We start from the raw sequence: 47,099 nt of genomic DNA on the forward strand, positions 1-47,099 counted from the left end.
GCAATGGGATCGACAATTCCTTTGGTGGCAAGTAGACGAACAAGTTTGGTTCTCGCGTTCGCAGCACGGTCGACTGCCGTCCCCAAAACTTCTAAGGCAATTTCAGGAGCATGCATGTGAACGCCGTGTGAGGCGATGGCGTAATCCCAACGCCACTGAGCATGCCTGATATCTTGCAAAATGTCTTTCATCTCATCGTCAGTCGCTCCAGCTTCCCAAGCGGCACCAGCTTCAAAGTGTGCGGCGACTATCTGTTTCTCCGCGGTTAGCTTCATGTTTAAGACTTGCGCTTTTCGGCTTGAGACGATGTTCCTTAGTTGCTCTTTACTTTGGGTATGGCACTGAGCACAAGTATCTTCAAATCGGTCAAATGGATTGCCAACCTTGTGGTCGGTGTAAACCGTTCCGTCTTCTTTTGTGATTTTCGGCATATGGCAGTCGACACAGACCACTTTGTTTTTGCCGTGAATACCATCGCGCCACGTTTCCCAGCCGGGGTGCTGGGCTTTTAGCATTGGGGCTTTGGAGATTTTATGAGTCCAGTCTTTGAAGTTTAACGCGTCGTAGTAGCGTTCCATATCGTCGACGGTCGTACCCATATCCCAAGGAAACTTTACAGCTTTTGTCGGTCCAGTAAAGTAGTACTCGACATGGCATTGAGCGCAAACAGACGCTTGTTGCTCAAGCCTAGATTGATTTTCAAAATCTTTGCCTATTACTGAGAAAGCGCGTTCTACATAAGGTCTTGTGAGCGCTAGTTCAGGTTCGCCATTTTTGAACTTCTCACTTCTCGTATCGTGCAGTCGGCACACCCGATAGGGTTAGAAATATGATCCCCTAGCCGAGACCATTTTCCCTCGAAGTAACCATCTTCTCCTCGCTCGTCAATGACTCTTGCAACATCTGGGCTTTTACAGCTCCAACACGCCATCGGCATCGGGCCTGATTCACCATCTTTTGGGGCTCCAGTTCTCAAGGTTTGACGTACATCATCTAGAGCATAAAAGTGGCCTCTAGCTTTGTTGTAGTCTTTTGCAAACCCATACCCGGCCCAGAGAATAACCATGTTGGGATCTTCAGCAAGAGCATCTTCGATTTCTACGCTATCTTCTGTTTGCTTCCAAGACTGATATTGATCTGGGTGGTCATTTTGATAAGCATCGTTTCTTGTATCTATGATTGTATTTTCTTCAGATGCAGCAAAGCTGGCGAAACCGACTAAGGCGCTCACCAAACATATGAATGCGGCATTGGAAGTGTGTATCCAGTGCATTTTTTTCACAGTGCTATCTCCATATTCTGTTTGTTATTGGCAGCGTTGTGAACTGACTAATTCCAAATAGAGAATTGGAGAAACTAGTATTTATAATAAAGACTTAAAACACGATGAAAATTCGTAACTTATTTTGGTTTGTTTAAGATCAATTTACGGAAGTGATCTCTGTCATAATAGGATGTTAATACCTCTTTAGTGGTATGTGTAGAGTGTGTTTTTGTTAATGAAAACTATTACCATTTTTAAGTTGTAATAGTTCATTTTTATTTTGGTGATTTAGATCTGGAAGTTTATCGAATTTTGTACGACTTAGTTATTTAAATACGTAATATTTAAATTGATAGCGTTGTGGCTTTCCAATTGAGAATTGAAATTGTTTAGCATTTTTATGCTGAACCAATTCAAATGATAACGGGTTTAATATCAACCTGTTTTAAGGAAAGGATAATATGGGCAAGATAAAATTGGCCATAGTCATAATGCTAAAAATTATTCTAGCATTTTGCCTCTATGGTTATTCTCTCCATGTCGTTTCTGATTCGAATATCTCTAAGCAAAGAGAACAAGAGGATCGGCATGTCGTTACCCCAATCCGCGACAAGGACTATAAATGTACGCAATGCCATAAGGATGCGAAAGAAACCTTATTGCAATCTCACGGTGAAGGATCCCAAAAGATTTTGCAGCGTGAGCTCACTTGCACTGAATGCCACAACAACATTGGCCCCGATCACCGAGAAGGTGCTCCTCAGGTTATCAAATATTCGTCAGCTCAGTCTGAGCATGGCAGTAACAAAACCTTCTTAACACCTGAAGAAGTTCTCAAAGCCAATCAATTATGTACAGATTGTCATCAGCCTCAATACCTTCAGGAAGACAGTTGGACCCATGATGTTCATGCCGACAACCTGACGTGCTCAAACTGCCACGATGTTCACGGAAATAAGGGCAAGGTACTCAGTTTAGACCATAAGGAAAAAATACAGTTATGTGTCGACTGCCACTCAGACTTTAATCAGCTTAAGGGAGGGGACTAGTATGAGTTGTTCTAGACGAAACTTTTTACTTGGCTCTGGGGCTTTGATTATGACTACTGGAGTTGCTGGTACCGCGGTGCTGAGTAGTAAAAGGGCTCTCGCGTCGCAGCAAGTCAGCGCGATAAGTTACGGCATGGTGCATGATGAAACCTCTTGCATCGGATGTAGTGCCTGCACTGAAGCATGCCGAGAAGTAAATAAGGTTCCTGAAGGGGTTAGTCGGTTAGAGATCACTCAAAGCGAACCTGTTGGTGAATATCCAGAGATCAGTTATCGCTTCCAGCGCATATCGTGTCAGCACTGTGATAATCCGCCGTGTGTCTATGTTTGTCCTACCGGTGCCGCGTACAAAGATGAAACAACTGGTATCGTTGATATCCACAAAAACAAATGTGTCGGTTGTGGGTACTGCATTGCTGCCTGCCCATATCAGGTGCGTTTCTTTAATCCCGTTGATAAGTCAGCTGACAAGTGCAACTTCTGTCGAGATACAAACTTGGCACGAGGAAAACTTCCCGCATGTGTGGATTCTTGTCCTACTCAAGCGCTGATTTTTGGGGATCTTAACGACCCAAGTAGCGAAATCAATAAGGTGTTAGCAACAAATAGCTTCTACCGAGACAAAAAACATCTCGGCACTAAACCTAAGCTATTTAAAATTCCACATAGTTCAGGGGAGGCTTAAATATGAATGGCATAGAATCCGCTTTTCATTTTGACTCATTGGTTTGGGACTGGATTATTGCGGTGTACTTATTTTTAGCGGGAATGTCGGCCGGTGCCGTAATGATTGCTATATATTTAAATCGCCGAGTAATAGAGGGAGATCCAGCAGATAACGGTGTCATTAAAGCAACGGCGTGGCTTGCTCCTTTTGGAATAATATCGGGTTTATTGATATTGGTCTTTCATTTAACTAAGCCATTAGAGTTTTGGAAAATTATGATTTATTACAACCCGACATCCGTTATGTCCATGGGGGTTATTTTATTCCAGATTTATATGTTGGTTTTGTTTATATGGATTGGAGTGATTTTTAGGAGTGCAATTAATAATTGGCTAGGAGGTAAGTTTTCTTTTATAAATCAATTGCTAATAAAGTTTGGAAGGTTCAATAATACAATAGAAGTAGTATTGGCCTTAATGGCAATTATATTGGCGGCTTATACGGGTTTCTTACTGTCCGCATTAAAAACCTACCCCATGCTTAACAATCCTGTTTTGCCAATCTTATTCTTGTTTTCTAGTTTGTCCTCTGGTGCTGCAGCTTGTCTTCTTTTTGCTGTATTGGTATTCAAAGAGTCAGCCAGTAGCCCAAGCATAAGCTGGATTCATGGAGTTGAACGTCCTGTCGTGTTGTTTGAACTATTTGTACTAGTGACTTTTTTCACTGGGCTCATTTTCAGTGGCGGACAAAATGAAGTTGCCGCTTGGAATGCACTGACTGGTGGTTTTTGGGCGGATTGGTTCTGGTACGGAGTGATTCTACTGGGAATGCTACTACCACTGACACTAAACACCATTGCTCCCGAGCGTTTAAAGCATTCTAGTGGTTATATATTTGTGGTGACTGGATTGAGTATGGGGGGAGTATTGATGTTACGCACCTTTATTCTTTACGCTGGTCAAATGACGGTCGTTTAAGCGATGTGGTTTGGGGGAGCCGGTACCATAATACTGCTAACTGTCGCTCTGTTGTCGACGGTTAGCAGTGTGCTTTGTTTTTTTCGACTTACCTTTTGCAAAGGCGCTGTTGTTTTCCCAGTGGCTCGGTTGAACTTTGCTCTTTCATCTTGTGCTCTATTGATACTCGCAACTGCGTTTTTAGGGGACAGATTTGAAATCGAATATGTTGCTCTCAACTCGAACACTTTTTTACCAGACTTTTATAAGCTCGCAGCAGTATGGGGTGGACATCAAGGCTCTATGCTCTTTTGGCTATTTACTTTGAGTAGTTGGGCTGCATTGGTTGATTACAAGCTCAAATCGCCAGTGCGCTTTCGAAGCGATGTGGTTTGGGTTATGAACTTAATGATCGCCTGTTTTGCGTGGTTTACGATTTTTGCCTCTAACCCTTTTGAGTTTTCGTCGCAGTATGTCTCGCAGGGGCGAGATCTCAATCCAATGCTTCAGGATCTAGGCTTAATCTTACATCCACCACTGCTTTACCTTGGCTATATCGGATATTCCACGGTTTTAGCTTTTGCAATTGCGGCTTTGATGCAAGATAAAGTCGATGAGAGTTGGGTTTACTGGTCGAGATTTTGGTCAGTCAGTTCTTGGCTGTTTTTAACTGCGGGAATACTGATTGGTGCATGGTGGGCATACAAAGAGTTGGGTTGGGGAGGGTGGTGGTTTTGGGACCCCGTAGAAAATGCTTCCTTGTTACCTTGGCTATCCGGTACTTTACTTCTTCATGCCCAGTTCGTTATGCGAGTGGGTAAGGCGCTCAAGCTCACTACATTTGTTTTTGCCGTGACCACGTTCTGTTTAAGCATCTTAGGGACTTTTATTGTTCGTTCAGGACTGATTACATCAGTACATGCCTTTGCTTCAGACCCGAGTATAGGAGTGTTTTTATTGCTTATTTTGGCGATATTCTTAATTGGTGGTTTGCTGCTATTAGGGCGCCGATTAGATCAAATTACAAGCGCTAGTTTACTGCTCCAAAGCAAGTACGTTTTGCTAGGTGTTATTGCTTGTTGCATTTTGGTAACGGCCCTTATTACCGTTGCACTTGGGACCTTCTATCCACTTTTTTATAGCTACGTTTCTCCATTTAGTGTTTCTGTCGGAGCGCCTTACTTTAACGCGATTTTTACCCCACTCACATTGCTAGGATTACTTGTTCTAGGTTTTGCGCCATTGCTTAAACCGAATACCCATAGGCCGAGCACGCCTCTATCAACAGCTGTTATGTTAGTCGTCTCAGTGATCACTGGGGGATTATTGTATTGGATTCAAGTTGATGAGATTCGCTTGTGGCCTATTTTGTATTGGATAGCAGGTAGTTGGGTGTCAGTGACCCACTTTTGGTATTGGTGGAAGATTGGTGGGGTCAATCACACTGCTTTACTTGCCCACTTTGGCATCGTTGTGGTCGCGATATCGGCAGTCATGAATGCTCAGCATTCTTTTCAGGTCAATAGAAAGATTGAGTTAGGGCAGAGCATAGACTTTTCTCATTGGGAGATTGTTTACCTGGAATCAGATTGGTTGATTGGGGGCAACTACACAGCTGAGAAAGTCACCTTGAGTTGGTCACAAAGTGGCAAGCAAAGGTTTTGGCTTTATCCGGAAAAGCGGCACTATAACGTTAGAGTAATGACGATGAGTGAACCGGCAATTAAGCGATACTGGCACGGTGACTATTATGTCAACTTAGGTGAAAAGCTCGCAGCAGGGCAGTACTCGATAACCATACAGTACAATGCTTATATAATTTGGCTTTGGATTGGTGGGTTGCTAATTGTAACTTCTGGTTTGGTACCTTTTGTTCGCAGCATTAGACATGAGAGAAAAGGGGGAGAATTTGTTAAAAACATCTAGTTTCAAGCTGTTTGTTGTCGTGGTAATCACCATTTTGACGTTGATCCTTTTCGGATTGATGAACCAGAAAAAACTGCCTAACAACTCGGTGGTAAAACAGTTTCCTACTCGAAGTTTCCTCATGCTTGATCAGCGAGATCCCCAGCAAGCCGATTGGAGCGCGCATCCGTACCATATCGTCAACGTTTGGGCCTCTTGGTGTGGGATCTGTATAGAGGAGCATCCTTTTATCAATCAGTTATCAAGCGAAGGGATCCCAGTGGTAGGGCTTAACTATCGGGACAGTAAGCAACAAGCGCGGCGTTATTTATCTCAGCGTGGCGACCCTTACATTTGGACTATTTTTGATCCTAAGGGAGATTTTTCAATTGATTTGGGTGTTCTTGGAACCCCTGAGTCTTACTTGGTTGATAGTAAAGGAAAAATTGTTCTAAAACACACGGGTAGATTGACCAGAAAAGTGTGGTTATCTCATTTTAAACCCTACTTTAATAGTGATAAATCATGAAGTTCATGCGACTCATCTTACTGTGTGTGATTGCGATGAATTTTTCCGTAACGGCTTCTAATGAAGTGATCTTTGTTGAATCGAACAGCGAAGTTGAAAAGCAGCTGGCAAGCTTTGACTTTATCGATTCCAAAACGGAGCAAAGAGCGATCAACCTTGCCAAACAGTTGCGATGTCCTCAATGTCAGAATCAAAATTTATTAGAATCGAACTCTCCCGTCGCAATGGATTTAAGGTTATTGGTCTATCAACAAGTAAATCAGGGAAGAAGTGATCAACAAGTCAGCGAGTTTCTCGTTGCTCGTTATGGCGAGTTTGTTCTCTATCAACCTAAAATGTCAGCGAATAATCTTCTATTGTGGGGTATCCCCTTTTTACTCATGGCGGGTATCGCTTTACTCTCTCTATTACTTCTTAAAAGAAAGTCGTCCTCGTCTTCTTGATTAAGGTTGCCATTAACCCCATGTAATGAATATTCAGCGTGTGTAGTGGAAGCGTTTCTTTGCGGTATTCAATCGATCAGTATGATAAAAATGGCTTTTTAAAAGCGCCTATTTGGCTGTGGCTGGGATGGATGTTACTCGCCAAAGATTGGGTGATCTTTATTATCGCAGGGGTCAGTCGCGAGCACGGTAGTAAACTGCTGACCATGTTATACCCAACTTATGACTTGCTTTATTTTGGGATCGCTATGGGAGTGCCAAGTGTGGCACTTATGTGGAGTATCAGTTTGCGACAGCCAGACAGAAAATGGCTCAACTATGTCGTGTCATGGGGCAAACCTGTTACCTTACTGGTCGCTATACTTCAGCTTACTCACGGGATATACAATGTGGTGCTCAGTCATGGTCAATTTCATTGGCTGAATAGCGTTACACTTCTATTATTAGGCTGGTTTATTCTTTATGTGTGTAAGAGTAAAACAGTACGAACTTGCTTCCAAATTCCACAGTGGGAGAAATGATCCCAGTCAAAGCGATTTCATAATTTAGGTCTACACTGTGTCCATGGCCCGTATCCTATCGGGTAATAAAAACAACAATGTGAGAAATAATTATGTCGCAAACTCAAAGTGCAATTTTGCCTGAAGCGGGGCCTTTTGCTCTCTACTCATTACTTAAAGTTAACCGCCAAGCTCAATCGGTTTTGGATGCTCTAAAGAAACTACCCGAACTCGTATCAGAGCTAAATCAGTCCCAAAAAGAAGCGGATTTAACAATTAGTATTGCGTTCAGCCACTCATTTTGGCAACAGTTGGACCAGACTATGCCAAATGAATTAGAACCATTTTCTCCTTTGGGAGAGGGGAGCACCCATGCGCCAGCGAGCGAAGTTGATGTGTTGCTTCACTGTCATTCAAATCGCCACGATCTTCACTTCTATGTACTGCGCAAGTTGTTAGAAGAGATTTCAGAATACGTAGACGTTGTGGACGAAACCTACGGATATCGCTATCTAGATTCTCGGGACATGACCGATTTTGTCGATGGTACGGAAAACCCAAAAAACGAAAAACGCGCAGACGTCGCGGTGATTTCAGAGGGTGAGCACGCTGGTGGTAGTTATGTCATGGTACAGAGGTTTATTCACAATTTACCGGCATGGAACCGTCTTAATGTTTCGGCGCAGGAAAAAGTTGTAGGACGGACAAAGCCTGACTCCATCGAGTTGGATGATGTACCGGCCGCCTCTCATGTTGGACGAGTCGATATCAAACAAGAAGGGGTTGGACTAAAAATTGTAAGGCATAGCTTGCCCTATGGCAGTGCGTCTGGCGAACACGGTCTGTTGTTTATTGCCTACTGTAACACCTTGAACAATTTCAAAGTGATGCTGGAGAGTATGTATGGTGTGACGGATGGAAAAACAGACCAACTGCTGCGATTTACTCAAGCCGTTACTGGGGCATATTTCTTTGCACCATCGACGACAATGCTCAGCGAGCTATCTGTTAGATAACCGGTAGTTAAGCAAATAGAAAAACGAGCCAATTAGGCTCGTTTTTTTTGTTAAAGAAGCGCCTTAATTGGTCGATATACTGAGAGTAAGCAAATAGGAGCCCATTGATTCATGACCATTACCGTCAATACCAATGTTTCAGCGATGACGGCGCAGCGTTACCTAAACAACGCTACCCATCAACTGAATCAATCTCTGGAGCGTTTGTCTTCAGGGAATCGTATTAACAGTGCAAAAGATGATGCGGCAGGTTTACAGATTTCTAATCGATTAGAATCTCAAATGCGGGGTCTAGATGTTGCGGTAAGAAATGCCAACGATGGTATTTCCATTATGCAAACAGCAGAAGGCGCCATGCAAGAAACCACCAGCCTATTGCAACGAATGAGAGATTTGTCTATTCAGTCAGCCAACGGTTCCAATAGCAAAGCAGAGAGACAAGCTTTGCAGGAAGAAATGGCGGCTTTAAACGATGAATTGAACAGAATTGCTGAAACTACCTCTTTTGGTGGTCGAAAACTACTCAATGGTAGTTTTGGAGAGTCGTCGTTCCAGATCGGCGCCAGTTCAGGTGAAGCCGTTCAGGTTTCCCTAAAGAACATGCGTTCCGACAGCCTAGATATGGGTGGATTTAGTTATATTGCTTCGGCAATGGCTGATGATAGTTGGAAGGTTGGCCAAGGTAATCAAACTTTGGTGATGCAATACACTGACGCCAGTGGGCAACAAGATACCATTCAAATCAAAGCCAAGATTGGTGATGATATTGAAGAGCTTGCTACTTACATCAATGGTCAAACGGATAAAGTCAGTGCTTCTGTTAATGAAAACGGACAGTTGCAGATCTTTATGGCGGGTAAAAATACGTCTGGAACCATTTCGTTCTCAGGTAACTTAGCCAGCACATTGCAGATGAACCTTTCTGGTTACGAGGCGGTAGACAATCTCGATATATCTAGTGTTGGCGGAGCGCAGCGTTCAATTTCAGTCATTGATACAGCATTAAAGTACGTGGATAGCCATCGTTCAGAACTCGGGGCGATGCAAAACCGATTTACGCACGCCATTTCTAATCTAGATAATGTGCATGAGAATCTCGCTGACTCAAATAGCCGTATCAAAGATACCGACTACGCCAAAGAAACGACTCAACTTATTAAGCAACAAATTTTGCAACAAGTGAGTACGTCTATTTTGGCTCAGGCGAAAAAACAACCGAACCTCGCACTGACTTTACTAAGTTAAGAGCCCAGTTGCACAGGGCTTTGCCTTCTATTTTTTAAAACGCCACTTTCGACAGTAAAAGCCAAATCTTTAATAAAAAATTTTATTATTTGTATTTTTTGGCCAACTCATCACGTCTATAGGCCCAAAGTTATTTTTTTCTAAAAAAACTAAACTTTTTTCTAAAGGTTTTGGATTAGGTGCCGTTAAAAGAAGTAACTTTTGAGAGAACTACTTGGTTTTCCGAGACGTCGGAAACCGGAAACATCGGAAAATCAATTGGAGACACCATCATGGCAGTGAATGTAAACACTAACGTATCAGCGATGACAGCACAGCGTTACCTAAACAGCGCTAACAACGCACAGCAAACATCTATGGAGCGTCTGTCATCAGGGTTTAAGATCAACAGCGCAAAAGACGACGCAGCTGGTCTACAAATTTCTAACCGTTTAAACGTACAAAGCCGAGGCTTGGACGTAGCAGTACGCAATGCAAATGACGGTATCTCTATCGCTCAAACCGCTGAAGGTGCGATGAATGAGACCACGAACATACTACAACGTATGCGTGACCTATCTTTGCAAAGTGCTAACGGTTCTAACTCAAGTTCAGAGCGTACGGCGATTCAAGAAGAGATCACCGCGCTTAACGATGAGCTTAACCGTATCGCAGAAACCACATCATTTGGTGGTAACAAGCTTCTAAACGGTACTTTCACTACTAAATCAATGCAGATTGGTGCGGATAATGGTGAAGCAGTAATGCTAACTCTAAACAACATGCGTTCTGATAACGCAGGTATGGGGGGAGACAGCTATGTTGCAGCCAACGGTAAAGACAAAAACTGGTCTGTTCAAGCTGGTTCTAACGAACTAGCAATTACACTGACACCAAAAGACGGCGTAGAAGAAACCATTAACATCAGCGCGAAAGTCGGTGATGATATCGAAGAACTGGCAACTTACATCAATGGTCAAACCGACTTGGTGAAAGCTTCAGTAAACGAAGATGGTCAGCTACAAGTATTTGCAGGCTCAAACAAAGTCGACAGCGCAGTAGCTTTCGGTGGCAGTCTAGCTGGTGAGCTAAGCATGGGCGAAGCTAAAGCGATGACAGTAGACACTATCGACGTAAGAACAGTAGGTGGTGCTCAAGAGTCGGTTGCTATTATCGATACTGCACTTAACTATGTAGATAGCCACCGTGCTGAGCTGGGTGCATTCCAAAACCGATTCAGCCACGCAATCAGCAACTTGGACAACATTAACGAAAACGTTAACTCATCTAAGAGCCGAATCAAAGACACTGACTTTGCGAAAGAGACAACGGCACTAACGAAGAGCCAAATTCTTTCTCAAGCATCAAGCTCAGTATTGGCACAGGCAAAACAAGCGCCAAACTCTGCACTAAGTCTTTTAGGCTAAAGTTAAAAAGTAAGAAAAAATCCAGCTTCGGCTGGATTTTTTTATGTCTCGCGTTCGGTAAGTTACAAAAAAGCAATATTTGCGTCACAAAAAATCACGTTTTTTCAGTGAATTAGAAAAAAATTAATTTTTTCCTAAAGCTTATTTTCCCTTAGCCGTTAAAGGACTGAGAGAAATGAGATGCGTCAAAGTGAGGTGAGAGACACGATGACGCGTCGCCTTAGATGCCAAAGGAGATCAATTATGGCAATAAACGTCAATACCAATGTGTCGGCGATGACCGCACAGCGTTACCTAAATAACGCTGCTGACGGTATGCAGAAGTCGATGGAGCGGTTGTCGTCGGGTTACAAAATTAACAGTGCCCGAGATGACGCTGCAGGTCTGCAAATATCCAACCGACTAACTTCACAGAGCCGTGGCTTGGACATGGCTGTCAAAAACGCGAATGACGGTATCTCGATTGCTCAAACCGCAGAAGGTGCGATGAACGAGACAACCAACATTCTTCAACGTATGCGTGATCTTTCTTTGCAATCCGCCAATGGCTCGAACTCAAGCTCCGAGCGTCAAGCGATTCAAGAAGAGGTGACCGCACTGAATGACGAACTTAACCGTATTGCAGAAACCACTTCTTTTGGTGGTAATAAACTGCTAAACGGTCAGTTTGGTAGCCGTTCTTTCCAAATCGGTGCTGGTTCTGGTGAAGCGGTACAATTGACGATGGGCAGCATGCGTTCGGATACTGCCGAAATGGGTGGCGTTGCTTATGTTGCAGAAACAGGCAAATCGGCCGATTGGCGTGTGGCTGAAGGCACGACAGATATAGTATTGGGCTATAATGATGTTAATGGACAGGCGCAAGAACTGACCATTAATGCGAAAGTAGGCGATGATATTGAACAGCTTGCCACTTACATCAACGGTCAAAGTCAAGACATTAAGGCTTCTGTTGGTGAAGGAGGTAAGCTGCAGCTGTTTGGTTCGAGCCAGCAAGTCGACGGTGAGATTAGTATCTCTGGAGGCTTAGGTTCTGATATTGGCTTCGGTACAGCGCAAAATAGAACGGTCGCAGATATCGACGTATCGTCTGTAGCGGGAGCTCAGATGTCGGTCTCCGTTCTCGATGGCGCTTTAAAAGCCGTCGACAGTCAACGTGCCGAGTTGGGTGCATTCCAAAACCGTTTTGGACATGCAATCAACAATCTAGATAACATCAACGAGAACGTTAACTCGTCTCGTAGCCGTATTCTAGATACTGACTACGCCAAAGAAACGACCCAGATGACTAAGTCTCAGATCCTACAACAGGCGAGTACTTCTGTTCTGGCGCAGGCGAAGCAGTCACCATCGGCAGCTCTTAGCTTATTAGGTTAATCGATAGGTTCGATTGGAGCTTATTGGGAAGAGTAATGTAACTATTACTGACCTATAAGGTGGAAGGGAGATTGTTATGGAGATACCATCCTACACATCGAACATCCAGCCTTACGGCTCACAAAGTGGCACTAAAATTGCTTCAGAACAGCAAGCTGCAAAGCCCGCCTCTAATGAGATACGGGACAGTCAGGCATCAGAGGTAAGCAAAAAGTCCACTCAGACTGTAGAAAAAGCGATTGAACTTGCAAAAGAACGAGAGCAGCTTAACAGGGAGGAAAGGCAAAGAATGGTAGAACAGATGAATGATTTTATCTCTTCTATCAATACGGGATTGTCTTTCCGAGTGGATGAAGAAGCCGGTCGAGATGTTGTGACCATCTATGAAGCGAGTACTGGTGATATAATTCGCCAGATACCCGACGAGGAGATGTTAGAAATCTTGCGACGCCTTAGAGCTCAAACAGCCAGATATTCTTCAGGCTTGGTGAACGATAGGGTGTAAACACGTTTTGAGGTGATTGGATGAGTTTTGGCCCTTTGGGTATGAATACTGGCATGGATATCAATTCTGTGGTCAGCAAAATTGTCGATGCGGAGCGCGTGCCTAAACAGCAACGCATCGAGAATGAGCAGATCAAAATTGATTCCAGTATTAGTGCCTATGGGCGACTCAGAGAGTCGCTGGATACGATGAAAAATCTTATGACGAAGTTTCGTCAGGAGAAGGCGTTTGCCGCCCGATCTGTCGAAACGACTAATGAGAATGTTGTAACCGCGACGGCAACAACAGAAGCTATCGCTGGTAGATACGCTATCGATGTGTTGCAGCTTGCTCAGAGTCATAAAATAGCGTCGGATGTCGTAGACAAAGATGCTAAATTTGGCCCTGGCAAGCTGCAGATTTCGCTCGGTGATAAATCCTTTACCACCGACGTAACTGCAAATTCAAACTTGGTTGATATCGTCCGAGGTATCAATAACAGCAAATCAAATCCTGGAGTTCGCGCCTCTGTTATCAATGATGTGGCGGGACCTCGTCTAATCGTCGCTTCCAGTATTTCTGGTGAAGAGAACGATGTCAGTATTTCCGTGGATGCCAAACAGGGCGATCCACTGCGAAAACTCGAATACAAAACCCTAGAGCAAAGGGTGAGAGATCTAGAAAACGCCAGAGCGGCGGCACAAGATCTTCTCAGTCCTCTAACCGAAGAGGAGCAAGCTCTTGCCGACAAAATCGCTGAGAAAAACATCGAAGCGGCAAAACTTGTCGATCAAGAGATTTCGGTACAAGCCAAACAAGCGGCCAGTGGTGTCGATCCGAATGCGGCCAAAGATGTCACACCGGGAAATGAAATATCACAAGCGGCCGTCGCCGCGGCTGCCGCAGCCGGTGTTGAAGCCACTAAATTTTTAAAACCCGAAGAACGCATCCCCGGTTGGTCAGAAACCGCGTCAGGTACCCTGTTAGATTCGTATTGGGAACCAGAACCGGAGCTGGATGCAAAAGCGCTAGAAAAATCACCGGATGTACCCGGTTGGTCCAATACCGCTTCAGGTACGTTGACAGACTCTTATGTGACTCCCAAAGAAGCTCAGCAAGCATTAGAAGCAAAACTTGCCAATGAGCAAGAGTCGATAGAGTTAGCGCTGGCAAGCGGCGAAATAACGCCAGAGCAAGCTAAAGAGATGGAACGCGCGCGTCTTACACCTGACGAACGTGCTTACATGGAGCGCGTGGACAAGGCTCAGGCGGATTTAAAATCGGCTCAAGAGGCCTTTGATTCCTATCGCGGTATGACGGAAGTTCAAGCCGCTCAAGATGCCAAAGTTCTGTTGGATGGTGTGGCTCAACTATCCAGTAACAACAACATTATTGAAGAAGCGATAGAGGGTGTTGATCTGACCTTGAAAGGACGCACTGACAAGGACCAACCTTCGTCTGAAATTGATATTGAATACGACAGGCCCGGTGTCCGAGAAGACATTGAGCAGTTTGTCGCAGCCTACAATCAGTTTTTTCAAGTCAGTAAAGAGCTGGCGGGGGTAGATCCTAGAACGGGTCAAGCTGGGCCACTCTCTGGCGACAGTATTGTTCGCAGTGCTGATTCGCGATTAAAGTCAGTGTTTTCATCTGTTGTAGAACCCGCGCCTCAAGATTTAAAAACACTGACCGAGTTTGGTATTACCACTACTCGTCAGGGTAATTTAGAAATTAACTACGATATGTTAGATCGTCAGTTAAACAATAACTTCAACAAGTTGGGTGATTTCTTTGGTGGAAACCAAGGCTTTGCGAAAAAGGTCGAGGATGCCATTCACACCATGACAGGTGTGACGGGATCAATCCGTACCAGAGAGCAAAGTTTGACTGAGAGAAATTATCGCCTTCAAGACGACCAAGCGGCACTAGATCGCCGCATGGAAAGTCTAGAAAAACGGACACATGCCAAATTTACGGCGATGCAAGACGCGACGAGCAAAATGCAGTCACAGCTCGCGGGGATGATGAATGCTCTCGGCGGATAAATGGTGTACAGAAATCGCATTATTGAGTGAGGTGGATCACGTAATCAAATCACACCTTGCTTCAGATTCGATAAATCCTGAAGAAATTGTTCTCTTGGTCGATAGAAGGGAACAGATATTGCAAACTCTACTAAACTCAATAAAAGAGTGTCCAGAGTTTGCCGAGAGTGAGCAGTGGCAAACCGCTATACGGGACACCCAGCTCATTGCTGAGCAGATGCAAGCCCAAACACAAGCGTTTGGAAAGGAGCTGAGTAAGCTCCGACATGGCAACAAATCCGTTCAGCAATACAAGAAGTTTTTATAATCAAAGAGGAAAGTTATGCGCGGTTCTTTACAGGCTTACAAGAAGGTATCGGTAGATAGCCAACTCAGTGCTGCCTCCCCGCATAAGATTGTTCAAATGCTAATGGCAGGAGCAATAGAGCGCCTTATTCAAGGTAAAGCTGCGATGGAGCAGGGAAATATCCCTATGAAAGGAGAGCGATTAGGTAAGGCTCTCGACATCATTATCAGCTTGCGTAGTTGTCTATCCATGGACGATGGTGGCGATATTGCAAAAAATTTGGACCAACTTTATGAGTTTATGGTCACGCAAATTACGGCTGCTAACCACCAAAATGACACTCAAGCAATAGATGATGTGATTGATATTATTAGAGAAATCAAGTCTGCTTGGGACCAAATTCCTCAGGAATATCACAACCTTACAGCATCGGATGTCGGAATGTAATCAATTACAGTCAAGTGTTTGAAAGGATTTGAACCAATAAAAACAAAGGATTGGGTGTAATATCACATCAAGTAATTGCTTGGTTGCCTTATTTTTATTATCAAATAGAATAGAAGCCACTAAACGCCGAGTGGCTTCTTTTGTTGTTGATATTTATAAATTGTCTATCCGCTGAGCGAAGCCTATAGTTAGGTTTGGACAAGTATGGATATTTATCGACAGCAACGTTTCAAAAAAGGCAATCAATCTCACCTATGCAAGGTTTAGCAAAACTGCTTGTGATTGAAGATGACGTGAATGCGCGCACCAATCTAAGCAACATATTGGAATTTGTTGGGGAACAGTGTGAGGCCGTTTCTTCTGCTCAAATCAAAGGAATTGATTGGGCTGGAGTATGGGCTGGTTGTATCGTAGGTTCATTAGACGGCGACAAGTTCACGCCAGAACTAAGAGAAAAGCTGGCCAGTGCAAATCATGTACCTCTCCTGATCGCTGGTAAACACCAGTATCCAGTCGAAGAGCTCCCTAACTATGTGGGAGAATTAGAGTATCCACTCAATTATCCTCAATTGAGTGAAGCCCTTCGCCACTGTAAAGATTTTCTCGGTAAAAAGGGGGTTAACCTCGGTGCGACCTCTCGAAAGAATACCCTTTTCCGCAGCTTAGTGGGTCAGAGTCTTGGTATCAAAGAAGTTCGTCACTTGATCGAACAAGTTTCCACAACAGAAGCAAACGTATTGATATTAGGTGAGTCCGGCACCGGTAAAGAAGTTGTCGCGAGAAATATCCACTATCACTCTGCGCGTCGCAACGGCCCTTTTGTACCCATTAACTGTGGTGCAATCCCACCAGATCTTTTGGAAAGCGAGCTTTTTGGACACGAAAAAGGGGCGTTTACCGGAGCGATTACTTCTAGAAAAGGTCGATTTGAACTCGCTCAAGGCGGCACACTATTTTTAGATGAAATTGGCGATATGCCAATGCCGATGCAAGTTAAGCTATTGCGTGTACTTCAAGAGCGCTGTTTTGAACGCGTTGGTGGCAACAGCACGATTAAAGTGGACGTCCGCGTGATTGCGGCGACGCACCGCAACTTAGAAAACATGATAACAGACGAGTCTTTTCGCGAAGATTTGTACTACCGCTTGAATGTTTTCCCGATTGAAATGCCGGCGTTAAAAGATCGCAAAGAAGACATTCCCCTATTGCTGCAAGAGTTAATGACCCGTATGGAGTCGGAAGGTGCGCAACCTATCGCCTTCACACCAAGGTCAATCAACTCTTTGATGGAGCACGGTTGGCCGGGTAATGTACGCGAACTAGCAAACCTAGTAGAGCGCATGATCATTCTTTATCCCAACAGCTTAGTTGATGTAAATCACCTGCCGACTAAGTATCGCTATACGGATATTCCTGAATTTCATCCTGAATTTCACGATCAAGCATCAGTGGAAGAGTTGGAGCGAGATGCACTACAGGATATTTTCTCTGACAGCTTTAGTTTTGAAGAAGCAGAACCTTTTACTGAGCACAGTAATTCACCACAGTCTTTGCCTCCAGAAGGCGTGAATCTCAAAGAGTTGCTGGCAGAATTGGAAGTCAACATGATCAACCAAGCGCTTGAAGCTCAAGATGGAGTGGTAGCGAGAGCTGCAGATATGTTGGGCATGCGGCGAACCACACTGGTCGAGAAGATGCGCAAGTACAACTTACAGCGTTAATAGGCTGTCAAAAAACTGACCTGCACATAAATTGTTGAAAAATAAACAAAAAAGTCTGGCATGCATTTTGTATGACAGACTTTTGTAGTTTTATTGGCAGAATAACGACATGCAGGCAACAAAAAACGAAAACCAAGAGAGCCAGCTAGGTTCGCTTGAGCAGCAAGTAGAGAGATATCAACAGGTGTTGGATGTGATGCCTGCAGGCGTGATCTTGCTTGATACTCAGGGGACGGTGATCGAAGCCAACCCAGAGGCGCAACGTCTATTGGAGCTCTCGTTGGTTGGTGAAAAATGGTTTTCGATTATTCAGGCCGCATTTGCTCCTCGTGAGGATGACGGGCACGAAATTTCCTTGAGAAATGGTCGAAAAGTGCGATTGGCCATTTCAGCGTCTTCGACAGGGCAGTTGATACTGATCACTGACTTAACGGAGACGCGTCTACTGCAATCAAGGGTGAGCGATTTACAACGCCTCTCTTCGTTGGGAAGAATGGTTGCCTCACTTGCACACCAAGTAAGAACGCCACTTTCAAGTGCGATGTTGTACGCGTCAAACCTCGCTGCCCCTAACCTTGCCCCAGCGACAAGAGATCGCTTTCAAACTAAGTTAATGGACAGGTTGTACGACCTCGAAAAGCAAGTAAATGATATGCTGCTCTTTGCCAAAGGCGGCGACAACAAAGTCATTAATCGCTTTGCGATCTCTGATCTGGTTGCCGAGTTTTCACCTATGGTGGAAACCGCAATTAAAAGCAATAACATCGACTACTTTTTAGAAGTTGAAGGGGCTGAAACCGAGTTAATGGGCAATGCCAATGCACTGGCATCAGCCTTGAGTAACCTAGTTATGAATGCCATTCAGATTGCGGGTAAAGAGTCGCAACTGGACGTCTTTTTTAGGCCAGTAAACGATCAACTAAAAATATCGGTACAAGACAGTGGCCCAGGAGTACCAGCCGAACTGCAAAGCAAAATTATGGAACCCTTCTTTACTACTCGCTCACAAGGTACTGGCCTTGGTTTAGCGGTCGTTCAGATGGTGTGCCGAGCTCATGATGGGCAATTAGAATTGATTTCAAATCCGGGGGATGGTGCCTGTTTCACCATGTGTATTCCGTTGGAGCGACACGCCTCTGACGAGCAAAATAAAATGACTGGAGATTAGTTATGGCTCAAAGCAAAGTCTTAATAGTTGAAGATGATGAAGGTTTGCGCGAAGCCTTAGTCGATACGCTAGCTTTAGCTGGTTATGAATGGCTGGAAGCGGACAGCGCCGAAGACGCTCTAGTTAAGCTCAAAACCAACCAAGTCGATATTGTTGTATCTGACGTTCAGATGGCGGGAATGGGCGGTTTAGCCTTACTGAGGAACATCAAACAGCACTGGCCGAATCTTCCCGTGTTGTTAATGACCGCTTACGCCAACATTGAAGATGCAGTTTCTGCCATGAAAGATGGTGCAATAGATTACATGGCAAAGCCATTTGCACCGGAAGTTTTGCTTAATATGGTGAGTCGTTATGCACCAGTGAAATCAGATGACAACGGCGATGCTGTGGTCGCCGATGAAAAAAGCCTTAAGCTGCTAGCCTTGGCCGATAAAGTGGCTAAAACGGATGCCAATGTAATGGTGCTTGGCCCTAGTGGTTCAGGTAAAGAAGTGATGTCTCGTTACATCCACAACGCATCAAACCGCAAAGACGGGCCATTTGTCGCCATCAACTGTGCTGCAATCCCAGATAATATGTTAGAAGCGACTCTGTTTGGTTACGAGAAAGGGGCATTTACCGGAGCTGTACAGGCGTGTCCGGGTAAATTTGAACAAGCCCAAGGCGGGACCATTCTACTCGATGAGATCAGTGAAATGGATCTCAATCTACAGGCCAAGTTACTGCGAGTTCTGCAAGAGAGAGAAGTAGAACGCTTAGGAAGTCGTAAAAGCATCAAGCTGGACGTACGAGTACTTGCCACCAGTAACCGAGATCTCAAACAGTATGTACAAGAAGGCGAGTTCAGAGAAGATTTGTACTATCGTCTCAATGTATTCCCAATCGCTTGGCCAGCACTATGTGAGCGCAAAGGTGACATCCAGCCTCTGGCCCAGCACCTTGTAGAGAGGCATTGTCAGAAACTAGGCCTGCCTGTTCCTAAAGTCAGTGAATCAGCACTCAGCAAGTTGATGAGTTATACCTGGCCCGGAAACGTTCGCGAGCTGGACAATGTGGTTCAGAGAGCATTGATTCTGAGTGAAAATGGTCATATCGACGGTGAACATATTCTTCTTGAAGGGTTAGATTGGCAGGATGCATCGAGCCTACAAAAGATGGTTGAATCAAATGATGTTGCAGAGCCAACCGTCAAACCATTGGCTGAAGTGAATGACGCAAAAAGCGTGATTGGCAGCGCAACAGGTAATGGGTTGGGTAGTGATTTAAGAGACCAAGAATACGCCATAATTTTGGAGACCATGGCGGAATGTCACGGGCGACGGAAAGAGATGGCAGAGAAACTAGGCATTAGTCCACGCACTTTGCGCTATAAATTGGCTAAGATGCGTGATGCTGGTATAGAAATACCTAGTTAATAAACTGAAAAGAATAAGAAAAGCGAGTAGAATAATCTGCTCGTTTTTTGTTTGCATAGCATCCAATATTTATCGGAAAAATAGTTGCCTTAAAATGGCATACTCTTTGCAGCATTAAGTATACGTAAATAGCAAAAGTCAAAGTGTTGACATCAGAGGTTATGATGAGAGTTGATGGATTTCAGGGTGAGATGCAAGCGATGATGCTTGAAGCAACAAACTCCCAACCTGCAGCGACAGGCCAGAAAGTTGGTGCTGATTTTGGCGATATGCTCAGCAAAGCCATCAACAACGTAAACAGCTTGTCAAAAACCTCAAGTGATCTCCAAATGCGCTTTGACCGCGGTGATCAAGACGTTTCACTTTCCGACGTAATGATTGCAAGAAACAAATCGAGCGTTGCTTTTGAAGCAACCATTCAGGTGCGCAACAAGCTTGTAGAAGCGTACAAAGAACTGATGAACATGCCGGTATAATTTAGGTAACTCCAGTGGCAGAGCAAAATCAATCAACCGATCTGGCAGTAACTGATACTCCTACTGATGGCGGAGCACTTGTTTCTTCTTCACCAGAGGTCGATCTAGATACGCAGAATCCAGATATCGATGAGAAAAGCAGTAGCAAACTCGATTTTGCAGTGGGCGATTTAGACCTATTGCGTCAAGTGGTACTGGTACTCTCAATTTCAATCTGTGTGGCACTAATCGTGATGCTGTTTTTTTGGGTAAAAGAGCCCGAAATGCGTCCATTAGGTGCTTATGATACCGAAGAACTCATCCCCGTTCTCGATTATCTAGATCAGCAAAAGCAAGAATATAAACTGGAAGGTAATACCATCCACGTACCAACCAGCGACTATAACAGTTTGAAACTTAATATGGTTCGGGCTGGGCTAAACCAAGAGCGTCAAGCTGGCGATGAAATCCTACTTCAAGACATGGGTTTTGGTGTATCTCAGCGTCTAGAACAAGAGCGTTTAAAGCTAAGCCGAGAACGTCAACTTTCAAAAGCTATCGAAGAGATGAAGCAAGTGCGCAAAGCACGAGTATTGCTCGCTCTTCCAAAGCAGAGTGTATTTGTTCGCCACAACCAAGAAGCGTCAGCATCCGTCTTTTTAACTCTTCGCACTGGAACTACACTTAAGCAAGAAGAAGTGGATTCGGTTGTAGACATGGTGGCGAGTGCTGTTCCGGGAATGAAACCGAGCAAAATTACAGTGACGGATCAACACGGTCGCTTGTTGAGCTCAGGTTCTCAAGATCCAGCGTCAGCAGCACGACGTAAAGAACACGAACTGGAGCGCAAACAAGAACAAGCGCTTAGAGACAAAATTGACTCAGTATTGATCCCTATTTTGGGTTTTGGTAACTACACGGCTCAAGTCGATATTCAGCTTGATTTCAGTGCTGTTGAGCAGACCCGTAAATCTTTTGACCCCAATACACCGTCAACCCGAAGCGAGTACACATTAGAAGACTATAATAACGGTAACGTCGTGGCTGGCGTACCGGGAGCGTTGAGTAATCAACCTCCAGCCGATGCTTCTATTCCACAAGATGTGGCGCAAATGAAAGACGGCAGTTTGATGGGCCAAGGTTCAGTGCACAAAGAAGCGACTCGTAACTACGAACTTGATACAACGATCAGTCATGAACGTCGTCAAACAGGCGTGGTTAACAGACAAACCGTTGCAGTAGCCATTAAGAATCGAGCGATCACAAATCCTGAAACAGGGGAAACGACCTATCAACCTTTAACAGATGCGGAGCTAAACTCAATCCGCCAAGTATTGGTCGGCGCGGTTGGCTTTGATGAATTAAGAGGTGATCTGCTCAATGTACTTAGCATGCAGTTTGCTGAGCCAGAAGTTGAACAGATTGCGGAAGTGCCCATTTGGGAGCATCCAAACTTCAACGATTGGATTCGTTGGTTTGCAAGTGCCATAGTCATTATTGTCGTTGTCCTCGTACTGGTTCGCCCTGCGATGAAGAAATTGCTCAACCCAGCTACGGATGAGGACGAAGATCAACTGTACGGTCCAGATGGATTGCCTATTGGGGTAGATGGAGAAACAAGTCTTATCGGTGGAGACATGGATGGCGGCGAGCTGTTCGAGTTTGGCTCCACTATCGACTTGCCAAATCTACATAAAGATGAAGACGTGCTGAAGGCGGTCCGTGCCCTAGTGGCGAACGAACCAGAACTCGCAGCTCAAGTAGTGAAGAATTGGGTGGAAGATGCCTAACGATATTGTACCGAAAGAAGAGGGCGGTGAGGTTATTGAATCCACCGTCGATATTTCAGCGATTCCCGGTGAAGAGAAAGCGGCTATCTTATTGCTCAGTCTAAATGAGGAAGATGCCGCGGGCATCATTCGCCACTTAGAACCAAAGCAAGTTCAGCGCGTCGGTAGTGCAATGGCACGAGCGGCAGATCTTAGTCAAGACAAAGTGGGTGCCGTTCACCGTGCTTTTCTAGAAGACATTCAGAAATACACCAATATTGGTATGGGCAGTGAAGACTTTATGCGCAATGCCCTAGTCGCGGCTCTTGGTGAAGACAAAGCGAACAACTTGGTTGACCAAATCCTATTGGGTACTGGTTCCAAAGGTTTGGATTCACTGAAATGGATGGATCCACGTCAGGTTGCCAGTATCATAATCAACGAGCACCCTCAGATTCAAACCATTGTACTCTCTTACTTAGAGCCAGATCAGTCTGCGGAAATTTTATCTCAGTTTGCCGAGCGCGATCGCCTCGACCTTATGATGCGAATTGCCAACCTAGAAGAGGTTCAGCCTTCGGCACTAGCCGAGCTAAACGAAATCATGGAGAAGCAGTTTGCTGGTCAGGCGGGTGCACAAGCAGCCAAGATTGGTGGCCTGAAAGCGGCTGCGGAGATTATGAACTACATGGACAACAACGTCGAAGGCGTCTTGATGGAGCAAATCCGAGATCAAGACGAAGATATGGCGACGCAGATCCAAGATCTTATGTTCGTATTCGAAAACCTTATCGAAGTGGACGATCAAGGTATTCAGAAGCTGCTTCGCGATGTGCCACAAGATGTCTTGCAGCGTGCGCTTAAAGGTGCCGATGATGGCTTGCGAGATAAGATATTCAAGAACATGTCTAAACGCGCAGCTGAGATGATGAAAGACGATTTGGAAGCTATGCCTCCAATCAAGGTTTCCGATGTGGAAGCAGCGCAAAAAGAAGTGCTTGCCATTGCAAGACGAATGGCCGACAACGGAGAACTCATGTTGTCTGGTGGTGCAGACGAGTTCTTGTAATCAAACCTTGATTTTAATAGAACAGTAAAGATTGAGATTGGTATGACGACAGAACGAAAACGCGGCTTTTTAAGACCCAGTGAAGAAGTGACAGTGGAAGATGCACAGCGCTGGGGGCTGCCAGATTATACCGATGAAACCAATCAGCAAGCGAAAGAAACGGCGCTTAACTACGATCCGGGTTGGATGCCGACGTTTGAAGAGACGCAAACGGAAGAAGCGCCTAAAGAGCTGACGGAAGAAGAAATAGAGCTGATCAAGCAGCAGGCCTATCAAGAAGGTATGCTACAAGGCCAAGAAGCTGGTTTTAAGCAAGGTTATGAAAAAGGTAAGCAACAGGGTCTTGAAGAAGGTCATGCCGAAGGCTTGGAGTCAGGTAAGCTAGAAGGTGTTGCCGCGGGCCAAGAGTTTATTCAAGAACAGGTAAACACCTTTATTAACCTCGCCAACCAGTTTGCCCAACCCTTAGAGTTAATGAATGCTCAGGTTGAAAAGCAGTTAGTAGACATGGTTCTGACCTTAACGAGAGAAGTGATTCACGTCGAGGCGCAAACCAATCCACAAGTCATTCTCGATACGATTAAAGAGTCGGTAGAGGCTCTGCCGATCTCAGGTCACCAGATCACCCTGAAACTCCACCCCGATGACGTAGAAATCATACGCTCGTCCTACGGTGATGAGCAACTTTCGTTTAGAAACTGGACCTTGGTTGGTGAACCAGCGCTTAACCGCGCAGATGTTCAAATCGAAGCGGGAGAGTCGAAGGTCGACTATCGCATAGAAGATCGCATTCGCACCGTTCTACAGAGCTTTTGTGGTGTTAACCGACATCAAGGTGGCGAGTAATGTTAGAGCTGGCCCAGAGATTAGGACAGTACAAAACTCAAGGGCTAACCTGTCGGCCAGTTGCTTCCGGCCGATTGGTGCGCGTGGTAGGACTGACATTGGAAGCGACAGGCTGCAGAGCACCAGTTGGTAGCCAGTGCAAGGTCGAAACTATGCACGGCGCCATAGATGCCGAGGTGGTCGGTTTTTCTGGCGACAGCCTATTTTTGATGCCAAGTGAGCAGATTAGCGGCATTCTTCCCGGTGCCAAAGTCACTCCAATTACTGGAGAAGCAGGCCTACCAGTTGGTATGGAACTGCTTGGACGGGTAATTGATGGTGTAGGTAACCCCCTTGATGGACTTGGACCTATCTATACGGAAAAACGTGCCTCATTTAACGCAGAGCCAATTAACCCCCTTGCGCGAAAGCCCATTTCAGAGCCTTTAGATGTGGGTATTAAAGCGATCAATGGCATGTTAACGGTGGGTAAAGGACAGCGTATTGGTTTATTTGCAGGTTCTGGTGTGGGTAAATCCGTTACCTTGGGAATGATGACGCGAGGAACGACAGCTCAAGTCGTGGTTGTTGGCTTAATTGGTGAGCGTGGTCGAGAAGTTAAAGAATTTATCGAAGAGATATTGGGCGTAGATGGTAGACAGCGTTCCGTGGTGGTAGCAGCACCTGCTGACTCGTCTCCTTTGATGCGTCTAAAAGGTTGCCAAACCGCGTTAACTATTGCGGAGTATTTTAGAGACCAAGGTTTAGACGTACTACTTTTGATGGACTCACTAACGCGTTTTGCTCAGGCTCAACGCGAAATAGCGCTATCTGTAGGCGAACCTCCTGCCACTAAAGGTTATCCACCCTCCGTATTTGCTAAGCTTCCAGCGCTTGTTGAGCGAGCGGGTAATGGCGACGAAAATCAGGGCTCGATTACGGCATTTTTTACTGTTCTAACAGAAGGTGATGATCTACAAGATCCTATTGCTGATGCCTCCCGAGCAATATTGGATGGTCATGTGGTGCTCTCCCGTGAGCTTGCCGATGCGGGCCACTATCCGGCTATTGACGTTGAGAAGTCCGTTAGTCGTGTTATGCCACAGATCACTAGTGAAGAGCATATGTTGATGTCAAAAGCGGTACGACAAGTACTCTCTGTCTGCCGTAAAAATCAAGACTTGGTTTCAATCGGTGCTTATAAGCCAGGCTCAGACCCCGCCATTGACGGGGCGTTTACAATTAAGCCTAAGCTAGACGCGTATTTGCAACAAGGAATGAAAGAAAGTGTTCCCTATGAAATGTGCGTAAACATGCTAGGCCAGATGCTGCAAAGTGATTAGTAGATTATGGAAAACGCTTTAGAGTTCTTATTAGAGCAGTCACAAGATCAGGAGCACCAAGCAGTATTGGCGTTAAACAAAGCGCGCAGTGAGCTTGAAGATTACTATACGCAACTAAAGCAGATTGAACAGTATCGGTTAGATTACTGCAATCAGTTGGTGGAAAGAGGAAAATCAGGACTGACTGCAAGCGAATATACTCACCTAAATCGATTTCTTACTACATTAGATGAAACCCTTTCCAAGCAAAAGCAAGCAGAAGACCATTTTAAGGACCAAGTGGAGAACTGCGAACAGCACTGGCTCGACATTCGAAAACAGAGACGTTCTTATGAATGGCTAATGGAAAAAAAGCGCACTGAAAAACAGAAACTGGCTGATGCGCGTGAGCAAAAAGAGCTTGATGAGCTATCCACTATTCAGTTTAGTCGTCGTAAACCCATCTAACCTCCTTTCCTTAATTATACTTGGCGCACTTTTTGCACATTAGGTTAACAACAACTTTATCAAACAACATGTGGTGAATGCTTGCCACCTGCCTAAATGAGTGACGCCTGTATGAACATTAATTTATCTCCGTCCAATGAAAGCAGCAAAGTAGCCTCGGTCTCAGGTAGTGAGGTTATTCCAGAGGGTAATGAAATTAGCGAAGCAGAAGAATCGGGTGGTTTTTTTGCTAAGCTAGCCGCGCTTATTAAAGGTGAATCCTCGCCTGAGAAAGCGCAAGGTAGTACGGAAGCTGATAGCGAGGGTGAGGCGGTAAAAGTCAGTGCAGAGAGCACAGACGCACTGCTCAAAGTCGGTGACGGAGAAGTGTCTGAAGAAGGTGAAGTTGTCAGCACAGATGACACCGGCGACGAAGTGAAAGTAGCGACAACAGACGGTGATAATCCCGCCGTCAAAGCAAAAGGTTCTGAAGATGGAGAACCAGATGATGCGAAAAAACTGATTTCAGAAAACGAAGAACTACTCGGTCGATTAAACGAATCTAGCAAAGCGCTCCAGCCAAAAGACGGCAATGCGTTGCCTCAGGAGCAAGAAAAGCTCACCGGAGACCAGACGCCGAAGTCTAAAGATGGTGAAGAGGCTGTGGCTGCAAATGCAAAAACTTCGACTCAACAAGCACTGAGTGAAGAAGATGTAGCCAAGGTAGCCAAAGTAGCCAAAGTTGAAGGTGGAGAGCAACCTTTAGTAGAAAGTGAAAAAGTCGCGACTAAAGCTGTCAGTAAAGAGGTCGAAGTTCCGGATGCGGCTAAACCTTTTGTACAAAAAGAAGAGGCAAAAACACCTAAATTGGCCGAGCAAGCCGCTTCTGAGGGTGAGTCCAAGGATACTAAAGCGGCGTTGGCAGGCGGGGCTGCGGGAGCTTCTGCGGCAGTTGTAGCGTCTAATCAAGATGCGCTACCCGAAGGCGAAGCAGTTGGTGAGCAAAAGGTGGTGCAAGGCGATTCTACTCAAGTCAAAGCCCAATCTATAGAAGCTTCCGATGCTGAACAGGCTGCGCTGGTAACTGAAAAATCAACGGACTCAGAAATCAAAGCACCAGTCGATGAAAGTGACACTCCGGTTGTTCAAGCGGTAGGAGCGGCAGTGGCAACTCCTGCGATAGCTCAGAGCGCAACTGAAGCAGGTGTTGCAAGTTCAGTGGCTGCTTCAGGCACTGCGGCGGGAGTGGCAGCGGCAGGTGTGGTTGCAGCAGCGATCCCGTGGTCAAATGGTGACGTTGAGCAAGACCCAGAACTTTTGGTGGCTGAAGGAAAACAAAAGATACCGCAAGCCCCCGTTGCTCAATCCGTACAGCAGGCGGTAGCGTCTTCTCAGCAAGCGAGTTTGATGGCACAAGGGATGCCAGTTGCTGACAAGGCTAACCCTATGATCGCTCAAATGAATGATTTCTCGGTGGCACAGGCGATGCCTGCTTTTAATCCCGCTTCTACTGCCGCTAGTGAAAAAGCGATGCTTCAAGCCGCAATGGGTATGAAGGCAGCAGCCGGCCTAGGAAAAATGACCAGCGCCGAGAATAAATCGAGCGGTGTGCAATCAGCCGCGGAAGCAAATTTTGCCCAGCAGCTTTCCCAAGTTACCGGTCAAACGGCTCAGAATAGTGTTCAAGGACGAGTTGAACAAGCTATAGCCCAAACTCCTTTGCAAATGACGCGAAGTGATATTGCTGGTGAACAGTTAGCCGAACGCGTTCAAATGATGATGTCTAAAAATCTCAAAAATATAGATATTCGACTTGACCCACCAGAGCTAGGCCGTATGCAGATCCGTATGAACATCGGTGGTGACAACGCGACGGTTCACTTTACGGTTGCAAACCAGCAAGCGAGGGATGTGATTGAACAATCTATGCCAAGGCTTCGAGAAATGTTGTCTCAGCAAGGTGTTCAACTTGGAGACACTTCAGTTCAGCAGCAGGCGCAAGGCCAACAGCAAAACCGATACGCGGGTGATGAACAAGGCAAAAGTGGTCAGGGGATAGGCAATCAGACCGCAGGGAATGAAGAAAACCTTGAAGCGGACGTCAAACTTGATTTGAATGTTGCGACAAAGCGTGATGGAATCAGTTATTACGCTTAAACTGTATAGCAAAGTGACCTAAGGTGCGGTTTCAATAAGAATTTATTGAAATTCTGACAGAGCGTTGATTTGAAAACCTAGTAAGTCTATGTTGAAAATAAGCGTCAGCGGTAATGTGCACTTAGATAGCACAACTGCACTTAGGCAGAATAAACGGAACAATTAGAGAAAGTAATCATGGCAGATGAAGAAGTAGAATCTGAAGCTCCCAAAGGCAAAAGCAAACTGCTGATAATTATTATTGCGGTAGTCGTTCTGCTTGCAGTAGGCGGAGGTGCAGCTTTTTTCCTATTAGGCTCGGATGACACTGAAGAGTCAGAAGAAGTTCAACAAGAGATGATGGTTCCGACTGACCCCGTTTCTTATGTAAACATTGCTCAGCCTTTCTTGTTTAATGTCACGGGTGATGAACGCGATCGCATGGTGCAGATTAAAGTGCAGTTGATGGTTCGCGGAACGGAAAATGAAAACCTAGCGCGCTATCACTCTCCATTAGTTGAGAGTTCATTACTTAGCACATTTGCCTCAGCTACGGTTGAACAGCTCAGAACAGCAAATGGCCGCGTTGAGTTAAGAGATAAAGCGACAGAAGATATTAAAGCGAGTCTAACTCGGGCAGTTGGACAACCAGTGATCGAACGAGTGTTATTTACAGACTTTGTAATTCAGTAGGTGAGCAGTGACCGATCTATTAAGCCAAGATGAAATTGACGCGCTCCTTCACGGTGTGGACGACGTTGATGACGTTGAAGAAGAGGAAGTAAGCTCCGCGCCCGGTGCGGTGGAGTTCGATTTCTCTTCTCAAGACCGCATCGTTCGTGGTCGAATGCCGACTCTGGAGCTGATTAACGAGCGTTTTGCGCGTCACTTGCGCATTAGCCTATTTAATATGCTTCGAAAAACTGCAGAAGTGTCGATCAACGGTGTGCAGATGATGAAGTTTGGTGAATACCAAAATACTCTGTACGTACCAACCAGCTTAAACATGGTTCGCTTTAGGCCTTTAAAAGGCACGGCGCTTGTTACCATGGAAGCACGTCTCGTCTTTATTTTGGTTGAAAACTTCTTTGGTGGTGATGGTCGTTTCCACGCTCGAATTGAGGGTCGTGAGTTCACCCCAACTGAACGTCGTATTGTTCAGCTGTTGCTGAAGATAGTATTTGAGGATTACAAAGAAGCTTGGTCACCGGTTATGGGTGTCGAGTTTGAATACCTCGATTCTGAAGTTAACCCGAGTATGGCAAACATTGTCAGCCCAACAGAAGTGATCGTGGTGAGTTCGTTCCACATCGAAGTCGATGGTGGTGGCGGTGATTTCCACGTTGTTATGCCTTATTCCATGGTTGAACCTATTCGAGAACTTCTCGATGCAGGTGTGCAATCAGATAAGATGGAAACAGACGTGCGCTGGAGCACGGCACTTCGCGAAGAAATCATGGATGTGCCTGTTAACTTCCGTGTTAACTTGCTCGAACAAGATCTTTCTTTAAGAGATTTGATGGAGCTTCAAGCAGGTGACATCATCCCAATTACTATGCCTGAAAACGCCACTATGTTTGTCGAAGAACTGCCCACCTATAGAGTGAAAATGGGTAAGTCAGGCGAGCATTTAGCAGTTCAGGTATCAGAAGAAATTAAGCGTCCGGATGTAGTTAAAACTGATATTGCATTCTTGGGCAAAGACGTCATCTCCGAGTTAGAGGAAGATGACGGAGAAATAGAAGATTAAGCGACAGTTAAAGTAGAGTAAAAAGTATGGAACCAAGTGACGACCAAAAACTGGCGGACGAATGGGCTGCTGCGTTAGGTGAAGATCCGGATGCACCCATGGTTGACGTCGACGAGGTGATGTCTGCTCAGCTTGATGAGCTACAAGATACGTCTTCTCCTATCTCAGAAGACGAAAGGCGCAAGCTCGATACTATCTTAGATATTCCGGTTACCATTTCGATGGAAGTTGGCCGTTCTCAAATTAGTATCCGCAACCTACTACAGTTGAACCAAGGTTCAGTTGTTGAACTGGAGCGTTTGGCGGGCGAGTCGTTAGACGTATTAGTCAACGGTACTTTGATCGCACACGGCGAAGTTGTTGTGGTCAACGACAAGTTTGGTATTCGTCTCACTGATGTGATCAGCCAAACAGAACGGATTAAGAAGCTAAGGTAGCCAATGAGACGCTTAGCGTTAATTTTGGCAATGTTGCCAACACTTGCTTCGGCCACTTCTCCGACAGGCCACTTAGACTGGGCGACCACTTTTGGGTCGCTTTTGTTCGTTGTTATCTTAATACTCGGCCTAGCTTGGTTGTTAAAGCGAATGCGCGTACCGAGTTTTGCCCAGCAAAAAGGTCTCAATGTGGTGAGGCAAATCCCAGTTGGAACACGTGAGCGCATTATGATTGTTCAAGCTGGCGAAGAGCAGTTTTTGGTCGGTGTCACCCAGCAATCTATACAATTGATATCGAAATTGGAAAAGAACCTGACTCAGGAGGAGCTGGAGACCAGTCCATTTGCCAGTCAATTGACTCAGCTCATTAAAAAGCATGACAAGAATAAGTGATTTAGCCAAGGTACTCTTTTTGTCCTTGTGTCTGTTGATGTCTTCTACGGTGTTTGCTCAACAAGAGTTAGACACGTCTCTACCCGAAAATCCAGCGGCGGGACAATCTGTCACTGTTAGCGCGATGGAAAAAGAGGCGGGGGCGAGCCGAACCATATCTACGGGAGCTGTCGTGGGTGGAAGTGGCGGTATTCCGGCGTTCACTATGACTGCTAACCCCGATGGCAGTGAAGACTATTCCATCAACTTGCAAATTCTTGCCCTGATGACCATGTTAGGCTTCTTGCCGGCTATGGTTATTCTGATGACGTCATTTACGCGTATTGTGGTGGTGATGTCTATCTTGCGACAGGCGATGGGTTTGCAACAAACGCCGTCTAACCAAGTTATTGTCGGTATTGCTATCTTTTTGACGTTTTTTATTATGTCTCCTGTTTTGAGCAAGATAAACGAAGACGCTGTCCAACCGTATCTTAATGAACAGATTTCGGCGAGGCAAGCGTTCGACGCTGCTCAAGTCCCAATGAAAGACTTTATGCTCAAGCAAACTCGGGTTAAAGACTTAGAAACCTTCGTCAATATTTCTGGCTCAGATGCGCAGAACCCAGAAGATGTCTCAATGGCGGTATTGATCCCCGCCTTTATCACTTCAGAGTTAAAAACGGCATTCCAGATTGGTTTTATGCTGTTTTTACCTTTTTTGATTATTGACCTGGTGGTGGCCTCGGTATTGATGGCTATGGGTATGATGATGCTTTCGCCGATGATCGTTTCTCTGCCGTTTAAATTGATGCTGTTTGTTCTTGTCGATGGATGGAACTTGATTCTATCCACTTTGGCCGGCAGTTTTGCTTTGTAGCGGGGAGGGCTTCTAATGACACCTGAGATGTTTGTAGAGCTTTTCCGAGATGCACTGTGGATGGTGTTGATAATGGTAAGCGCCATTATTATCCCCAGTCTGCTGATTGGTCTAGTGGTTGCTATCTTTCAAGCGGCGACCTCTATCAACGAACAAACATTAAGTTTCTTACCTCGTTTGATTGTTACCTTGTTGGCGCTAATGATCTTTGCTCACTGGATGACTCAACTCTTAATGGAGTTCTTTTTCTCCATGGTTGAGCGACTGCCGCAAGTTCTCTACTAGGGGTAATTATGGAGTATCCTACCAGCGTAATTCTGGATTGGATGGCTAATTATTTTTGGCCTTATACTCGTATTGCCGCCATGTTGATGGTGATGTCAGTCACCGGCGCTCGCTTTGTTTCTACCCGTGTTCGACTCTATTTAGGCTTAGCGATTACGCTTGCGGTAATGCCTATGCTTCCCGCCGTACCAGATACGATAGAGCTTCTCTCGTTCGAGGGCTTCATGATTTTGATGGAGCAAATTATTATTGGTGTCGCCATGGGCACGGTGACTCAGTTTATGATCCAAACCTTTGTGATACTTGGACAAATATTGGGTATGCAATCGAGTTTGGGTTTTGCGTCTATGGTCGATCCGGCCAATGGACAAAACACCCCTTTGCTTGGTCAACTGTTTATGTTGTTGGCGACTATGTTCTTTTTGGCAACGGATGGTCATCTAAAGATGATCCAACTGGTAGTGATGAGCTTTACTACTTTGCCAGTGGGCTCAGGAGCGCTTAATACGGTTGATTTTAGAGAGTTAGCTCTTTGGATGGGTATAATGTTCAAAGTGGCACTAAGCATGTCCTTATCGGGTATTATCGCGCTGCTCACTATTAACTTATCATTTGGTGTAATGACGCGTGCCGCACCTCAGTTAAACATCTTTTCTCTTGGCTTCGCTTTTGCATTACTCGTAGGTTTATTGCTCTGCTGGTATATTATTGGCGGTTTGTTTAGTCACTATGAATTGTTCTGGATTCAAGGTGAACAACAGGTTTGTCGTTTTATTAGGCTGAACTGCTAGGAGGCGAGATGGCAGAATCGGACGGTCAGGAACGCACAGAAGAGGCCACCCCCAAACGGTTGCAACAAGCACGTGAAAAAGGGCAGGTGGCCAGATCGAAAGAACTCGCATCCGTTTCTGTATTGGTAGTGGGAGCCGTTGCACTTATGTGGTTTGGCGAAACCTTAGCCCGTGCACTCTACACTATGATGGGGCGTCTCTTTTCTCTTAGCCGAGAAGAGATATTCGACATCGGCAAACTCTATGATATTGGCCTTGGCTCCCTTGGCAGCTTACTTATCCCCTTGTTATTAATCCTAGTGACTCTGTTTATTGCCGCCATGCTTGGGGCCGCTGGAGTTGGTGGCATCAGCTTCTCTGTTGAAGCTGCGATGCCCAAATGGTCAAAGATGAACCCGCTCAGTGGCCTAAAGCGAATGGTTGGCTTGCAAAGTTGGGTTGAGCTAGTTAAATCGATACTCAAAGTTGCACTGGTTTCGGGAACCGCGTTCTATCTAATCAATGCGGCAAAAGGCGATCTGTTCCAATTGAGCATGGATGTCTACCCGCAGAACATTTTTCACGCTTTAGATATCTTGCTGGAATTTATCCTTCTTATTAGTTGTACCTTGCTGATAGTCGTGGCGATAGATATACCGTTCCAAATATGGCAACACGCCGACCAGTTAAAAATGACCAAACAAGAAGTCAAAGACGAGTACAAAGAGACCGAAGGTAAGCCGGAGGTCAAAGGTCGTATTCGCATGTTGCAAAGGGAAGCGGCTCAAAGACGTATGATGGCGGAAGTGCCGTCGGCGGATGTTGTGATCACCAACCCTGAGCACTTTTCAGTAGCGCTAAGGTACAAGCAAGATCAGGACAAAGCTCCGGTCGTGGTGGCCAAGGGTACGGATCATATGGCAATGAAGATTCGGGAAGTAGCGAGAGAACACGGTATTTATGTCGTTCCTGCCCCGCCACTTGCTCGTTCCCTGTATCACTCAACAGAACTAGAGCAAGAGATCCCCGACGGTTTGTTTACCGCTGTGGCTCAAGTTCTGGCTTATGTGTTCCAGCTTAAGCAGTACCGCAAACGCGGAGGGCAACGTCCCAACCTCAAATCCGAAGATCTGCCGATCCCACCAGATTTACGCCAGTAGCCCCGCTACTTTTCCGGAATTGACAGTAGAACCAGTAGTGCACCATCGCCGCCAAACTCTAAAGGTGCTTGGTGAAAGGCCATCACGTCTGGGTGCTGAGCCAACCAAAGTGGTGCTTTTTGCTTGAGAATATGTTTACCAATACCGTGTTGAACACATGCACAGTGCACATCGTTCTTAACACAATGAGCGATCATTGCCCCAAGTTCTCTTTTGGCCTCTTTTTGTGTCATGCCATGCATATCAAGAAATACATCAGGGACGTAAACCCCGCGGCGCAGTCGCTTGACTTCGTAATGTGAAACGTCATCACGAGCGTAACGGGTCGGCCCTTCTTCGCTGAGCAGTGGAACGAACTCATCGGAGAAATAGAACTCAGTATCACTCGCTTCACGGGCAGTGCGAGTGATTTCTTTTTGCTTACTGTTTTTTTTTGGTTGCTGGACTATGGTATCCTGTTGCAACTTTTTTACGCCTTGTACTGCATCCCTAAAAAGGGCGAACTCGTCATCAAGGTCGGTGTCTTTTTTGCTCATTGGGTTAACACAACGTATTTCAATACAACTGGCAGTATTGTAGCGCTTTTTGGAGGCAATTTTGGATAAGATTTTTGTAGAAGAAGCCGTTTCCGAGCTTCACACCCTTCAGGATATGATTCGCTGGACGGTGAGTCGGTTTAATGCCGCGGGACTTTTTTATGGTCACGGCACCGATAATGCGTGGGATGAAGCGGTTCAATTGATCCTGCCGACGCTTTATCTACCCATTGATGTGCCTCCACATGTTTTAAATTCGCGCCTGACGAGTAGCGAGAGACTAAAAATAGTCGAGCGCGTGGTTAAACGCATTAATGAACGAACCCCAACGGCTTACTTGACGAACAAAGCTTGGTTCTGTGGTTTGGAATTTTTTGTTGATGAACGCGTACTCGTACCTCGTTCACCAATTGGCGAGTTGATCCAGGCAGAATTCCAGCCTTGGTTAGTTGAAGAGCGACTCGCATTATGGATCTTTGTACTGGTAGTGGTTGCATCGCTATTGCGTGTGCTCACGCTTTCCCATACGCGGAAGTGGATGCGGTGGATATTTCAACCGATGCGCTAGAAGTGGCTGAGCAGAACATTCAAGATCACGGGATGGAGCAGCAAGTATTCCCACTTCGCTCAGACCTTTTCCGCGACTTACCAAAAGACAAGTACAACATCATAGTGACAAATCCACCTTATGTGGATGAAGAAGATATGAACAGCTTGCCTGAAGAGTTTACGCATGAACCAGAACTCGGTTTAGCGGCGGGCACCGATGGACTTAAGTTGGTAAGACGAATTTTGGCAAACGCGCCAGACTATCTGACTGATAGCGGCATATTGGTTTGTGAAGTGGGTAACTCAATGGTACACATGATGGAGCAGTATCCTGAGATCCCGTTCACTTGGCTAGAGTTTGAAAACGGTGGCCACGGCGTGTTTATGTTGACTCGACAGCAGCTAGTTGATTGCGCAGAAGAGTTTTCACTGTACAAAGATTGAGTGAATGAATAGTCAAAAATCGAGCATAACTGCTCGATTTTTTTATGCCAAATAAAAGTGATTTGGGTCTTTACATCAAATGATAATAAAGCGACTATGAAATCACGAACAATAGCAGACAGCAGTTGAACAAGTTCAACTGATATATTGAGGAAGTAATGGCAGGAAACAGTATCGGACAACATTTCCGAGTAACCACATTCGGGGAAAGTCACGGTATCGCACTAGGATGTATCGTAGACGGATGCCTCCGGGACTAGAAATCAGTGAGGCGGATCTGCAAACCGATTTAGACCGTCGTCGCCCAGGCACTTCGCGTTATACAACGCAAAGACGCGAACCGGATGAGGTGAAAATCCTATCCGGTGTGTTTGAAGGACAAACAACCGGAACCTCTATCGGATTACTGATCGAAAATACCGATCAGCGCTCTAAAGATTACTCAGAGATCAAAGATAAGTTTCGTCCTGGTCACGCGGATTATACCTACCATCAAAAATACGGCGTTAGGGATTATCGAGGTGGCGGCCGTTCGTCAGCTCGAGAAACCGCTATGCGTGTCGCTGCTGGTGCTATTGCCAAGAAATATCTCAAGCAAGAATTTGGTATCGAAATCCGTGCTTACCTATCGCAAATGGGCGATGTCTCTATCGACAAAGTGGATTGGCAAGAAATCGAGAAGAACGCTTTTTTCTGTCCAGATGTCGATAAAGTCGATGCATTTGACCAGCTAATCCGCGCGCTGAAAAAAGAGGGCGACTCGATTGGTGCCAAAATACAGGTCGTCGCAACGAACGTTCCCGTCGGTCTTGGAGAACCGGTTTTCGACCGCTTAGACGCAGATATTGCCCACTCCCTAATGAGCATCAATGCCGTTAAAGGTGTAGAGATTGGCGACGGCTTTGACGTGGTTAATCAAAAAGGCAGTGAACACCGCGATACCCTATCGCCAGAAGGCTTTGGCAGCAATCATGCCGGTGGGATTTTAGGTGGTATTTCAACCGGTCAAGATATCGTTGCTAATATTGCTCTGAAACCGACATCCAGTATCACGGTTCCCGGTGAGACCATTACACGCGAAGGTGAATCTACGGAGTTGATCACTAAAGGGCGTCACGATCCGTGCGTCGGTATACGCGCCGTTCCTATTGCAGAAGCTATGTTAGCGATAGTGGTAATGGACCACTTATTGCGACACCGAGGACAAAACCACGGTGTGACAACAGAAACGCCGAAGATATGATATAGAACCCACCGCTAGGTGGGTTTTTTCATTAATGTACTGATGATTCCGATTCAAGCTGGAATCTGGGTAATCGCCAGTTAAATCTCACCGCGGCCATTCTCAGTAAATAACCAGTAATTAAGGTTGATATGGTTGCCGGTAACTCTGGTATGTTAAGCCATAGCAAGGTTAGATAGAGTGTAGAAGCCGTTAATGCAACCGATGCGTACAGTTCTTGATGGAGAACTAAGGGAGTTTGACGGCAAATTAAGTCCCGTAGCAAGCCTCCAAATACGCCAGTTACAATCGCTGCCACAACACAAATAATCACGTGATGTCCCATTGAGAGAGCGACCTTAGTCCCGATAATACTAAACACAATTAAGCCCAAGGCGTCGAGCCTAATAAACACACCTTTTAGCTTGATTATCCACCTTGCTATAACAGTGGTAATCACACCAGCGATACAAGTGATGACTAAAAACTCAGGTTTTTTAACCCACCCGATTGGGTAGTGACCGAGTAAAATATCCCTGACGGTTCCTCCACCTATTGCGGTGGCACTGGCGACGAGCATCACGCCAAACCAATCCATATTTCGTTTTCCAGCACTGAGTGCTCCTGTCATGGCTTCTGCGGTAATACCGACAATATAAAGAGTAGTGAGTAGCATGGTTGTCTTTTACTGAGTGAAATTCAAAGCGAATGGCGTTCGCTATTGGTGGGTGACAAGTGTAGTGATTGGCGACTGAGATGACGAATGAGAAATTGTATTGGAGAAAAGGATTCTTCAATTAAAAAATCTAATGAGAGCCTTCGATGATCGCGGGCAGCAAAATTTCTCTATTCAATTGCGACGGGAAACATGCGAAAATCTTGCGGCGTTTGAACTCGACTAAGCAATCATGGCCCATCATTATTCCGATCTAATTAATCTATTTGAGAAAACCTTTTTTTCTGAATTCAACACTAAGCTAGTGCTCGGTGGTGATGAACCTATTTATTTACCGGCTAATAGCGAGATTTCTTATCACCGGATTATTTTTGCACGCGGTTTCTATGCGTCGGCATTACACGAGATCGCACATTGGCTCGTAGCGGGAAAAGAGAGGCGGTTACTGGAAGATTTTGGTTATTGGTATGAGCCTGATGGTCGCGATGAAGACACCCAAGCTGAGTTCGAAAAGGTTGAAGTACGCCCGCAAGCTTTTGAGTGGATACTTTCCAAAAGCGCTGGCTTCCCTTTTAATGTGAGTTGTGACAACCTACACGGCGATTTTGAGCCTGATCGCTTGGCTTTTATGAGCAAAGTTCGAGATGAAGTGGCCAAGATATTAGAGGTAGGTATGCCTTCACGTGTACAGGCGCTCTCCCAAGCACTGTGTGACTATTACTCTATGCCAGCACCACAAATTAGTGATTTTAAAGTGGAATAAAAAGAGAAATCCATGATTATTGAATTTGAAGAAAAGCTACTTGAGCTTATTGACGCCCGTATTGAATCTGCGTCTGACGATGAACTGTTTGCTGGTGGTTACCTGCGCGGACATATCTCTCTGTCGGCTGCATCGTGCGAAGAAGAAGGTGTTGATGATATCGACGACTTTAAGCGTCGTATCGAAGCGAGTTTAGAAGAAGCAAGAGCTGAGTTGACGCCAGCAGACCGAACTATCGTCAATGACTTGTGGACAGAACTGCTCAACCACGCGTAATGAACTGAAACAGGGCTGGCATCACGCCAGCCTTTTTTGTTCAAAATTTTCGAATAACTCCATAAAACAATCAATATTGTTGCTGCTACCGATAGCGCTTAATCTGTTCTTACCCACTGAGAGAAAGGACAGAATCATGAAAGTAATCGCATTTGGAGCATCGACCAGCTCTACTTCAATTAATAAAACCCTAGCTACCTATGCCGCTAACTTACTTCCGAATGCGGAAATTAAGGTATTGGATATCAAAGATTACTCTGTCCCGCTTTTCAGTGAGGATACAGAGAAAGAGATTGGCAAGGCAGAAGGTGCCGAAGCTTTTCTTCGCGATATTGAACAGGCGGATGCATTGATCATTTCGTTTGCAGAGCACAATGGTTCCTATCCAGCGGCGTATAAGAACTTATTTGATTGGGCAACGAGAATTAACCGCGAAGTTTATCAAAACAAGCCAGCGGTTTACCTTTCGACATCCCCTGGTCCCGGCGGCGCGAAAACCGTTCTTGCTCAAGCGACCACTTCAGCACCCTATTTTGGTGGTGACGTAAAAGCCTCGGTTTCAGTGCCAAGCTTTTACGATACTTTTGATTTGGACAATGGAAGGTTAACCAACGCAGAGATAGAAGAGCAAGTTAAGCAAGCTGTTTCCCTCTTAGCTTAACCCTTAAGAACTAAAAAGCCTCGCAATACGAGGCTTTTAAGCTTTGACCTAGTCGACCATTTTTCCCTTGCGCAACTTTTTCACCCACATTCGACTAGGGTGCAGCTGTTCCAACACATCAGTGGGTAAAGGCAAAGCATCCCCACAAATTTGAGATGCTAACACTTCAGCCAATAATGGAGCAGAACTCAAACCACGTGAGCCCAGCCCCAAGAGACAGAATAGGTTTGGGTAAACCGGAACCTTCTCTGCGGACGATTCACTTTGCTTCACCAAATCTTGATAGAGAGCTTTGGTTTCTGCTAACTGACCGACGGATCCCACAAATGGCAAATGGTCTCGGCTAACACAGCGAATGCCCTGTCTGGATTGGTTTCCGCTGGTGTCCACATCATTGGCCCACTCCGCTCTAGGTAGGCAGCGTGTGAGTTTTTCACCATTGTCCTGCTGAGCAAACGGATCAAACTCGGTATCTAGGTTATCTCTGTCGTAACTTGCGCCGATACAGTGGTGTTGGTTCTTGGGGTTACACGGTGTCATATAACCGTCGTAACAAAGAACCGTTTTTAGTTCAGAGAGACGATCTGTCGTTGGGATATGGCTTACTTGACCTTTTACTTGCCCTAGGGGGACATCTTGGCAAGGGGCCAACTTGCTAAACTCGTGACCATTGGCCACCACCACCGTTTTATGCGTAAACTGGCCTTTAGAGGTTTCTAGAACCCAGTGTTGTTCTTTGTCATTCCAATCTAAAGAGAGCACTTCACACCTGTAATGGCTGACCAATTTTAGGTTTTGCTCTAGATCATTGAGTAGACTTTGCGTGAGTTGAGCAGGACACAACCAACCACCTAGCGGATAACTGACACTGCCGACGTCGATGGGAAGTCCGATGGTTTGCTGAGTTTGCTCTGCAGAGAGTGCGCGAATAAGTCCGGTTGGGAAGTTGCCTTCGATCATTTTATTGAGTTTAACTTGGGACTTTTCATCCCACATTAACTGAGTCACACCACACCAGTCATGATCAAATTCAAGCTGTCTCGCCGCTTTTTCAACAAACTGTCGCGCGTAAAGAAAGGCGGGGGCAAACATTCTAGAGACACCAGAATGGTCGCCATTTAGCAAGGGGTAAACCGCACCTTGCCGATTTCCAGAAGCTCCTTGAGCGGGCTTTTCATCTTTGCAATAAAGCGTTGGTTTTAGCCCGCGTTCGGTGAGTGCTTTGGCTAATGCGGCACTTGCGATGCCTCCGCCAATAATGGCGATATCGTCGGTGGCCGTAGCGTTTGGCCTAAAGTACCAAGGCTTTATATTGGTAGTGGGCTTTTTGTCAACTACCGTACCAGCAATCATATCTCGCTTTGTACCAAAGCCTTTGACCTTTTTCATTTCGAAACCAGCTTCGATTAGCCCACGCCTTACAAAGCCTGCCGCAGTGAAGGTTGCGCAAGTACAGTTTTGCTTTGCCAACCGGGCCATGCCGTCGAACAAGTTTTGATTCCACATCTCGGGATTTTTACTTGGTGCAAAGCCATCTAAAAACCAAGCGTCAACCGTTCCTTGCTCAGGGTTAGGCACCGTTGGCATTGAATCTTTTATATCACCAAACCAGAGGTCTAGAGTGACTTTTCCGTCGGCTAAAACAATGCGATGACACTCGGGCACGGCAATGGATAGTGCTCTTGCAGCTGTTCGGCGTATTGGGATAACTCTGGCCAAGATTGATGTGCTTTAGCAAGGTCATCAGCGCTTAGTGGATATTTTTCGAAACTGATAAAGTGTAGCTCTTGCAATGGAGCTTGCGGGTGTTCTTGTCTAAACTGTTCAAACCACTGCCACGCGGCTAAAAAGTTTAAACCCGTTCCAAATCCGGTTTCAGCGATAACAAAACGTCTTTGGTCATAATTTTGCCATCTTTCGGGAAGATGATTCTGGGTAAGAAAAACGTAGCGAGTTTCTTCTAGTCCATTTACGTTAGAGAAATAGACATCATCAAACTGATCGGAAACCGGTGTACCAGATTCGTTCCAGTCGAGTTTGGCGTTTTTAATTGAGGTCATAAAGGCTGATTTCTAAAAAATAGACGGTAAACTAGTGAGGATTGTACGGATTTCTGGGAAAGCTGACCACTTTTGATGGCTATCTTGGTTATTATCTAGCGGAATTTAGAATTATAGGAATGTCATAATGAAACGAGTCGTCATCACCGGTATGGGTATTGTTTCGAGTATCGGTAACAACGTCGAAGAAGTACTAGCGTCTCTGAAAGCAGGAAAATCTGGCATTAACGCATCAGAACAGTTCAAAGAGCAAGGACTGCGTTCTCAAGTTTGGGGTGATCTAAAAATTACACCCGCTGAGCACATTGATCGTAAACAGATGCGCTTTATGGGTGATGCGGCAGCTTATGCATACCTATCTATGCAAGAAGCCATCGAAGATTCAGGTTTGACCGAAGAACAGGTATCAAACGAACGCACAGGTATTGTTGCGGGATCTGGCGGTGCTTCTTCTCTAAACCAAGTTAATGCGGTAGATATTCTGCGCAACAAAGGCGTGAAGCGCGTTGGTCCTTACATGGTACCTCGCACAATGTCTTCTACAGTATCGGCTTGTCTTGCTACACCATTTAAAATTCGCGGTGTGAACTACTCTATGAGTTCAGCTTGTGCTACGTCAGCGCACTGTATTGGCCACGCGATGGAGCTTATCCAGCTTGGTAAACAAGACGTAGTGTTTGCCGGTGGTGGTGAAGAGTTAGACTGGTCATTAACCATGATGTTTGATGCGATGGGTGCGTTGTCTACTAAGTACAATGAGCAACCTGAAAAAGCTTCGCGCACTTACGATGCAGACCGCGATGGTTTTGTTATCTCTGGCGGTGGCGGCATGATGGTTATCGAAGAGCTTGAGCACGCGCTTGCACGTGGTGCTAAGATTTACGGTGAAATTATCGGTTACGGTGCAACGTCTGACGGCTACGACATGGTAGCGCCATCAGGTGAAGGTGCAATTCGCTGTATGAAGATGGCGATGCAAGATGCAGAGTCTATCGACTACATCAACACGCACGGTACTTCTACACCAGTAGGTGATGTTAAAGAGCTAGGCGCGATTCAAGAAGTTTTTGCTGATAGCAATCCAGCAATTTCTGCGACAAAAGCAATGACAGGCCACGCACTTGGTGCTGCGGGTGTGCACGAAGCGATTTACTCTACTTTGATGTTGGAAAACAACTTTATTGCGCCAAGCATCAACGTTGAAAACCTAGATGAAGCTGCGCAAGGTCTTGATATCGTGACAGAAACTCGCGACGCAGAACTGAATACAGTTATGTCTAACAGCTTTGGGTTTGGTGGTACAAACGCAACACTAGTCATTAAGAAGTACCAAGGCTAACAACTGATCTTAGCCGCAAAACGGTAGACCAGTTTCCAGAGCTGATCAGCATAGCTGATCGAACAGACGCAGACTCTGTCCCAAGGAGAGCGGGACAGGATCCTTTTGTTCTGGAACATTGCCCGGCATTTGCCGGGCATTTTTCTTTGTTTCTCTTTACTTCCACTCGACACAAGTCACGCTTTTCTGCACAATCACCCCATTATTGGTAAATCGGGACTGTTACCAGGTGAAGATTTTAATTGATGAAAATATGCCTTACGCTGAGCAGTTGTTCAGTCAGCTTGGCGAAGTGGTGTTAAAGTCAGGTCGTGACTTAACCGCGGACGACTTGGTAGACGTTGACGGTTTGATGATTCGCTCAGTGACAAAAGTGAATGCAGATTTACTGAGTAAGGCGAATAAACTGAAGTTCGTCGGCACAGCGACCGCGGGTATGGACCATGTGGATCAAGCGTTGTTGAAAGAGCGTGGGATCTATTTTACCGCCGCTCCTGGTTGCAACAAGGTCGGCGTGGCGGAGTATGTTGTCAGCGTCATCATGGTGCTCGCTCAGCAACACGGTTTTTCAATTTTTGAGAAAACCGTTGGTATTATCGGTGCAGGGCAAGTCGGTAGTTATTTAGAGAGCTGCCTAAAAGGCATTGGCGTCAAAGTCTTAATCAATGATCCCCCTAAAGAGCAGCAGGGTGACAAGCGCGAATTTACACCGCTTAACACGCTGCTAGAGGAGGCGGATGTTATTACGCTGCATACGCCGATTGTTAAAAACGGTGACCATCCAACCTATCATTTGATTGACAGTGATAGATTGAATTCACTTCGCAGTGATCAAATATTGATAAACGCCGCGCGTGGGCCCATCGTTGATAACTCAGCCTTAAAAGCGAGACTAAAACAAGAAGATGGTTTTGTCGCTGCGTTAGACGTGTTTGAGTTTGAACCCCAAGTGGATATGGAACTGCTGCCTTATCTCGCTTTTGCTACGCCACATGTCGCTGGGTATGGGTTAGAAGGCAAGGCTCGCGGTACAACCATGATTTTCAATAGTTACTGTGAGTTTTTAGGTAAGCCGCTGGTAGCAAGGGCATCAGAGTTACTACCAACAGCTCCAATACCGACCATAGAACTGGATAGAGAGTGGGATGAAGCCGTGCTGCATACGATGACGCAGTTGATCTATGATGTACGAAGAGACGATGCCTTGTTCCGAAGAGAAATACACAAAGAAGGTGCATTTGATAAAATGCGCAAACAGTACTGGGACCGCAGAGAGTACAGTGCAATTAAAGTCGTTGGCACAGAAAATTGCAATCTGTCGCCATTGGCGAGTTTAGGTTTTCAAATTGAGGTTGTGTAATGAGCCAAGAATTTAATATTGCCGTTTTAGGCGCGACAGGTGCAGTAGGTGAAACCATTGTTGAAGTTTTGCAAGAGCGCAAGTTTCCGATTGGTGAGATTTTCTTGTTAGCGAGTGAGCGCAGCGCTGGGAAAACCGTTCGCGTTAACGGTAAAACAGTAGTGGTTCAAGACGTAGAAGAGTTTGATTGGTCTCAAGCTCATATCGGCCTCTTTTCCGCAGGTGGCGAGCTGTCTGAGAAGTGGGCTCCTATTGCCGCTGATGCAGGGGTTGTTGTTATCGATAACACCTCGCACTTCCGCTATGACTACGATGTCCCGCTTGTAGTTCCAGAAGTTAATCCAGAAGCAATTGCTGAATTTCGCAATAGAAACATCATCGCAAATCCCAACTGTTCGACTATTCAAATGCTGGTGGCGTTAAAACCAATTCACGATGCAGTAGGAATTGAACGTATTAACGTCTCCACTTATCAGTCGGTATCTGGTGCTGGAAAGTCGGGCATTGATGAGTTAGCAGGGCAAACCGCCAAGTTGCTAAATGGTCGACCCGCTGAACCAGAGCAGTTCTCCCAACAAATTGCATTTAACTGTATTCCTCAAATAGATAAGTTTATGGACAACGGTTACACCAAAGAAGAAATGAAAATGGTGTGGGAAACTCAGAAAATCTTTAATGATCCAAATATTGCGGTTAACCCAACTTGTGTCCGCGTTCCAGTTTTTTATGGTCATGCCGAAGCAGTGCACATAGAAACTCGTTCGCCAATTGACGCTCAGGAAGTGATCAACTTGCTAGATCAAACTGAAGGTGTAGAGGTCTTCCACGGTGAAGATTTCCCAACTCAAGTTCGCGATGCAGGTGGAAAAGACACGGTTATGGTGGGTCGAATTCGCAACGATATAAGTCACCACAGCGGTATCAATCTTTGGGTTGTTGCGGACAATGTTCGCAAAGGCGCGGCGACCAATGCGGTCCAAATTGCCGAAGTTTTGATTCGCGATTACTACTGATAATCTTCACAGCCCCGCATTGTCGGGGCTTTCTTTATCGATTCTTTTTTAGTCAGGGTCTAACTAAAGGGGCGATTTTTGTGTGAGATTACTGCGATTATTACGCATGACACACATTTTTTAGCTCACTCCCTATAGTTTTGCCTACTTTATCCGATATATTTAACAGATCACCGTTTTTAAAAATTATTAAAGCACATAGCTGAGCCTTATATGCGTCGACTTTTAACACGGCTGCTACTGCCTATTGCACTGGTAGCCGTGACTCAGACTTCTATCGTTAGTGCAGAAACGATTCGCCTCAAGGGACCTAATGGCGAGATACAATCATCGCCTCAGTATTCCGATCCCTCTGTAAGAAGCTTTGCACCTTCAAATCAGCCGTCTCAATTTTATGGGCCAACGACTGAGCAAGAAACCCTATGGTCGATTGCGAGCCGACTGCGACCAGCAAATTCCGTTACAGTTCAGCAAACTCTTTTAGCAATTTATCAACTGAACCCACAAGCTTTTGAACAGCAGAATATTCATGAGTTGATACCGGGGAGCGCTTTGCGCATTCCTTCTTTGGTTCAAGTTCGCAGCGTGACAACCGCAGAAGCGATTAGAGTCATGGAATTACATCAAGCACGCCTTGATGGAATAGAGCTCAACCAGCCTACCGTGCCTATCGGCCCAGCTGTAGAGCAAACACCGAATAAAACAGAGGTTGTGAAACCAGAAGCGGATCCGCAACCCGCACCAAAGACTGCTAACTCAGATCTGAAAGAAATTGCGCAAGGAGAGAAGAAGAAACAAGTCACATCTCTAGAGCGTCAACTGGAAAGTTCCGAGTCAGATTTGCTTGCGCTAGAAGAAAAAAACCATAAGTTGCGTCTAATGTTGGCCGATGTGCAGTCTGAGGTCGATGTGCTCAAAGATGAACTCGGTGATGAATCTCGAATTAAAAGTGAAGTTGAAAAACTTCTTGAGGAAGAGAGAGCGCGACTAGCGGAAGAACAAAAGCTGGCCCCGAGTGAACTCGATATGCTGTTTTCCAATACATGGCTTGTTGCAGCACTGGCGGTCATCCCCGGCCTTTTGATTGGCTTGATCCTAGTACTGCTGTTGGGTAGCGCAAATCAGATTCTGCACCAGTAGAACAGAAAGTTGAGCAGCAATCACCTCCGGTAGTGGCAGATACTATCAACGAAGAGGTTGATGATGACCTCCTTCTCAACGATGACCTGTTTGGAGATTCCGACGAAGAGAAAGAAGAGCTATTTGGTGACGAGAGCATTCTAGACGACGATGATGAGATTCCCGACGACAATGACGTATTTGCCGATTTGGATGACAGCGACCTCGACTTCAACTTAGAAGGGGAAGATGGGGAAGATCCGTTTGCTGGTATTGGCGAAGATGGTGAATTGGATTCAGACCTTTCTGAACTGGGGAGTAGCAGTGGCATCAGCGTTGATGGTGAAGAAAAAGCGCTTGGCCTTGAAGAGATGGAACGCGCGCTTGACGAAGTGGTTATCGACGATGGCGAAACCGAATCTTCTGACTTTGACCTCGCCGATGAAGGTATTTCTCAGGAAGACTTTGATGAACTACTAGCCGGTGACGAAGAATCCGAAAGCTTGGATAGCGATGAACTCGATCAATCGCTGCTTGATGATCTGCTCAGCGAAGCATCCGACGAAAGTGCGGAAGAAGACTTTGATTTAAGTTCAGACGACCCGGAACCTAACTTGGCGAGTGACAGCGAAATAGATGATCTGTTCGCCCAAGTAGAAGCACAAGCTGATCTAGACCAACTCGAAGCAAACGCTCTTGATGAAACTGCGTTGCTCGACGAAGTTATTGAAAGTGACGATATCGATGTAGACGAAAATAGTACCGAACTGCTCGATGAGCTATTACAGGAAACAGAACAAGACTCGGCTTCTAATACGGTTGAAGATGAGAAAGTCGCTCTTGATGAAGATAGCACCGACCTACTTGACGATTTACTTGATGAAAACGTTAACGAGTTAGCGCCTGAGCCAGACTCTACAGAAACGTTAGATGAGTTTTTAGGTGATGCGCCAGAGCAAAGCGAATCGCTAGATATTGCCGAAGATAGTACCGAACTACTTGATGAATTGCTGGATGAAACAGCGGCCGCCGAGACGGACGAAATAACCGATGCTGCGGAACTTGACCAACTCCTTGAAGAAGTGGCTGGTGATATTCCAGACGAGACTATCGAGCTTGATCAAGAAAGTACCGAGCTTCTAGACGAACTTATTGAAGAGTCAGAAAATGAAGATGGCGCTCCATCGGCTGGTCTGAGTGATGATGGAACCGACTTGTTTGAAGAGTTGATGGATATCGAAAAACAAGCGGAAGAATCAGCGCAAGAGATAGAGCAAGAGACCGACGTTGAAGAAGAGTTAGAGCCTGTCGGAGAGTTCTCCAGCGATGACTTTATCGACGATATGCTAGATGCGGCTCCAGAGGCGGACCCACTTTTAGAAGAATTTAACCTCGATGAAGAGGCCGAAGAGCTTGACTCTCTAGAGACTGACAACAAACTTGCAGAGCCAGAGCCAGAGCCAGAGCCAGAGCCAGAG

The 47,099-nt window shown here is 45.6% G+C and carries 43 protein-coding genes and 4 pseudogenes (1 of these 47 only partly in view); 43 read left to right on the plus strand and 4 right to left on the minus strand.

Annotated features, from left to right (window positions below):
* Positions 1–1,282 (minus strand): annotated as a pseudogene (gene nrfA, locus BLO31_RS02850) (ammonia-forming nitrite reductase cytochrome c552 subunit) (it extends 148 nt beyond the left edge of the window).
* A 443-nt stretch (positions 1,283–1,725) separates the two neighbouring features.
* Between nrfA and nrfB the strand changes: the two are divergent.
* The 33 genes from nrfB (at position 1,726) to flhB (ending at position 33,603) form a co-directional block, all read left to right on the plus strand.
* Positions 1,726–2,313, plus strand: a complete 588-nt coding sequence (nrfB, locus tag BLO31_RS02855) for a cytochrome c nitrite reductase pentaheme subunit (protein ID WP_070962796.1) — start codon at positions 1,726–1,728, stop codon at positions 2,311–2,313.
* 1 nt (position 2,314) lies between these two features.
* Complete coding sequence (gene nrfC / locus BLO31_RS02860) at positions 2,315–2,998, plus strand: cytochrome c nitrite reductase Fe-S protein (protein ID WP_070962797.1); 684 nt, start codon at positions 2,315–2,317, stop codon at positions 2,996–2,998.
* Positions 2,999–3,000: 2 nt separating this feature from the next.
* Positions 3,001–3,957 (plus strand): cytochrome c nitrite reductase subunit NrfD, encoded by a 957-nt coding sequence (nrfD, locus tag BLO31_RS02865; protein ID WP_070962798.1) that lies wholly within the window; start codon positions 3,001–3,003, stop codon positions 3,955–3,957.
* Positions 3,958–3,960: 3 nt separating this feature from the next.
* Positions 3,961–5,862: a heme lyase CcmF/NrfE family subunit gene (locus BLO31_RS02870; protein WP_070962799.1), complete on the plus strand. Its 1,902-nt coding sequence runs from the start codon at positions 3,961–3,963 to the stop codon at positions 5,860–5,862.
* A complete protein-coding gene (locus BLO31_RS02875; RefSeq protein WP_245688371.1) occupies positions 5,846–6,370 on the plus strand; it encodes a DsbE family thiol:disulfide interchange protein in 525 nt (174 codons plus the stop codon). Before BLO31_RS02870 ends, BLO31_RS02875 begins: the two co-directional genes overlap by 17 nt.
* Positions 6,367–6,813 (plus strand): cytochrome c-type biogenesis protein, encoded by a 447-nt coding sequence (locus BLO31_RS02880; RefSeq protein ID WP_139158919.1) that lies wholly within the window; start codon positions 6,367–6,369, stop codon positions 6,811–6,813. The genes BLO31_RS02875 and BLO31_RS02880 overlap by 4 nt, the downstream gene beginning before the upstream one ends.
* 59 nt (positions 6,814–6,872) lie before the next feature.
* Complete coding sequence (locus tag BLO31_RS02885; RefSeq protein ID WP_070962838.1) at positions 6,873–7,334, plus strand: DUF2919 domain-containing protein; 462 nt, start codon at positions 6,873–6,875, stop codon at positions 7,332–7,334.
* A 92-nt stretch (positions 7,335–7,426) separates the two neighbouring features.
* Entirely contained in the window at positions 7,427–8,329 is a 903-nt protein-coding gene (locus BLO31_RS02890; protein ID WP_070962801.1) for a Dyp-type peroxidase, read from the plus strand.
* 111 nt (positions 8,330–8,440) lie between these two features.
* Entirely contained in the window at positions 8,441–9,574 is a 1,134-nt protein-coding gene (locus BLO31_RS02895; RefSeq protein ID WP_070962802.1) for a flagellin, read from the plus strand.
* Between the two features lie 272 nt (positions 9,575–9,846).
* Entirely contained in the window at positions 9,847–10,980 is a 1,134-nt protein-coding gene (locus BLO31_RS02900; RefSeq protein WP_070962803.1) for a flagellin, read from the plus strand.
* Positions 10,981–11,223: 243 nt separating this feature from the next.
* Complete coding sequence (locus BLO31_RS02905) at positions 11,224–12,357, plus strand: flagellin (RefSeq protein WP_070962804.1); 1,134 nt, start codon at positions 11,224–11,226, stop codon at positions 12,355–12,357.
* Positions 12,358–12,433: 76 nt separating this feature from the next.
* The gene (flaG, locus tag BLO31_RS02910) at positions 12,434–12,862 is read left to right on the plus strand and encodes a flagellar protein FlaG (RefSeq protein WP_070962805.1); all 429 of its coding nucleotides are present in this window, start codon (positions 12,434–12,436) and stop codon (positions 12,860–12,862) included.
* 20 nt (positions 12,863–12,882) lie between these two features.
* Positions 12,883–14,886, plus strand: a complete 2,004-nt coding sequence (fliD, locus tag BLO31_RS02915) for a flagellar filament capping protein FliD (RefSeq protein WP_070962806.1) — start codon at positions 12,883–12,885, stop codon at positions 14,884–14,886.
* Entirely contained in the window at positions 14,870–15,193 is a 324-nt protein-coding gene (gene fliT / locus BLO31_RS02920; RefSeq protein WP_070962807.1) for a flagellar protein FliT, read from the plus strand. Before fliD ends, fliT begins: the two co-directional genes overlap by 17 nt.
* A 15-nt stretch (positions 15,194–15,208) precedes the next feature.
* A complete protein-coding gene (gene fliS, locus BLO31_RS02925; RefSeq protein ID WP_070962808.1) occupies positions 15,209–15,619 on the plus strand; it encodes a flagellar export chaperone FliS in 411 nt (136 codons plus the stop codon).
* A 254-nt stretch (positions 15,620–15,873) separates the two neighbouring features.
* Positions 15,874–17,340 (plus strand): sigma-54 dependent transcriptional regulator, encoded by a 1,467-nt coding sequence (locus BLO31_RS02930; protein ID WP_070962809.1) that lies wholly within the window; start codon positions 15,874–15,876, stop codon positions 17,338–17,340.
* A 109-nt stretch (positions 17,341–17,449) separates the two neighbouring features.
* Positions 17,450–18,508: a sensor histidine kinase gene (locus tag BLO31_RS02935; protein ID WP_070962810.1), complete on the plus strand. Its 1,059-nt coding sequence runs from the start codon at positions 17,450–17,452 to the stop codon at positions 18,506–18,508.
* A gap of 2 nt (positions 18,509–18,510) precedes the next feature.
* The gene (locus BLO31_RS02940) at positions 18,511–19,926 is read left to right on the plus strand and encodes a sigma-54-dependent transcriptional regulator (protein ID WP_070962811.1); all 1,416 of its coding nucleotides are present in this window, start codon (positions 18,511–18,513) and stop codon (positions 19,924–19,926) included.
* Between the two features lie 164 nt (positions 19,927–20,090).
* Positions 20,091–20,402 (plus strand): flagellar hook-basal body complex protein FliE, encoded by a 312-nt coding sequence (fliE, locus tag BLO31_RS02945; RefSeq protein WP_070962812.1) that lies wholly within the window; start codon positions 20,091–20,093, stop codon positions 20,400–20,402.
* Positions 20,403–20,416: 14 nt separating this feature from the next.
* A complete protein-coding gene (gene fliF / locus BLO31_RS02950) occupies positions 20,417–22,171 on the plus strand; it encodes a flagellar basal-body MS-ring/collar protein FliF (protein ID WP_070962813.1) in 1,755 nt (584 codons plus the stop codon).
* Positions 22,164–23,219: a flagellar motor switch protein FliG gene (gene fliG / locus BLO31_RS02955; RefSeq protein ID WP_070962814.1), complete on the plus strand. Its 1,056-nt coding sequence runs from the start codon at positions 22,164–22,166 to the stop codon at positions 23,217–23,219. Before fliF ends, fliG begins: the two co-directional genes overlap by 8 nt.
* A 42-nt stretch (positions 23,220–23,261) precedes the next feature.
* Positions 23,262–24,065 (plus strand): flagellar assembly protein FliH, encoded by an 804-nt coding sequence (fliH, locus tag BLO31_RS02960; RefSeq protein WP_070962815.1) that lies wholly within the window; start codon positions 23,262–23,264, stop codon positions 24,063–24,065.
* The gene (gene fliI, locus BLO31_RS02965) at positions 24,065–25,387 is read left to right on the plus strand and encodes a flagellar protein export ATPase FliI (protein WP_070962816.1); all 1,323 of its coding nucleotides are present in this window, start codon (positions 24,065–24,067) and stop codon (positions 25,385–25,387) included. The genes fliH and fliI overlap by 1 nt, the downstream gene beginning before the upstream one ends.
* A gap of 6 nt (positions 25,388–25,393) precedes the next feature.
* Complete coding sequence (fliJ, locus tag BLO31_RS02970) at positions 25,394–25,834, plus strand: flagellar export protein FliJ (protein ID WP_070962817.1); 441 nt, start codon at positions 25,394–25,396, stop codon at positions 25,832–25,834.
* 111 nt (positions 25,835–25,945) lie between these two features.
* Positions 25,946–27,970 (plus strand): flagellar hook-length control protein FliK, encoded by a 2,025-nt coding sequence (locus BLO31_RS02975; RefSeq protein WP_070962818.1) that lies wholly within the window; start codon positions 25,946–25,948, stop codon positions 27,968–27,970.
* 177 nt (positions 27,971–28,147) lie between these two features.
* Positions 28,148–28,642, plus strand: a complete 495-nt coding sequence (gene fliL, locus BLO31_RS02980; RefSeq protein ID WP_070962819.1) for a flagellar basal body-associated protein FliL — start codon at positions 28,148–28,150, stop codon at positions 28,640–28,642.
* 7 nt (positions 28,643–28,649) lie between these two features.
* Positions 28,650–29,699 (plus strand): flagellar motor switch protein FliM, encoded by a 1,050-nt coding sequence (gene fliM, locus BLO31_RS02985; RefSeq protein WP_070962820.1) that lies wholly within the window; start codon positions 28,650–28,652, stop codon positions 29,697–29,699.
* A 26-nt stretch (positions 29,700–29,725) separates the two neighbouring features.
* Positions 29,726–30,136: a flagellar motor switch protein FliN gene (gene fliN, locus BLO31_RS02990; RefSeq protein ID WP_070962821.1), complete on the plus strand. Its 411-nt coding sequence runs from the start codon at positions 29,726–29,728 to the stop codon at positions 30,134–30,136.
* 30 nt (positions 30,137–30,166) lie between these two features.
* Positions 30,167–30,529, plus strand: coding sequence for a flagellar biosynthetic protein FliO (gene fliO / locus BLO31_RS02995; protein WP_425425260.1), 363 nt, complete (start codon positions 30,167–30,169; stop codon positions 30,527–30,529).
* 37 nt (positions 30,530–30,566) lie between these two features.
* Positions 30,567–31,388, plus strand: a complete 822-nt coding sequence (gene fliP / locus BLO31_RS03000) for a flagellar type III secretion system pore protein FliP (protein ID WP_425425261.1) — start codon at positions 30,567–30,569, stop codon at positions 31,386–31,388.
* Positions 31,389–31,403: 15 nt separating this feature from the next.
* Positions 31,404–31,673: a flagellar biosynthesis protein FliQ gene (gene fliQ / locus BLO31_RS03005; RefSeq protein ID WP_070962824.1), complete on the plus strand. Its 270-nt coding sequence runs from the start codon at positions 31,404–31,406 to the stop codon at positions 31,671–31,673.
* Between the two features lie 8 nt (positions 31,674–31,681).
* On the plus strand, positions 31,682–32,464 hold the full coding sequence (gene fliR, locus BLO31_RS03010) for a flagellar biosynthetic protein FliR (protein ID WP_070962825.1): 783 nt from the start codon (positions 31,682–31,684) through the stop codon (positions 32,462–32,464).
* Positions 32,465–32,472: 8 nt separating this feature from the next.
* On the plus strand, positions 32,473–33,603 hold the full coding sequence (flhB, locus tag BLO31_RS03015) for a flagellar biosynthesis protein FlhB (RefSeq protein ID WP_070962826.1): 1,131 nt from the start codon (positions 32,473–32,475) through the stop codon (positions 33,601–33,603).
* Positions 33,604–33,608: 5 nt separating this feature from the next.
* Here the strand turns inward: flhB and smrB are convergent, their stop codons facing one another.
* Positions 33,609–34,139 (minus strand): endonuclease SmrB, encoded by a 531-nt coding sequence (gene smrB, locus BLO31_RS03020; protein WP_070962827.1) that lies wholly within the window; start codon positions 34,137–34,139, stop codon positions 33,609–33,611.
* 61 nt (positions 34,140–34,200) lie between these two features.
* Between smrB and prmB the strand changes: the two are divergent.
* Positions 34,201–35,132: pseudogene (prmB, locus tag BLO31_RS03025) on the plus strand (50S ribosomal protein L3 N(5)-glutamine methyltransferase).
* 158 nt (positions 35,133–35,290) lie between these two features.
* Positions 35,291–36,375, plus strand: a pseudogene (gene aroC / locus BLO31_RS03030) (chorismate synthase).
* 31 nt (positions 36,376–36,406) lie between these two features.
* Here aroC and BLO31_RS03035 read toward each other — a convergent pair.
* A complete protein-coding gene (locus BLO31_RS03035) occupies positions 36,407–37,030 on the minus strand; it encodes a trimeric intracellular cation channel family protein (RefSeq protein ID WP_070962828.1) in 624 nt (207 codons plus the stop codon).
* A 232-nt stretch (positions 37,031–37,262) separates the two neighbouring features.
* Between BLO31_RS03035 and BLO31_RS03040 the strand changes: the two genes are divergently transcribed.
* From BLO31_RS03040 to BLO31_RS03050, 3 genes are all read left to right on the plus strand, one after another.
* Positions 37,263–37,793, plus strand: a complete 531-nt coding sequence (locus BLO31_RS03040) for an elongation factor P hydroxylase (RefSeq protein ID WP_070962829.1) — start codon at positions 37,263–37,265, stop codon at positions 37,791–37,793.
* Between the two features lie 12 nt (positions 37,794–37,805).
* Positions 37,806–38,069, plus strand: a complete 264-nt coding sequence (locus tag BLO31_RS03045) for a YfcL family protein (RefSeq protein ID WP_070962830.1) — start codon at positions 37,806–37,808, stop codon at positions 38,067–38,069.
* Between the two features lie 136 nt (positions 38,070–38,205).
* Positions 38,206–38,730, plus strand: a complete 525-nt coding sequence (locus BLO31_RS03050) for an NADPH-dependent FMN reductase (RefSeq protein WP_070962831.1) — start codon at positions 38,206–38,208, stop codon at positions 38,728–38,730.
* A 48-nt stretch (positions 38,731–38,778) separates the two neighbouring features.
* Here BLO31_RS03050 and mnmC read toward each other — a convergent pair.
* Positions 38,779–40,790, minus strand: a pseudogene (mnmC, locus tag BLO31_RS03055) (bifunctional tRNA (5-methylaminomethyl-2-thiouridine)(34)-methyltransferase MnmC2/FAD-dependent 5-carboxymethylaminomethyl-2-thiouridine(34) oxidoreductase MnmC1).
* 127 nt (positions 40,791–40,917) lie between these two features.
* Between mnmC and fabB the strand changes: the two are divergent.
* The 5 genes from fabB to BLO31_RS24245 all read left to right on the plus strand — a co-directional run.
* Positions 40,918–42,129: a beta-ketoacyl-ACP synthase I gene (gene fabB / locus BLO31_RS03060; protein WP_070962832.1), complete on the plus strand. Its 1,212-nt coding sequence runs from the start codon at positions 40,918–40,920 to the stop codon at positions 42,127–42,129.
* 229 nt (positions 42,130–42,358) lie between these two features.
* Positions 42,359–43,489, plus strand: coding sequence for a 4-phosphoerythronate dehydrogenase (locus BLO31_RS03065; RefSeq protein WP_070962833.1), 1,131 nt, complete (start codon positions 42,359–42,361; stop codon positions 43,487–43,489).
* Positions 43,489–44,502: an aspartate-semialdehyde dehydrogenase gene (locus BLO31_RS03070; RefSeq protein ID WP_070962834.1), complete on the plus strand. Its 1,014-nt coding sequence runs from the start codon at positions 43,489–43,491 to the stop codon at positions 44,500–44,502. The genes BLO31_RS03065 and BLO31_RS03070 overlap by 1 nt, the downstream gene beginning before the upstream one ends.
* A gap of 213 nt (positions 44,503–44,715) precedes the next feature.
* Positions 44,716–45,642: a FimV/HubP family polar landmark protein gene (locus BLO31_RS24240; protein ID WP_070962835.1), complete on the plus strand. Its 927-nt coding sequence runs from the start codon at positions 44,716–44,718 to the stop codon at positions 45,640–45,642.
* 32 nt (positions 45,643–45,674) lie between these two features.
* On the plus strand, positions 45,675–47,099 hold a 1,425-nt coding region (locus BLO31_RS24245; RefSeq protein WP_483855404.1), incomplete at its 3' end, for a midas domain-containing protein.

The organism is Vibrio sonorensis, from assembly GCF_001854765.1.
GTDB lineage: Bacteria > Pseudomonadota > Gammaproteobacteria > Enterobacterales > Vibrionaceae > Vibrio > Vibrio sonorensis.

Excerpts from the sequence above, each read along its gene's own strand:
- nrfB (WP_070962796.1), top strand. The coding sequence starts at position 1,726 with ATGGGCAAGATAAAATTGGCCATAGTCATAATGCTAAAAATTATTCTA.
- nrfC (WP_070962797.1), top strand. The coding sequence starts at position 2,315 with ATGAGTTGTTCTAGACGAAACTTTTTACTTGGCTCTGGGGCTTTGATT.
- nrfD (WP_070962798.1), top strand. The coding sequence starts at position 3,001 with ATGAATGGCATAGAATCCGCTTTTCATTTTGACTCATTGGTTTGGGAC.
- BLO31_RS02870 (WP_070962799.1), top strand. The coding sequence starts at position 3,961 with ATGTGGTTTGGGGGAGCCGGTACCATAATACTGCTAACTGTCGCTCTG.
- BLO31_RS02880 (WP_139158919.1), top strand. The coding sequence starts at position 6,367 with ATGAAGTTCATGCGACTCATCTTACTGTGTGTGATTGCGATGAATTTT.
- BLO31_RS02890 (WP_070962801.1), top strand. The coding sequence starts at position 7,427 with ATGTCGCAAACTCAAAGTGCAATTTTGCCTGAAGCGGGGCCTTTTGCT.
- BLO31_RS02895 (WP_070962802.1), top strand. The coding sequence starts at position 8,441 with ATGACCATTACCGTCAATACCAATGTTTCAGCGATGACGGCGCAGCGT.
- BLO31_RS02900 (WP_070962803.1), top strand. The coding sequence starts at position 9,847 with ATGGCAGTGAATGTAAACACTAACGTATCAGCGATGACAGCACAGCGT.
- BLO31_RS02905 (WP_070962804.1), top strand. The coding sequence starts at position 11,224 with ATGGCAATAAACGTCAATACCAATGTGTCGGCGATGACCGCACAGCGT.
- flaG (WP_070962805.1), top strand. The coding sequence starts at position 12,434 with ATGGAGATACCATCCTACACATCGAACATCCAGCCTTACGGCTCACAA.
- fliD (WP_070962806.1), top strand. The coding sequence starts at position 12,883 with ATGAGTTTTGGCCCTTTGGGTATGAATACTGGCATGGATATCAATTCT.
- fliT (WP_070962807.1), top strand. The coding sequence starts at position 14,870 with ATGCTCTCGGCGGATAAATGGTGTACAGAAATCGCATTATTGAGTGAG.
- fliS (WP_070962808.1), top strand. The coding sequence starts at position 15,209 with ATGCGCGGTTCTTTACAGGCTTACAAGAAGGTATCGGTAGATAGCCAA.
- BLO31_RS02930 (WP_070962809.1), top strand. The coding sequence starts at position 15,874 with ATGCAAGGTTTAGCAAAACTGCTTGTGATTGAAGATGACGTGAATGCG.
- BLO31_RS02935 (WP_070962810.1), top strand. The coding sequence starts at position 17,450 with ATGCAGGCAACAAAAAACGAAAACCAAGAGAGCCAGCTAGGTTCGCTT.
- BLO31_RS02940 (WP_070962811.1), top strand. The coding sequence starts at position 18,511 with ATGGCTCAAAGCAAAGTCTTAATAGTTGAAGATGATGAAGGTTTGCGC.
- fliE (WP_070962812.1), top strand. The coding sequence starts at position 20,091 with ATGAGAGTTGATGGATTTCAGGGTGAGATGCAAGCGATGATGCTTGAA.
- fliG (WP_070962814.1), top strand. The coding sequence starts at position 22,164 with ATGCCTAACGATATTGTACCGAAAGAAGAGGGCGGTGAGGTTATTGAA.
- fliH (WP_070962815.1), top strand. The coding sequence starts at position 23,262 with ATGACGACAGAACGAAAACGCGGCTTTTTAAGACCCAGTGAAGAAGTG.
- fliI (WP_070962816.1), top strand. The coding sequence starts at position 24,065 with ATGTTAGAGCTGGCCCAGAGATTAGGACAGTACAAAACTCAAGGGCTA.
- fliJ (WP_070962817.1), top strand. The coding sequence starts at position 25,394 with ATGGAAAACGCTTTAGAGTTCTTATTAGAGCAGTCACAAGATCAGGAG.
- BLO31_RS02975 (WP_070962818.1), top strand. The coding sequence starts at position 25,946 with ATGAACATTAATTTATCTCCGTCCAATGAAAGCAGCAAAGTAGCCTCG.
- fliL (WP_070962819.1), top strand. The coding sequence starts at position 28,148 with ATGGCAGATGAAGAAGTAGAATCTGAAGCTCCCAAAGGCAAAAGCAAA.
- fliN (WP_070962821.1), top strand. The coding sequence starts at position 29,726 with ATGGAACCAAGTGACGACCAAAAACTGGCGGACGAATGGGCTGCTGCG.
- fliO (WP_425425260.1), top strand. The coding sequence starts at position 30,167 with ATGTTGCCAACACTTGCTTCGGCCACTTCTCCGACAGGCCACTTAGAC.
- fliP (WP_425425261.1), top strand. The coding sequence starts at position 30,567 with ATGTCTTCTACGGTGTTTGCTCAACAAGAGTTAGACACGTCTCTACCC.
- fliQ (WP_070962824.1), top strand. The coding sequence starts at position 31,404 with ATGACACCTGAGATGTTTGTAGAGCTTTTCCGAGATGCACTGTGGATG.
- fliR (WP_070962825.1), top strand. The coding sequence starts at position 31,682 with ATGGAGTATCCTACCAGCGTAATTCTGGATTGGATGGCTAATTATTTT.
- flhB (WP_070962826.1), top strand. The coding sequence starts at position 32,473 with ATGGCAGAATCGGACGGTCAGGAACGCACAGAAGAGGCCACCCCCAAA.
- smrB (WP_070962827.1), bottom strand. The coding sequence starts at position 34,139 with ATGAGCAAAAAAGACACCGACCTTGATGACGAGTTCGCCCTTTTTAGG.
- BLO31_RS03035 (WP_070962828.1), bottom strand. The coding sequence starts at position 37,030 with ATGCTACTCACTACTCTTTATATTGTCGGTATTACCGCAGAAGCCATG.
- BLO31_RS03040 (WP_070962829.1), top strand. The coding sequence starts at position 37,263 with ATGGCCCATCATTATTCCGATCTAATTAATCTATTTGAGAAAACCTTT.
- BLO31_RS03045 (WP_070962830.1), top strand. The coding sequence starts at position 37,806 with ATGATTATTGAATTTGAAGAAAAGCTACTTGAGCTTATTGACGCCCGT.
- BLO31_RS03050 (WP_070962831.1), top strand. The coding sequence starts at position 38,206 with ATGAAAGTAATCGCATTTGGAGCATCGACCAGCTCTACTTCAATTAAT.
- fabB (WP_070962832.1), top strand. The coding sequence starts at position 40,918 with ATGAAACGAGTCGTCATCACCGGTATGGGTATTGTTTCGAGTATCGGT.
- BLO31_RS03070 (WP_070962834.1), top strand. The coding sequence starts at position 43,489 with ATGAGCCAAGAATTTAATATTGCCGTTTTAGGCGCGACAGGTGCAGTA.
- BLO31_RS24240 (WP_070962835.1), top strand. The coding sequence starts at position 44,716 with ATGCGTCGACTTTTAACACGGCTGCTACTGCCTATTGCACTGGTAGCC.